The sequence below is a fragment of the Sphingomonas sp. BL-S-28 genome (assembly GCF_055521515.1).
The window spans coordinates 1,307,501-1,362,859 of sequence record NZ_CM145483.1 but is presented as its reverse complement, the minus strand read 5'-3'; the positions used below and the strand labels follow the sequence as shown (position 1 = coordinate 1,362,859).

The 55,359-nt window shown below is 64.4% G+C and carries 54 protein-coding genes; 26 read left to right on the top strand and 28 right to left on the bottom strand.

Translation table 11 applies throughout. The features are described 5' to 3' along the window. Window positions 1–131: 131 nt before the first annotated feature. The 3 genes from ACZ1JC_RS05755 to ACZ1JC_RS05745 form a co-directional block, all read right to left on the bottom strand. Window positions 132–989 carry a bestrophin-like domain gene (locus ACZ1JC_RS05755; protein ID WP_465138888.1) on the bottom strand — a complete coding sequence of 286 codons (858 nt, stop codon included), beginning with the start codon at window positions 987–989 and terminating at the stop codon, window positions 132–134. A gap of 140 nt (window positions 990–1,129) precedes the next feature. Further along, a complete protein-coding gene (locus ACZ1JC_RS05750; protein ID WP_465138889.1) occupies window positions 1,130–1,525 on the bottom strand; it encodes a YidH family protein in 396 nt (131 codons plus the stop codon). 41 nt (window positions 1,526–1,566) lie between these two features. Beyond that, on the bottom strand, window positions 1,567–1,977 hold the full coding sequence (locus tag ACZ1JC_RS05745; protein WP_465138890.1) for a DUF1622 domain-containing protein: 411 nt from the start codon (window positions 1,975–1,977) through the stop codon (window positions 1,567–1,569). A gap of 185 nt (window positions 1,978–2,162) precedes the next feature. On the opposite strand from ACZ1JC_RS05745, the gene ACZ1JC_RS05740 reads away from it, so the two are divergent. Next, entirely contained in the window at window positions 2,163–2,573 is a 411-nt protein-coding gene (locus ACZ1JC_RS05740) for a low affinity iron permease family protein (RefSeq protein ID WP_465138891.1), read from the top strand. Window positions 2,574–2,715: 142 nt separating this feature from the next. Continuing rightward, window positions 2,716–4,509 carry a sensor domain-containing diguanylate cyclase gene (locus ACZ1JC_RS05735; RefSeq protein ID WP_465138892.1) on the top strand — a complete coding sequence of 598 codons (1,794 nt, stop codon included), beginning with the start codon at window positions 2,716–2,718 and terminating at the stop codon, window positions 4,507–4,509. A 227-nt stretch (window positions 4,510–4,736) separates the two neighbouring features. Here the strand turns inward: ACZ1JC_RS05735 and ACZ1JC_RS05730 are convergent, their stop codons facing one another. The 7 genes from ACZ1JC_RS05730 to ACZ1JC_RS05700 all read right to left on the bottom strand — a co-directional run bounded on the left by ACZ1JC_RS05730 (window position 4,737) and on the right by ACZ1JC_RS05700 (window position 12,770). Beyond that, complete coding sequence (locus ACZ1JC_RS05730; protein WP_465138893.1) at window positions 4,737–6,146, bottom strand: PepSY-associated TM helix domain-containing protein; 1,410 nt, start codon at window positions 6,144–6,146, stop codon at window positions 4,737–4,739. Further along, complete coding sequence (locus ACZ1JC_RS05725; RefSeq protein ID WP_465140285.1) at window positions 6,143–6,748, bottom strand: hypothetical protein; 606 nt, start codon at window positions 6,746–6,748, stop codon at window positions 6,143–6,145. The genes ACZ1JC_RS05730 and ACZ1JC_RS05725 overlap by 4 nt, the downstream gene beginning before the upstream one ends. A 5-nt stretch (window positions 6,749–6,753) precedes the next feature. Continuing rightward, window positions 6,754–9,054: a TonB-dependent receptor gene (locus ACZ1JC_RS05720; protein ID WP_465138894.1), complete on the bottom strand. Its 2,301-nt coding sequence runs from the start codon at window positions 9,052–9,054 to the stop codon at window positions 6,754–6,756. Window positions 9,055–9,149: 95 nt separating this feature from the next. Next, on the bottom strand, window positions 9,150–9,917 hold the full coding sequence (locus ACZ1JC_RS05715) for an ABC transporter ATP-binding protein (protein ID WP_465140286.1): 768 nt from the start codon (window positions 9,915–9,917) through the stop codon (window positions 9,150–9,152). Between the two features lie 78 nt (window positions 9,918–9,995). Beyond that, window positions 9,996–10,826, bottom strand: coding sequence for an ABC transporter permease subunit (locus ACZ1JC_RS05710; protein ID WP_465138895.1), 831 nt, complete (start codon window positions 10,824–10,826; stop codon window positions 9,996–9,998). Then, on the bottom strand, window positions 10,823–11,806 hold the full coding sequence (locus ACZ1JC_RS05705) for an ABC transporter substrate-binding protein (protein WP_465138896.1): 984 nt from the start codon (window positions 11,804–11,806) through the stop codon (window positions 10,823–10,825). The genes ACZ1JC_RS05710 and ACZ1JC_RS05705 overlap by 4 nt, the downstream gene beginning before the upstream one ends. Window positions 11,807–11,852: 46 nt before the next feature. Further along, window positions 11,853–12,770: a TauD/TfdA dioxygenase family protein gene (locus ACZ1JC_RS05700; RefSeq protein WP_465138897.1), complete on the bottom strand. Its 918-nt coding sequence runs from the start codon at window positions 12,768–12,770 to the stop codon at window positions 11,853–11,855. A 360-nt stretch (window positions 12,771–13,130) separates the two neighbouring features. On the opposite strand from ACZ1JC_RS05700, the gene ACZ1JC_RS05695 reads away from it, so the two are divergent. After that, window positions 13,131–14,519, top strand: a complete 1,389-nt coding sequence (locus ACZ1JC_RS05695; RefSeq protein ID WP_465138898.1) for an FAD/NAD(P)-binding protein — start codon at window positions 13,131–13,133, stop codon at window positions 14,517–14,519. Window positions 14,520–14,570: 51 nt separating this feature from the next. On the opposite strand, the gene ACZ1JC_RS05690 is transcribed toward ACZ1JC_RS05695, so the two are convergent. The 4 genes from ACZ1JC_RS05690 to ACZ1JC_RS05675 all read right to left on the bottom strand — a co-directional run bounded on the left by ACZ1JC_RS05690 (window position 14,571) and on the right by ACZ1JC_RS05675 (window position 20,432). Next, window positions 14,571–16,871 carry a TonB-dependent receptor gene (locus ACZ1JC_RS05690; RefSeq protein ID WP_465138899.1) on the bottom strand — a complete coding sequence of 767 codons (2,301 nt, stop codon included), beginning with the start codon at window positions 16,869–16,871 and terminating at the stop codon, window positions 14,571–14,573. Between the two features lie 73 nt (window positions 16,872–16,944). Next, window positions 16,945–18,180: an MFS transporter gene (locus ACZ1JC_RS05685; RefSeq protein WP_465138900.1), complete on the bottom strand. Its 1,236-nt coding sequence runs from the start codon at window positions 18,178–18,180 to the stop codon at window positions 16,945–16,947. 261 nt (window positions 18,181–18,441) lie between these two features. Further along, the gene (locus ACZ1JC_RS05680) at window positions 18,442–19,569 is read right to left on the bottom strand and encodes an LLM class flavin-dependent oxidoreductase (RefSeq protein WP_465169046.1); all 1,128 of its coding nucleotides are present in this window, start codon (window positions 19,567–19,569) and stop codon (window positions 18,442–18,444) included. Then, complete coding sequence (locus tag ACZ1JC_RS05675; protein ID WP_465138902.1) at window positions 19,524–20,432, bottom strand: aldo/keto reductase; 909 nt, start codon at window positions 20,430–20,432, stop codon at window positions 19,524–19,526. Before ACZ1JC_RS05675 ends, ACZ1JC_RS05680 begins: the two co-directional genes overlap by 46 nt. Window positions 20,433–20,463: 31 nt before the next feature. Between ACZ1JC_RS05675 and ACZ1JC_RS05670 the strand changes: the two genes are divergently transcribed. From ACZ1JC_RS05670 to ACZ1JC_RS05660, 3 genes are all read left to right on the top strand, one after another. Continuing rightward, window positions 20,464–21,555 carry a Gfo/Idh/MocA family protein gene (locus tag ACZ1JC_RS05670; protein ID WP_465138903.1) on the top strand — a complete coding sequence of 364 codons (1,092 nt, stop codon included), beginning with the start codon at window positions 20,464–20,466 and terminating at the stop codon, window positions 21,553–21,555. Window positions 21,556–21,698: 143 nt separating this feature from the next. Beyond that, complete coding sequence (locus tag ACZ1JC_RS05665) at window positions 21,699–22,592, top strand: nickel/cobalt efflux transporter (RefSeq protein WP_465138904.1); 894 nt, start codon at window positions 21,699–21,701, stop codon at window positions 22,590–22,592. Between the two features lie 27 nt (window positions 22,593–22,619). Next, entirely contained in the window at window positions 22,620–22,886 is a 267-nt protein-coding gene (locus ACZ1JC_RS05660) for a metal-sensing transcriptional repressor (protein ID WP_465138905.1), read from the top strand. A gap of 353 nt (window positions 22,887–23,239) precedes the next feature. Here the strand turns inward: ACZ1JC_RS05660 and ACZ1JC_RS05655 are convergent, their stop codons facing one another. Continuing rightward, window positions 23,240–24,442: an IS256 family transposase gene (locus ACZ1JC_RS05655; RefSeq protein ID WP_465135341.1), complete on the bottom strand. Its 1,203-nt coding sequence runs from the start codon at window positions 24,440–24,442 to the stop codon at window positions 23,240–23,242. Between the two features lies 1 nt (window position 24,443). On the opposite strand from ACZ1JC_RS05655, the gene ACZ1JC_RS05650 reads away from it, so the two are divergent. Further along, window positions 24,444–24,860 (top strand): hypothetical protein, encoded by a 417-nt coding sequence (locus tag ACZ1JC_RS05650; protein ID WP_465138906.1) that lies wholly within the window; start codon window positions 24,444–24,446, stop codon window positions 24,858–24,860. A 330-nt stretch (window positions 24,861–25,190) separates the two neighbouring features. Here the strand turns inward: ACZ1JC_RS05650 and ACZ1JC_RS05645 are convergent, their stop codons facing one another. Then, window positions 25,191–25,769 (bottom strand): lipid-binding SYLF domain-containing protein, encoded by a 579-nt coding sequence (locus ACZ1JC_RS05645; RefSeq protein ID WP_465138907.1) that lies wholly within the window; start codon window positions 25,767–25,769, stop codon window positions 25,191–25,193. Between the two features lie 31 nt (window positions 25,770–25,800). Here ACZ1JC_RS05645 and ACZ1JC_RS05640 point away from each other — a divergent pair, with 31 nt between their 5' ends. The 5 genes from ACZ1JC_RS05640 to ACZ1JC_RS05620 all read left to right on the top strand — a co-directional run bounded on the left by ACZ1JC_RS05640 (window position 25,801) and on the right by ACZ1JC_RS05620 (window position 30,325). Continuing rightward, on the top strand, window positions 25,801–26,547 hold the full coding sequence (locus ACZ1JC_RS05640) for a TetR/AcrR family transcriptional regulator (RefSeq protein ID WP_465138908.1): 747 nt from the start codon (window positions 25,801–25,803) through the stop codon (window positions 26,545–26,547). Between the two features lie 77 nt (window positions 26,548–26,624). Beyond that, complete coding sequence (locus tag ACZ1JC_RS05635) at window positions 26,625–27,833, top strand: aromatic ring-hydroxylating oxygenase subunit alpha (RefSeq protein ID WP_465138909.1); 1,209 nt, start codon at window positions 26,625–26,627, stop codon at window positions 27,831–27,833. Next, the gene (locus ACZ1JC_RS05630) at window positions 27,830–28,192 is read left to right on the top strand and encodes a hypothetical protein (RefSeq protein WP_465138910.1); all 363 of its coding nucleotides are present in this window, start codon (window positions 27,830–27,832) and stop codon (window positions 28,190–28,192) included. Before ACZ1JC_RS05635 ends, ACZ1JC_RS05630 begins: the two co-directional genes overlap by 4 nt. Continuing rightward, complete coding sequence (locus ACZ1JC_RS05625; protein ID WP_465138911.1) at window positions 28,189–29,013, top strand: SDR family oxidoreductase; 825 nt, start codon at window positions 28,189–28,191, stop codon at window positions 29,011–29,013. The genes ACZ1JC_RS05630 and ACZ1JC_RS05625 overlap by 4 nt, the downstream gene beginning before the upstream one ends. Before the next feature lie 160 nt (window positions 29,014–29,173). Next, a complete protein-coding gene (locus tag ACZ1JC_RS05620; RefSeq protein ID WP_465138912.1) occupies window positions 29,174–30,325 on the top strand; it encodes a sulfotransferase family protein in 1,152 nt (383 codons plus the stop codon). Between the two features lie 352 nt (window positions 30,326–30,677). Here ACZ1JC_RS05620 and ACZ1JC_RS05615 read toward each other — a convergent pair whose 3' ends face one another. The 4 genes from ACZ1JC_RS05615 to ACZ1JC_RS05600 form a co-directional block, all read right to left on the bottom strand. After that, window positions 30,678–33,047, bottom strand: coding sequence for an arylsulfatase (locus ACZ1JC_RS05615; protein WP_465138913.1), 2,370 nt, complete (start codon window positions 33,045–33,047; stop codon window positions 30,678–30,680). Window positions 33,048–33,155: 108 nt separating this feature from the next. After that, window positions 33,156–34,136 (bottom strand): serine O-acetyltransferase EpsC, encoded by a 981-nt coding sequence (gene epsC, locus ACZ1JC_RS05610; RefSeq protein ID WP_465138914.1) that lies wholly within the window; start codon window positions 34,134–34,136, stop codon window positions 33,156–33,158. Between the two features lie 4 nt (window positions 34,137–34,140). After that, window positions 34,141–35,007: a TauD/TfdA dioxygenase family protein gene (locus ACZ1JC_RS05605; protein ID WP_465138915.1), complete on the bottom strand. Its 867-nt coding sequence runs from the start codon at window positions 35,005–35,007 to the stop codon at window positions 34,141–34,143. Between the two features lie 328 nt (window positions 35,008–35,335). Further along, entirely contained in the window at window positions 35,336–35,713 is a 378-nt protein-coding gene (locus ACZ1JC_RS05600) for a (2Fe-2S) ferredoxin domain-containing protein (RefSeq protein WP_465138916.1), read from the bottom strand. Window positions 35,714–35,817: 104 nt separating this feature from the next. On the opposite strand from ACZ1JC_RS05600, the gene ACZ1JC_RS05595 reads away from it, so the two are divergent. After that, the gene (locus ACZ1JC_RS05595; protein ID WP_465138917.1) at window positions 35,818–37,788 is read left to right on the top strand and encodes an acyltransferase family protein; all 1,971 of its coding nucleotides are present in this window, start codon (window positions 35,818–35,820) and stop codon (window positions 37,786–37,788) included. A gap of 22 nt (window positions 37,789–37,810) precedes the next feature. Here ACZ1JC_RS05595 and ACZ1JC_RS05590 read toward each other — a convergent pair whose 3' ends face one another. Beyond that, a complete protein-coding gene (locus tag ACZ1JC_RS05590; RefSeq protein ID WP_465138918.1) occupies window positions 37,811–38,113 on the bottom strand; it encodes a hypothetical protein in 303 nt (100 codons plus the stop codon). Between the two features lie 249 nt (window positions 38,114–38,362). Here ACZ1JC_RS05590 and ACZ1JC_RS05585 point away from each other — a divergent pair, with 249 nt between their 5' ends. After that, a complete protein-coding gene (locus ACZ1JC_RS05585) occupies window positions 38,363–39,487 on the top strand; it encodes a zinc-binding metallopeptidase family protein (RefSeq protein WP_465138919.1) in 1,125 nt (374 codons plus the stop codon). A 374-nt stretch (window positions 39,488–39,861) separates the two neighbouring features. Beyond that, a complete protein-coding gene (locus ACZ1JC_RS05580) occupies window positions 39,862–40,620 on the top strand; it encodes an imm11 family protein (protein WP_465138920.1) in 759 nt (252 codons plus the stop codon). 345 nt (window positions 40,621–40,965) lie between these two features. Here the strand turns inward: ACZ1JC_RS05580 and ACZ1JC_RS05575 are convergent, their stop codons facing one another. Next, window positions 40,966–41,208 carry a hypothetical protein gene (locus tag ACZ1JC_RS05575; RefSeq protein WP_465138921.1) on the bottom strand — a complete coding sequence of 81 codons (243 nt, stop codon included), beginning with the start codon at window positions 41,206–41,208 and terminating at the stop codon, window positions 40,966–40,968. 16 nt (window positions 41,209–41,224) lie between these two features. On the opposite strand from ACZ1JC_RS05575, the gene ACZ1JC_RS05570 reads away from it, so the two are divergent. Next, window positions 41,225–41,380: a hypothetical protein gene (locus tag ACZ1JC_RS05570; protein ID WP_465138922.1), complete on the top strand. Its 156-nt coding sequence runs from the start codon at window positions 41,225–41,227 to the stop codon at window positions 41,378–41,380. A gap of 3 nt (window positions 41,381–41,383) precedes the next feature. Here ACZ1JC_RS05570 and ACZ1JC_RS05565 read toward each other — a convergent pair whose 3' ends face one another. Continuing rightward, window positions 41,384–41,578, bottom strand: a complete 195-nt coding sequence (locus ACZ1JC_RS05565; RefSeq protein WP_465138923.1) for a ComEA family DNA-binding protein — start codon at window positions 41,576–41,578, stop codon at window positions 41,384–41,386. A gap of 365 nt (window positions 41,579–41,943) precedes the next feature. Here ACZ1JC_RS05565 and ACZ1JC_RS05560 point away from each other — a divergent pair, with 365 nt between their 5' ends. Next, window positions 41,944–43,179 carry an endonuclease/exonuclease/phosphatase family protein gene (locus ACZ1JC_RS05560; RefSeq protein ID WP_465138924.1) on the top strand — a complete coding sequence of 412 codons (1,236 nt, stop codon included), beginning with the start codon at window positions 41,944–41,946 and terminating at the stop codon, window positions 43,177–43,179. A 46-nt stretch (window positions 43,180–43,225) separates the two neighbouring features. Beyond that, window positions 43,226–43,825, top strand: coding sequence for a beta/gamma crystallin-related protein (locus tag ACZ1JC_RS05555; RefSeq protein WP_465138925.1), 600 nt, complete (start codon window positions 43,226–43,228; stop codon window positions 43,823–43,825). Window positions 43,826–43,974: 149 nt separating this feature from the next. Here the strand turns inward: ACZ1JC_RS05555 and ACZ1JC_RS05550 are convergent, their stop codons facing one another. Both ACZ1JC_RS05550 and ACZ1JC_RS05545 read right to left on the bottom strand, forming a co-directional pair. Continuing rightward, on the bottom strand, window positions 43,975–45,051 hold the full coding sequence (locus ACZ1JC_RS05550; RefSeq protein WP_465138926.1) for a trypsin-like peptidase domain-containing protein: 1,077 nt from the start codon (window positions 45,049–45,051) through the stop codon (window positions 43,975–43,977). Window positions 45,052–45,136: 85 nt separating this feature from the next. Beyond that, window positions 45,137–46,180, bottom strand: coding sequence for an AI-2E family transporter (locus ACZ1JC_RS05545; RefSeq protein WP_465138927.1), 1,044 nt, complete (start codon window positions 46,178–46,180; stop codon window positions 45,137–45,139). Window positions 46,181–46,591: 411 nt separating this feature from the next. On the opposite strand from ACZ1JC_RS05545, the gene ACZ1JC_RS05540 reads away from it, so the two are divergent. The 8 genes from ACZ1JC_RS05540 (at window position 46,592) to ACZ1JC_RS05505 (ending at window position 53,640) form a co-directional block, all read left to right on the top strand. Next, window positions 46,592–47,716 carry an FAD-dependent oxidoreductase gene (locus ACZ1JC_RS05540; RefSeq protein WP_465138928.1) on the top strand — a complete coding sequence of 375 codons (1,125 nt, stop codon included), beginning with the start codon at window positions 46,592–46,594 and terminating at the stop codon, window positions 47,714–47,716. 25 nt (window positions 47,717–47,741) lie between these two features. Then, entirely contained in the window at window positions 47,742–48,644 is a 903-nt protein-coding gene (locus ACZ1JC_RS05535) for a VOC family protein (protein ID WP_465138929.1), read from the top strand. Next, window positions 48,644–49,093: a nuclear transport factor 2 family protein gene (locus ACZ1JC_RS05530; RefSeq protein ID WP_465138930.1), complete on the top strand. Its 450-nt coding sequence runs from the start codon at window positions 48,644–48,646 to the stop codon at window positions 49,091–49,093. Before ACZ1JC_RS05535 ends, ACZ1JC_RS05530 begins: the two co-directional genes overlap by 1 nt. Before the next feature lie 15 nt (window positions 49,094–49,108). After that, the gene (locus ACZ1JC_RS05525) at window positions 49,109–50,266 is read left to right on the top strand and encodes an alpha/beta hydrolase family protein (RefSeq protein ID WP_465138931.1); all 1,158 of its coding nucleotides are present in this window, start codon (window positions 49,109–49,111) and stop codon (window positions 50,264–50,266) included. Continuing rightward, window positions 50,263–51,051, top strand: coding sequence for a cyclase family protein (locus tag ACZ1JC_RS05520; protein WP_465138932.1), 789 nt, complete (start codon window positions 50,263–50,265; stop codon window positions 51,049–51,051). The genes ACZ1JC_RS05525 and ACZ1JC_RS05520 overlap by 4 nt, the downstream gene beginning before the upstream one ends. Window positions 51,052–51,053: 2 nt before the next feature. Then, on the top strand, window positions 51,054–52,025 hold the full coding sequence (locus ACZ1JC_RS05515) for a fumarylacetoacetate hydrolase family protein (protein ID WP_465138933.1): 972 nt from the start codon (window positions 51,054–51,056) through the stop codon (window positions 52,023–52,025). 49 nt (window positions 52,026–52,074) lie between these two features. After that, window positions 52,075–52,980, top strand: a complete 906-nt coding sequence (locus tag ACZ1JC_RS05510) for a LysR family transcriptional regulator (protein ID WP_465138934.1) — start codon at window positions 52,075–52,077, stop codon at window positions 52,978–52,980. Between the two features lie 90 nt (window positions 52,981–53,070). Continuing rightward, on the top strand, window positions 53,071–53,640 hold the full coding sequence (locus ACZ1JC_RS05505) for a TetR/AcrR family transcriptional regulator (protein WP_465138935.1): 570 nt from the start codon (window positions 53,071–53,073) through the stop codon (window positions 53,638–53,640). Window position 53,641: 1 nt separating this feature from the next. On the opposite strand, the gene ACZ1JC_RS05500 is transcribed toward ACZ1JC_RS05505, so the two are convergent. From ACZ1JC_RS05500 to ACZ1JC_RS05490, 3 genes are read right to left on the bottom strand one after another with little or no spacing between them, the layout of a single operon-like run. Further along, complete coding sequence (locus ACZ1JC_RS05500; RefSeq protein WP_465138936.1) at window positions 53,642–53,935, bottom strand: cytochrome C oxidase subunit IV family protein; 294 nt, start codon at window positions 53,933–53,935, stop codon at window positions 53,642–53,644. Window positions 53,936–53,939: 4 nt separating this feature from the next. Continuing rightward, window positions 53,940–54,536, bottom strand: coding sequence for a cytochrome c oxidase subunit 3 (locus ACZ1JC_RS05495; protein ID WP_465138937.1), 597 nt, complete (start codon window positions 54,534–54,536; stop codon window positions 53,940–53,942). 17 nt (window positions 54,537–54,553) lie between these two features. Then, window positions 54,554–55,327, bottom strand: coding sequence for a hypothetical protein (locus ACZ1JC_RS05490; RefSeq protein ID WP_465138938.1), 774 nt, complete (start codon window positions 55,325–55,327; stop codon window positions 54,554–54,556). Window positions 55,328–55,359 lie beyond the last annotated feature (32 nt).

Below are 55,359 nucleotides of genomic sequence, written 5' to 3'. Positions count from 1 at the left end.
GATTACCGAAGGATAAGCCGGTGGGGCTTACCCGCGTATCAGGGCATTCCCATGGATTCCATCGGGGAAACCCCTACTCCGCTTCCCGATGGCGAAACTGCGGGATGACCCGGAGGCGACGCGGGCCGCGCTCACTCGGTCCCGGCAACGCCTTGCGGTGTGCGCCAGCGGTCGTAGTTCGCGCGGGGTTCGCCGTGGAGCGACTGGCTGAGCAGTTGCATCGGGAACTGGGATTCGCGGATGCCGCCGCCGGTCGGGCGATCGATGTCCATGATCAGCATCAGTGACAGGACGACCAGCAGGTTCATCACGCAGGCGAGATAGAAGCTGGCGCGGTTGCGGATGATGTAGCCGATGATCACCGCCGCCACCATCACGTAGAGGATCAGCACCCAGAACACCTCATCCGGCACATGCGCCGAGCGCCCGGTCTTGCGCGAGGTATCCATGTCGATCACCGAATTGATGGACGACAGGAACGTGCTCGACATGTCGAGGTGCTTGATGCTGTCGAACCCGGCGAGCGAGGCGGCCCAGATGTCGTTGATCAGGGCATCGTTCTTCGCCAGTTCCGTTTTCATTTCGGAAGGAGAGGGGGTTGCAGCCAGCTTGATGCGGTTGTCGGTGTAGTCGATCAGCAGCAGGCTCAGCCGCTCACGGTTGGGCGCGGGCAGCACCTGGGTCTGCAGATAGGCGGTGCCGATGGCGTTGGCCTCTTCCAGCACCAGCCCGCGCCGCGTCTCGAACCGGTCCACCGCCAGCGCGAAAGTGAAGCCCAGCAGCAGCGCCAGCAGGCCCAGGATCGCCGGCACGATGGCGCCATTCACATCGTCGTCGCTGGACGTGTCGGCATTGTTGGCGGCCTTCTGCTTTTCCACCCGGCGCCCCAGATGCGCGCCCAGCCAGGTCAGCCCGATCACGACCAGCAGCAGGACGATGCCCAGCGGCAGAATGGGAAGTCCGAACAGCGGTTTGGGCAGGTCCATCATCGGCGTGTTTCCTTGAGGTTGGCCTTGGCGGGCAGTCCGCGGCGGAATGCATGTTCCGCGCGCCTTGGAAGAATGGATATCGGGGCTAGCCCCGAGTGCGCGGCGGGAATGTCCGCTCGTCCGGCATCGCCGTGCCTTACCTAGACCAGCCGCGTCGCGATGGCCCAGAACAGCATGACACCGGCGAGGGACATCAGCAGGGCAATATAAAGCACCGATCGGCCAAGCCGGAATTTCCCGGCCCGGGCAACATCGCGCAAAGTGGCCCAGTAACTGACCGTGCCCAGAACCATCGCTGCGGTTCCGGTTCCGGCCAGGAACATGCCGACATGCTGCGGGCTGTTCGTTGCCGCGATCTGGTTGTTGTCCGCCAGGCCCTGCAGAAACTTGTAGATCGTGAAACCGAAACTCAGCATCGAGAGCGAGGTGCGGATCCACGCCATCAAGGTCCGGTCGGCAGCCAGCACGGTGCGTATGGCGCCAAGATCGGCGGGCAATTCGGGGGTGTGGGCGGAGCTATTGTCGCTTGCGGTCATCGGGGAACTCCCTGGCGCGGCACGGGTCGGATTTTCTGGGATCAGACCGGAGGAGCAGACGGCGAACTGGCCTGCACGGCAGCCTCCTTGGCAGCCAGCGCTGCCTCCCTCTCGCGCTCCTCGCGCTCACGAAGCCCGTCGAGATCCTTATCCAGAAAATAGTTGAGAAAGGTACGCAGCACGGCGATGGTCGCCAGCTTGCCGATATCGTCCCAAGTCGGCGCGATCGTGGTTTCCACGATGTCCGCAGCCAGCTGGAAAGACAGGCCCGCCACCAGCCAACGCGCCAGCGAGAGCCACACCGGGCGCAACTGATCCTCACTGGCGTGAAACAGCAGCAGGCGAGTGAGGCCTATGGCGCCTTGGAACGACCCCATCGCGATGGCCAGTATGGCCAGCAGGTTCACGGCCAGCGCAACGTACTCGGCAAATTCGTGCAGAATTTCTTCCATGTTCCGGGTCCTTCCCGCGCCGATCCTCAAGGTAGAGGTCTGGTTGTTGGGGCGCGTTTTGCCCATCGGGTGAATCCCCGAGGTTGGCACACGATGCTTCCTGATGCGCTTGCGGAGGAGGGCGGAACGAGCTGCCGTCCGGGTCGTTTCACGCCCACGACGTGTCAGCACGGGAGTGAGATGCCATGCGCAAGACTTTCACGAAATTCGCCAATTTCGTCGCCGGAGCGGCGGGCAAGGCGCAGACGTTCATCATCGCGCTGGCCGTGGTGGTGGTCTGGGCGGTTTCCGGTCCGGTCTTCAAATGGTCGGACACGTGGCAGCTGGTCATCAATACCGGGACGACGATCGTCACTTTCCTGATGGTGTTCCTGATCCAGAACAGCCAGAACCGCGATGCCGCCGCGTTTCAGGCCAAGCTGGACGAACTGCTGCGCGCGGTGGAGAACGCGCGGGACAGCTTCATCGGCATCGAGCACCGCAGCGCCGAGGAGATCGACCGCCTGCGCGCCGCGCTGGAAAAGGAAACCGGGCAAGACGAAGATGGTCACTCCGCCGCGCACGCAAGTGTCGGCCGGTTGCTCGATCGATATTGAGCGACGCGGCGCATGTCTGCGCAACATGATTGCTACAGACCGGCAATTATCGCTGGGATGGAGGTGAATAGCAGTCGAAATTCTTGCCCTATCCGGGTAACGTCGCAGCGTGGGTAGCAACGGTACAGGTCGATCGGCTGTCGTGGCCGTTGTGGTCGGCATTCTCTATTTCGGTCTGGCGGGCGCCGCTCTGGAACTGACCCAGGGTGCGGACGGATTGGCGACGATCTGGCCTTGCAGCGGCGTCGCGGTGGCCGGGCTGCTGCTGGCGCGGCCGGGGGCGGAGCGGATCGGCGTGGTGCTGGCGATCGCGCTGGCCAGCTTCGTGGCCAATATGCTGTGGGGCGGAGACCTGCGGATCGCGCTGGCCTTCACGTGCGCCAATGTGGTGGAGGCGCTGGTCGCCTACCGCCTGATGGCCGGCATCGGGCAGCCGGGCCGGAGCGGGGGCCAGCGGGGCGAAAACCTCTTCACCATCACCGCCATCGCCCGGTTCTGCCTGGCGGTGGTGGTGGCGGCCACGGTCAGCGCGACGATCGCCTGCCTGCTTTCGGGCCGCGGTTTCGCGCTGATGTTCCTGTCCTGGCTGTTCACGGTGGCGCTGGGAATCATGATCGTGGTGCCGCTGATCATGAACTTCATGCAGGCCAGCGCCCGGCGCGAGCACAAGGGGATGAGCCTGCGCGAACTGATGCGCACGGTCATCGTGCTGGCACTGATCGCGGGAATCGCGGCGGCAGTCTTCTCGCAGACGACTTATCCGCTGCTGTTCCTGCCGCTGCTAGGCGTGCTGGTGGCCACCTATTTCCTCGGCCCCACCGGGGCGACGTGCAGCACGCTGATCATCGCGGTGATCGGATCCTACGCGGCCTGGCGCAACAGCGGCGCCATCACTTCTGGGCCGGCCGATCCCACCGGCACCGTACTGTTCTTTCAGTTCTACCTTTTCGTCATGCTGGCATCGTCCTTGCCGCTGGCGGCGCTGATCGCCACGCGCGACCGCAGCTTTGCAGAAGTGGAGCGCGGCAAGCGCTGGCTGGAAATGTCCGAAAGCATTTCCAAGGTCGGCCACTGGCGGCTGGAACTGCCGTCGATGCGGCTGTTCTGGTCCAGCGAGATCTTCCGCATCCACGGCCTTGTCCCGGGTGACGCGCCGCAAGTGGAAACCGCCATCGAGTTCTATCATCCCGATGACCGCGTGGTGGTGCGCAATTCGCTGAACGACTGCCTGGAGCGCAAGGAGCCAATGAGTTTCGAGGCGCGGATCGTCCGCGCGGATGGCGAATGCCGCTACATCTACAGCTGCAGCGAGGTGGAATGGCTGGATGACGGCACCCCCGTCGCGATCTTCGGCATCTTTCAGGATGTGACCGCGCGCGTGCTGGCGGCGATGGAACTGAGCAGCGCCCGCGCCAATGCCGAAGCCCGCGCGAACGAGGCGATTGCCCTGGCGGAAACCGATCCGCTGACCGGCATCGCCAATCGCCGCAAGGTCTTCTCGGTGCTGGAAGCGGAAGTGGAACGGGCAGAGGCGCAGGGCACGGATCTGGCGCTGGCGGTGCTGGACATCGACCGGTTCAAGCAGGTGAACGACCGGTTCGGCCATGCCGCCGGCGATCAGGTGATCCGCCGGATCGGGCAGATTTGCGCGATGATGATCCGCAATACCGATTTCGTAGGGCGGATCGGCGGGGAAGAGTTCGTGATCGTGCTGTCGGGCGTGGGCCCCGACATGGCCCTCGCCATGGCGGAGCGCCTGCGCCGGGCGATCGAGAACGAGGATTGGACGCCGCTGGAGATCGACCGCATCACCGCCAGCATCGGCCTTGCCAGCCACAGGCCGGGGCTGGACCGGGACCAGCTTCTCGCCCGCGCAGACGGGGCGCTCTATCGCGCCAAGCAGGATGGGAGAAACCGGCTGCGCCAGGCCGCGTGAAGCGGGCCTAAAAGACCGTTTGAAAATTCGCGAAAAGCGAATTTTGCGGCACCGGCCCGCTCCCCCACCCTACCACCCGCAGGATACTACCGATGGGTGGTAGGCCCCCTCAGCGAAAAGGTCCCCCGGACCTTTTCGTGTTCTTCGGAACGGGAGAGGGCCGGTGCCGCCTCAAAAATGCCCCTGCGGGCATTTTTCAACGGACTCTAAGCGCAACGGGCCAGATTTCAGGCCAGATGCTTCGCCGCGCAGATCACGACCGTGGCGGCCAGCGATCCCAGCAGCGCCCAGCGCCATAGCCGGGCCACGCGCTGTCCGGACAGGTGGCGGGCCATGGCCGACGCCGCGATCGCGGCGACCGTCAGTGCCAGCCAGATCGTCGCCATCGGCCCGGTTTCCGCGACATGCGGCGCCAGCAGGGCCAGCACCGCCGTCAGCGTCAGCACCACCGGCTGGCCCCAGCAGACGCCGGCCCAGATCCGTTCCCACTGCGGCGCCGGGCGGCCCCGGTCGCGGCGGCGGGCGAGCCAGATCGTCACCCCGCTCGACGTCACGACGCAAAGCGCAAGGCCCAGCAGGCCATAGGCGATGCGCACGGGGAGGCCGCCGTACCAGCCGAAGTGCAACTGGCCGATGCCGGTCAGCATCCGGGTGCCGACCACCATGTCCTGCGGGTGCTCCTCATGGATCGGCTTGCCCTGCGCGTCGAACTGCAGTTCGTCCTGCTGCACCAGCAGTTTTGGACGGCCGGCGTGGATCGAAATGCGCATGTCGGCGCGGCCGGGGCGTTCCACCACCAGGCTTTGCGGCTCCGCACCGGGCGAGCGGGCGCGCGCCTGCGCGATCAGCGCGGCCATGTCGGGCATCGGCACCGCGCGGGCGTCGACCGGCGGCGGCGGATCGAGGAACAGGGCATAGACCTTGTCCATGTCTCCCCGGTAGAGCAGCAGCGACAGCACCGCGACGATCAGCGTGCTCAACCCCAGCAAGGCGCCGGTCAGTGCCAGCGTGAAGTGGAAGGGCAGGGCCCAGACGCCCAGCCGGTTGTGCAGGTCCGCCTCCTGAAGTCGGCGCGAGCCGCCCAGCCGCAAGTGAAAGGCATCGCGAACCACGCGCGGATGGGCAAGCACGCCCGAAACCAGCGAGGATAGCAGCGCCACCCCGGTCAGCCCGACGATGAAGGCGCCCCAGCTGCGCGGCAGGTGCAGGCGGACGTGCAGGTCGATCAGAAATTCGGTCCAGACCGCTTCCAGCGGGGCCAGCCCGCCGTCTTCGGCAATCGCCCAAGTCCGTTCGAAATCGGGCTTGTAGGCAATCAGCGTGGCGCCTTCCTTGGCGGCGCCGGGCATCGTCAGGTAGAGCGAGGCATCGGCCGGAACCTGCCGCGCGCCTTCGGCGATGGCGCGCGCGGCGGCGGCATCGGAAAGGTGCCGGGCGACAGGCGTGGCGGGAACCTCAAGCCGTTGCAGATCGGGTGCGAAAACGACGATCGTGCCGGTCAGGCAGACAAGGTAGATCACCGCCGCGAAGGCCAGCCCCAGCACGGAATGGCTGCTGAGCACCGCGCGCACGGTTTCCGGCGGGATCGGCCAGCGCCACTGTTTCTTGCGCGTATTGGCGGATGCCGTCTCGTTCATGCTGCGCCTCCCAGGACCGCGCCGCCCAGAAAGGCGAGGCCGAAGCCGACCACGCTGGTGCCCACCAGAACGGCGGTGGCGCGCAGCAGGCGGCGGTCGGCCAGTGTCCATGTCATCGCCAGCCCCCAGAGCACTGGCATCAGCAAGCCGCCAACGACGATGCGCGTGCGCGGATCGCCGGGCATGTAGACCGTCACGCAAAACGCGACCGCCATGGCGGCGGTCATCCCCAGCGGGCCTGCCAGCAGCGTGCGCAACACGCCGCGCCAGACGCGGCCGGGCTCATCCAGTGGTTCCGGCGCGGCATCGACTTCGCGCTGACGGCCCCCGTTGCGGCGCACGCGGCCCTGCCAGATCACGGCGAGCGCGCCGATCCCTTCCATCACCAGCGCGAGGGCAAGGCCCTTTACCGGCCCGATCAGCCAGGCGGAGAGCACTGCCATGCCCACCAGCACGGCCCAGCCGCCCGCCAGATAGCCGGGCGCCGCGCCTGCGCGCTGCTGCCATGACCGGCGCAGCAGGAAGGCGCCCAGCGCGCCGCCGCCCAGCAGCAGCGCGCCGGCCAGCCAATTGGCCAGAGGGCTCGCCAAAGGGCTCGCCATCAGGCTCACCAATGCACTCCGGCGCCGATGCCGAAGGTCTGCGGATCGCCCAGGATCGCCTGGTGGATCGCGGCATATTCGTACTGCTTGTACTTCTCGTTGAAGAGGTTGCGCGCGAAGACGAAGACGGACCAGGTGCCGCTGTCATAGCCGACCTGCCCGTTGACTACGGTGCGGGCCGAAACCTTGTACTGCGCCTGATCCTGCCCGACGCCGGTGAAGACGGAGCTGCGGTAATTGGCGTTGAGGTTGCCGGTGAAGCCGCTGCCGAAATCGGCATTCACGCCGCCCGCCAGCGTCCAGCGCGGGGCATAGGGGAACTGCGTGCCGGTCAGGTCCACGGTGCTGGTGGCGCCGCTGGGCAGGTCGAAATCGTCGAACTTGGTGCGCACATGGCCGACCGAGGCATAGAGGCTGACGCCCCGGGTAACGGCGGCATTGGCCTCCAGCTCGAAGCCATAAAGGTGCGATCCGGCGGCGTTCACCGTGTTGTAGTCATAAGCATTCAGCCCGAAATAGGCAGTGACCTGCTGGTCGCGCCACTTCATGTAGAAGACGTTGGCATTGATCACCAGCTTGCCGTCCAGCCACTTGGACCGCAGCGATCCTTCGTAGTTCCAGCTGAATTCCGGATCGTAAGGCACCAGCTCGGCGCGCGCCGGGTTCTGGCTGGACCCGCCGGAGCGATAGGCGCGCTGCACGGTGAAGGCGGTGGTCAGGTCCGGCGTCCAGTCCATGCTCACGCCCATCTTCGGCAGGAAGGCATTGAAAGTGCGGCTGTTGGTGGCGAGCGGGGAGGAGGCATCGCCCACCAGCCCGAGCACGCCCTGATTGATCACGTTGATGATGCCGGCATAGGCCGCGCCCATGAAGTTCGGGTTCGGCAATGTGCCGTTGAAGGTCGCCACGGTCTCTGCCGAGTATCGGTTGCGCTCGTGATCGAAGCGGAAGCCACCGATCAGGGTCAGCCGGTCGGTCACTTTCAGGCGGGCATCGCCGAACAGCGCCATGGTCTCCACCTTTTCGGGCTGCTCTGCGGTGTAGAGCACCGGGATCACCGGCAATTGGGTGGCATAGGCACTGCTGATCGCCTGCGCCTGCGCGGCCGAGGCGCCATTGGCCTGCAGTAGCGCGGCGATGGTCGAAGTCGGCGTGGCGATGTTGACGCGGCTGTTCTGGTTGATCGCCCCGGTGCGGCGGTAATACCACGCGCCGAGCAACCCGCTCAGCTTGGGCCCATCGTAATTGAGGCGCAGTTCCTGCGTCAGCGTCTTGTAGAGATAGCGGTTGTCGATCGCCTGGATATCCTGCGGCGTACCGTCGGTATCGACTTCCGAATGGACCTTGGAGCGGTTCCACGAGGTGACGCTGGACAGCTTCAGATTGTCCGCCACCGGGTAGCTGAGGTTGAACACGGCAATGTCGCTGTCGATCTTGCCGCGGCTGGGCTGGTCGCCGGTGGAAATGCGGTGATCGTAGTAATCGGGCACGTCGGTGCGCGAATATTCGTAGAGATAGCCGCCATCGCGCCGCACGCGGTTGTAGCTGGCCACCGCCTCCAAGCCGGGAAGCGCGGAGGGCGTCCACATGACCTTGCCGCGCAAGTTCAGCGACTTCAGCGCATCGTCATAGCCGCCGCGCGTGACGTTCTTGATGATGCCCCGGTCGTTCCGGCGCTCTGCCGAGAGGCGCACGCCCAGTTCGTCCTCGATGATCGGGCCGCCGACGGCCGCAGAGAACGTGCGGTCGTCATGCTCGGTCCAGAGCAAGCGGGCATCGCCGGTCCAGCGGGTGAGCGAGGGATCCTTGGTGGTGATGACGATGCCGCCCGCCAGCGCGTTCAGGCCCTGGATCGTGGACTGGGGACCGCGCAGCACTTCCACCTGCTGCACGTCCCACATGTCGGTGGGCCCGCCGTAGAGCGCCCATTTCGGGATCGGCGCGCCGTCGACATAGACGCTGGCCGCATCGGCCTGCCCGCCTGCGCCCACGCCGGTGTTGCTTACGCCACGAATGGTGAAGCCCGATGCACCGTACGTCTCCGAAAGGTTCGCGGTGCGGTTGTAGACGTCCTGGATCGAGATCAGCGTCTCCCGCCGGATCCGGTCGGACGTGGTGACGGCAATGCTGGTCGGCGTTTCCTGCAGGGTGCGGGTGGCCTTCTCGCCGGTGACGATGATGTCACCGGGGGCCGGCGTTTGCTCGGCGGACGGTGCCGCGTCCTGCGCCATGGCCGGAACGGAAAATGCGGAAACGGTAAGCGCGGCCGTGGTAACACCGGACAGCCAAACGGAAAAACGGATCATGGAGCCCCCTGGAATTTCAGGGCGTTCCTATGTCCAAGGCTATAATGCGAGTCAATCGCATTATCATTTTGTCAAATAAGTTCTGCGCCGGCAGTTCACGAAACCGGTGCCGGATTATCCTCTCGCACGCCCAGTTCGGCCAGCAATTGGCCGCGCAGCGTGTCGAAGGCCGTGCCGCCGGCGGTGCGTGGGCGGTCCAGCGTGATCCGGCGGTCAAAGGCGATGCGGCCATTGCGCAGCACCAGCACCCGGTCGGCCAGCAAGATCGCTTCCTCCACATCGTGCGTCACCAGCAGCGTCGCGGGGGAGTGCGTCTGGCACAGCGCGCCGATCAGCCGCTGCATCCGCAGCCGGGTCAGCGCGTCGAGCGCGGCGAAAGGTTCGTCCAGCAGCAGCAGGCGCGGTTTGCGCACCAGCGCGCGGGCCAGTGCCGCGCGTTGCGCTTCGCCGCCGGAGAGCGTGGCGGGCCATGCGTCGGCGCGATGGTCCAGCCCCACTTCGGCCAGCGCCGCCGCCGCCACATGCCGCGCGGCGGCGCGACCGGACAGGCCGGCGACGACATTCTTCCAGACTTTTCGCGTCTGGATCAGGCGCGGCTCCTGAAACACCACGGTGCGCGCCTCCGGCACCCAGGCCTCGCCCTCGTCCGGCGCGTCCAGTCCGGCAAGGATGCGCAGCAGCGTCGTCTTGCCGCTGCCCGATGCGCCGAGCAGGGCGACGAATTCGCCGGGCCGGATCGACAGGTCCACCCCGTCCAACACCGGGCGACCGTGGAACACGCGGGTGACGCCTTGCACGGCGACGGCCTGCGGCCGGTTTTCGAACGGATCGGCGTCACCGATGCGGAGTGTTTCTTCGGCCATGGTCGGCGCGAAGATCGGATGAACCGAGGCGGAGGGGCGGGTAGGGATATATGGCGAGGAATGCGGCATCGTCGTCTCCTATCGCGCGGCCAGATTGGCGCGCCAGGGCATCAGCAGTCTTTCCAGCAGGCGAACGAACAGGTCGGCCAACAGGCCGAGCACGGCGTAGATGAAGATGCAGACCAGGATCACGTCGACCTGCTGGTAGACTTGCGCCGTGTTGAGCAGATATCCGAGCCCGGCCTGTGCATTGATCTGCTCGGCCGCGATCAGCATCAGCAGCGAGACGCCGAGCGCAAAACGCAGGCCGGTGAGGATCGAGGGCAAGGCCAGCGGCAGGATAACCTCGCGGATCAGGCGCGGGCCTTTCAGGCCGAACGTGCCGGCGGCCTCCACCACTTTGCGATCGACATTGCGGACGCCCGAATAGGTGTTGAGGTACATGGGGAACATCGTGGCCAGGCCGATCAGCAGCAGCTTCGGCGTCTCATCCACCCCGAACCAGACGATGAACAGCGGCACCAGCGCCAGCGGCGGGGCGGTGCGCATCATCTGCAGCGTTGCGTCGAACAGTTCCTCGCCCAGCCGCGTCAGCCCGGCGATCACGCCCAGCAGCAGACCCAGCGAGATGCCCAGCGCCGCCCCGGCCAGCGCGCGGGCGAGCGAGACGGCGACCTGGTGCGCCAGTTCCTGCTCGTGCCACAAGTGCCCGACCGTGGCGATCAGCAGGCGGGGGGATGGCAGGACGGAGGCATCGACCAGCCCTGCACCGGTCGCTGCCGCCCATGCGGCCAGAACCAGCAGCGGCCCGATCGCCCGGCGCGCCAGCGACAGGCGCCCCGGCTTGTCATCGGCCTTGCGGACGACGGGGCGGACCAGCGGGCCGGGATCGAAGAAGGGGGCGTTCATCGGCCATTCTCCACGGCGGCCACCAGCTTGTCGAAGCGGTGGTCGAACAGTTTCGATGCATCCACGCGTTGGCGGATCAGACCGAACTTGTGGAAGAGGTCTGCCTCGCGCTGATGGCCGGCAATGATCGATGCATCGATTTCGGTGTAGCCGGCTGGCATCCGGCGCAGGATTTGCCCGGCCAGCTGGGGCGTGACGTTGTAGGCCTTGGCGGAGAACTGCGCCGCCTTGTCCACGTTCTCCCGCTGCCATTTGGTCGAGCGCGCGGCGCGCTGCACGAAATCGGCGATCAGGGCGGCGCGTTTGGGATCGGCCAGCGCCGCCTCCGACGCGACGAGATAGCCGTAGCCCGGCGTCACCGGTTCGCCGCCATAGGCCAGCACGCGCAGCTTTCCGGCGTCGATCCCCTGCGTGAGCATCGGTTCGGCGGCGGTGAAGGCATCGACGGTGCCGCTGTCCAGCACCGCCGTGCTGATCCCGGAAAGGCGGACCGGCGTGATGTCCTTGAACGTCAGCCCTGCCTGATCCAGCAACCGCGCGACAAGGTATTGCGATATCGTGCCGGGGGCATAGCCGATCCGCTTGCCCTTGAGGTCCGCCACCGAATGGATCGGCGCATCCGGCTTCACCACCAGCGCGATGTTGGATGTGCCGGGCTTCAGCCCCTTGCTGACGGCGACCACCCTGACCGGGCTGCCCGCCGCCTGCGCGAAGACCATCGGCGTTTCCGCCATCCAGCCCAGATCCACCGATCCCCCGGTCTCCGCCGCGATGACGGAAGGGCCGCCAAGGAAGTTGGACCACTGGATGCGATAGTTCCCGGGCTGGCCTTCGCCGGCGGCGTTCACCGCCGATTGCAGCGTATGAAGCTGGTCCGCGACGCGCAGGACGGGCTCTGCGTCCTGCTTGGCCGATGGCTGGCAGGCGGCCAGCAGGGCGGCAGCAGCAAGAGCCGGAAGGATACGACTTGGGCTGGTCACGAAAGCGGCGCCTCGCTTGTCTTGGGGATAGGGGCGGTGGGAAGGATCAGCCCTGCGGACCATCGCGCCCCGGCTGAGCGCGCTGCGGGCGATCGCCCTTGGCGACGATGCGCACCAATTGGCGCTGGGCCTGGCCGTAATCCGCGACGCCGTAGTGCTGGACCGATCGGTTGTCCCAGATCGCCAGCGACCCGGGCTGCCATTTGAACCGCACGATGTTTTCCGGGCGATAGAACTGGTGCGTCAGATAGCGCAGCAGTTCCTTGCTCTCATCCTCCGGCAAGCCGACCACTTCCTTGGTGAAGCCCTCGTTGACGTAGAGGACCTTGCGGCCATTGAAGGGATGGGTGATCACCACCGGATGGGCAACGCCGCTATATTCCGCCAGGTAATCGGCCAGTTCCTTCTCATCATCGATAAGCTGGTAGGCCTTGCCGTTGGGGCGGTGGATCGCATCCAGTCCGGCGATTTTGTCCTTCACCTCCTGCGGCAGGGCTTCATAGGCGGAAATGCCACTGGAAAAGGCCGTGTCGCCGCCCAGTTCGGGCGCGATCACGCTGCGCAGGATCGAAACCTGATAGGGCGTTTCCAGATAGGTGGCATCCGCGTGCCAGGGCGTTCCGTAATAGCCGTTGGCATAAGGGCCGGTGTTGAAGGGGACGATATCCTCATCCTTCACGCCGCGCCGGCGGGCGATGCTGTCTGCCACCGGCGGACCGAACACACGGCCGATTTCCGCCTGTTTGGCATCATCGATCCCGGTATCGCGGAAGAACAGCACCTGATGTTCCCACAAAAGGCCGCGCAGCAGATCGGCCAGGTCCGCGGTAATCGGGCCGGTCAGGTCCAGCCCGCGGATCTCGGCGCCCAGATTGGCTTCCACGCGGTGGACCTCGAAAGAACCGATGGCATTCTTGTCGGCGGGCGTGTCGGCGGGACGCGCGGCAAGGGTGGTGGCATTCATCGCACAATCTCCTCATCGTGCCACGGCACGGCAGTGTCCGCGGCATCGCAAATCACGGGATGGGAGTGCTGTCGTTGACGACCTGCACGACGGGGTTTCACACCAGCGGCAAAACCGGGGGAGGCGGACGGGGTCACGCGCTCCACATTCTCAACCATAACGGTGGACAATGTGCTGTCAACGGAAATCCTGCGACCGGCTTGGGCGAGGCTGCGGCATCGTCGTATCTGATGCACCGCTCGTCGATGGCGCCCACGCAACGCGACGAAGCGGCGCTTTCCTGCGTTTTGTCATGGTGGCGGCGCTATTCTCAACCAGAATAGTTGATAAAAGGCGGGTGATGCGGATAGGTTTCAACCCATGAATCAATTACCCCCCAGGATCGAACCCGAAGAACAGCCGCCCGAGGACTTGCCCGTCGCCGTGGTCGGCGCGGGGTTCAGCGGAACGCTGCTGACCATCAACCTGATTCGTCAGGGCGTGCGCGTGGTGCTGATAGAGCGCAACCACACGCAGCTGGCCAAGGGCCTCGCCTTCGGGACCAAGGGGCCGGAGCATCTGCTGAACGTGCGCGCGGCCAATATGAGCGCCTTTCCAGACGATCAGGCCAATTTCCTGCGCTGGATCGGCCAGAGCGGGGAGGAGCAAGCCAATCGCTTCGTGCCGCGCCTGAGTTATGGCCTCTACTTGCGCGAACTGCTGATCAAGGCGCTGGCCGATGCCGGGCCGAAAGCGCAGATCGTCAGCGCCGAAGCGCTCTCGGCCCGGTTCGGGGCGGGGCAGGTTACCGTCGAGCTTGATGACGGCAGCGAGATCGTGGCCCGTTCGCTGGTTCTGGCGCTGGGCAATTTCCCGCCGACGCCGCATCCGGTGCTGGCCGCCTTGCCGGATGACCGGTGCTTTGCCGATCCGTGGAATCCGCGCGCGGTCAGTGATGCCGGCACGCTCGACCACGTCCTGCTGATCGGCACGGGGCTGACGGCGGCGGACATGATCCTTTCGCTAGACAAGGCGGGGTTCAAGGGCCGCATCACCGCGCTCTCGCGGCGCGGGCTGAAGCCGCACGCCCATGCGGAGACGGGGCCGGCGGTGGAGAACGTGCCGGCACCGGATGCGCGCGGATCCGCGCTGGTGCGGCAGATCCGCGCGCGCGCCAAGGCCATCGGCTGGCGCGCGGCGGTGGACGAGCAGCGGCCGCATACGCAGAACCTCTGGCGCCGCCATGATACCGCCGCCCAGCGCCGTTTCCTGCGGCATCTGCGCCCCTATTGGGATGTTCACCGGCATCGTCTGGCGCCCGACGTGGCGAAACGGCTGGCCGAGCTGGAGGCCGAAGGGCGGCTGGAATTCGCCGCCGGTAAGCTGGTGCGCACGGAAGCGGGTGGGCGCGGCGTCACGGCGGACTATCGCCCGCGCGGCGAAGAGCGGCTGGTTCGGCTGGAAGTCTGCCGGATCATCAATTGCACGGGGCCGGAGGGCGATTTGCTGCGCAGCGGGCTGCCTTTGGTGAAGGATCTGCTGGCCCAGCACCGCGTCCGGCCCGACGCGCACCGGCTGGGGCTGGATGTCGACCATCTTGGCCGGGTGCGCGATGCGGAAGGGCGGCCGCAGGACACGCTATTCGCGGTGGGGCCGGTCACCAAGGGCGAAGCGTGGGAGATCGTGGCGGTGCCCGACATTCGGCGGCAGGTCTGGAATCTGGCGCGTTATCTGGCCGACATGCACTGGGTCGGCGGGGAGGGCCTCTGACCTTCGATGGGCTGTGCAGGGGGCCGCTTTCGCCGCCCCCTGCAGGTCCGATCAGAAGTCCTTGCGCAGCAGAATGCCGGCGTACCGCTTGTCGTCACGCGGAACGTAGCGGACGATGCCGGCCAGCGTGCCGTTGGCGAGGTAGTTGGAATAGCTCTGGTTCGTGATGTTCTTCACGAACCCGCGCAGCTGCCAGTCACCCGTGGTGCCGATCAGCGCCACGCTGGCGTTCCAGATGTAATAGCCCGGCTGGATCGTGCCCGGCGTCTCGGTCAACTGGTACTGCGTGCGGCTCTTCAGCGTAATGTCCGACTGCACTTCCAGATCGAGCGCGTTCGACAGCGCGAAGCGATAGGCGGCATTGCTGTAGAGCTTCCACTTCGGCGCGAAGGGCAGCACTTCGCCGTTGATGTTGCAGCTGGACGGCGCGCCTGCCGGGCAGATGAAGTTGATCACCTTGGCATCGGTGTAGGCGACCGAGGTATCGAGCGAGAGGCCCGGGATCGGACGCAGGCCGAAATCGAACTCCACACCCTTGGTCTGCACGGTGCCCGCATTGATCAGGCGGGTGACTTGCGCACCACCGACCACGTCGTTGTAGTTGGCCTGATAGTTGTGGAACTTGGTCGTGTAGAGCGCCAGCGCGTAAGTGATCTTGCGATCGAGCGCCGATCCCTTGATGCCGCCTTCGAACGAGTCCGAGGTTTCCGGCTTCAGCGCGATTTCATCCAGCGGCGTCGTGGCATTCAGCGAACGCATGTTGAAATAGGCGTTGTAGGCCGGGCCCTTGTAGCCGCGCGAATAAGTGAAATAGGCCTGATTGTTGGTCAGGAAGTCCGCCTGGATGCCGCCGCGATAGGAATCGCCGCGGGTGGAGGTGGAGCCGGTCGAATTGTGATAGGCGCGGATGCCGGCGACATCGAGGGCGGTGGCGCCCGAGTTCGTCGGGTCGTTGGTAGACGTGCGTACGTGATAGTAGCTGAGATCGTCCCAGGTGGAACGATAGCCGGCGATGGCGCGCAGCCACGAGGTGAAATTGATGTTGGCTTCACCGAACAGGGCATAGTTGTCGCTGGTGATGCCGTAGTTCGCCACGCCCGTGACCACGTTCTCCGCGCCCGAGATCAGGCGGGTGAGCGTGCGGGTATAGACCTCGTCCGTCTTGGCGTGGAGGTAGTAGGCGCCCACGACATAGTCGATGAACTTGCCCTTGGGCGAGGTCAGCCGCAGTTCCTGCGAGAACTGGTGGTTGTCGACCGTGCCGTAATCGTCGCCCTGCGGGAAGGTGGCCGAAAGCTGCGACAGGGCATCGTAGTCCTGATGCTGGGCGTTCTTCCACTCGCGGTAGGCGGTGATCGAGGTGACGGTGTAGTCACCGATGCCCCATTCGGCGGTGAGCGATCCGCCGTAGTTCTTGTCCTTCACATCGGTATCGAAATTGGTGCTGACCTGGCGGTTCTCCGGGCCAGCGGTGATGCCCTGACTGGTCAGAAACGCGGCGAGCGCCGGTGACGGGGTGACCACGCCGGTCGGATAGGCGATCTGGCTGGTGCTGGCATAGACGCCGCTGGGCGTGGTGTCGTGCGAGTGCAGGTAATCGCCGGAAAGCGTCAGCTTCAGCGTGTCGGTAGGCTGCGCCTGGATCTTGCCGCGCACGCCGTAGCGCTCGTAGCCGTTCACTTCGTTGCCGGTGTAGACGTTGTGCACGTTGCCGTCATAGTTGGCGTAGAGGCCGTCGATCCGGGCCGAGATGCCCGGCGCGATGCCGCCGGTGACACCCGCCTTGATGCGGTATTCCTCGTCCGTCGTCGCGGTGCCTTCGGCATAGGCGTGGAACTGTTCGGACGGCGCGGCGGTGACGATGCTGATCACACCGGCAGAGGCGTTCTTGCCGAACAGCGTGCCCTGCGGGCCGCGCAGCACTTCGATGCGCTCCACTTCGCCCACGTCCAGCGTGGCCTGGCCGGGGCGCGTGAGGACGACGCCGTCAAGCACCGTGGAGACCGAGGATTCGACGCCGGGCGAGGTGCTGATCGTGCCGACGCCGCGGATGAATACGGTGCGGTCCTTGTTCGACGCGCCGTTGCGGAAGTCGATCGAGGGGACGGTGTTGGAAAGGTCCTGCAGCGTGTGGATCGCGCGGTCGTTGAGCGACTGGCCGCTGACCGCGGTGATCGCGATCGGCACCTGCTGCAGCGATTCATCGCGGTAGCGCGCGGTGACGACGATCTCGCCCGGCTGCGGGGTGATGGCGCCATCGGCGGGGGCCTCATCAGCAAAAGCCGCCGCCGGGAAAAGGACCGCGGACGCGAGCAGGAGGGCTCTGGCGGCGCGGAGAGGGGGCATGGTCATTGTGGTCTCCCTTGAACGGGGCGGACCATACTCAACCGTTTTAGTTGAGAAAGATAGTTTTCCTTTAGTCGCCCTATGCGGAAGCCGAAGTGAGCGGTTCGGCGACAATGATTTTAGGCATGGTCAGCTGGATCCACCCCAGCGCCAGCAGGTATGAGACGGAGGCGAAGGCGAAGAGCGGGCCGTAACCCAGCCCCGCGGCGAGCACGAGGCCGGCGATCTTGCTGATCGCGGTGCCCCCCAGATTGCCGCAGAACGCGCCGAACCCGGTCACGCGGCCGACCTTGTGGCGCGGCGTGACGTCGGCGATCAGGCCGAACAGGTTGGTGGAGAAGCCCTGATGCCCGGCCAACGTCAGCGCCATCAGGCCCACCGCCGCCCAGTATTCGTGGGCGTGGAGCGCCAGCGGTACCGGCACCACGCAGAGCGCGGAGATCAGCATCAGCGTCTTGCGTGTGCGGTTCGCGGTCCATCCCTTCGCCAGCAGGCGATTGGCGGCATAGCCCGAAAGCAGTGAGCCGACGGCCGATCCGCAATAGGCCAGCGCCAGCGGCGGCCCGAGTTCGGTGCCGGAAAGGCCGAACTGCCGGTGGAAATAATCCGGCATCCAGAACAACATCAGCCACCAGGTTGCGTCGGACAGCACTTTGGCCAGCGCGATGGTCCAGGTGCGGCCTTCCTTCAGGAACAGCGTGTCGCCCGACAGCACATTGCCGGGAAGGGCCGGCTGGCGATCGTCGAAGTCCACACCGCGTGATGCGGCGAGCCATGCCAGCACCCAGACGAGGCCCACCACGCCCGCCAGCACGAAGGCCGCGCGCCAGCCCCAGACAGCCGCCACCACCGGGATCGCCAGCGGGGCCAGAATGGCGCCGATGCTGTTCATCATGTTGGTCAGGCCGAAGCCCAGCGAGCGCAGATTGGGTGGGAAGATCGTGGCGATGGTCTTCACGCCGGCCGGGGTGCCCATCGATTCCGTCGCACCAAGGCCGATGCGGCAGAGCACGAACTGGCTGAAACTGCTGGCCCAGCCATGCGTCATCGCCGCCAGCGACCATGCCGCCACGCCCGCCGCATTGGCCCACTTTGCGCCCAGTTTATCTACCAGCCAGCCCGCCGCCAGAAAACCGAAGGCGGCGCCGGCCTGAAACCAAGCGGCCAAGGTGCCGTAATCATCGTCGCTCCAGCCAAGGTCGGCGGCGATTGTCGGCTTCAGTACGGAGATGATCTGGCGGTCGACCAGATTGAGCACGCCGGCGGTCAGCGCGAGCGTGAACAGTAGCCAGCGGCGGCGGGGGGAGAGGGTCATGCGCGGCTCGTTTCGGTCTGAGAGGAGTGGGGCATCATGGACCTTCTGTTCGGAGCCGGTGGTCTGGCGGGCGGAGTCAGGCAGGAGGCGAGATCGCCTCACCTACTTCGTCATCCCCGCGAAGGCGGGGATCCCGCTTGTTCTTCGATCCACAGCGCTGCGGCGCAAGAAAGCGGGGCCCCCGCCTTCGCGGGGGCGACGAGGTTTTGTGTGGTGGGCGATCGGTATCGGTATCGAAGTTCCCGATCCCAATCGCTCAAATCACAGAACCAGCGGCCCGTGATCAATCCGGGGCAGCACATGGCGCGCGAACAAGTCGGCCTCGGCAGCGTGCGGATAGCCGGAGAGGATAAAGGCATCGATCCCGGCCTCGCGATAGGCCTGAAGCTTTGCCAGCACCTGATCCGGATCGCCGACGATGGCGGCGCCGCAGCCCGATCGGGCACGGCCGATGCCGGTCCACAGGTTGTCCTCGGCATAGCCGTCGTCGCTGGCGGTTTCGCGCAGTGCCGCCTGCGCCTGCACGCCGACCGACTGGGAATCGAGCGAACGCGCGCGGATCGCCGCGCCTTCTGCCGCGTCGAGGCGGGAGAGCAGGCGGTCAGCGGCAAGCCGTGCATCTGCTTCGGTCTCACGCACGATCACGTGCACGCGGTAGCCGAAGCGCAGCGTGCGGCCGTACTTCGCGGCGCGGGCGCGCATGTCGGCGATGGTTTCCTTCACCGCCTCCATCCGGTCCGGCCACATCAGGTAGACGTCGCAGCCCTTGGCGGCGACTTCGCGGGCGGGTTCCGAAAGGCCGCCGAAGTAGAGCGGCGGGCACTTCGAACCCGGCGCGATCATGCGCGGCGCGTCCAGCTTCAGGTTCCAGAAACGGCCCTGATGGTCGAGCGACTGGCCCGACAGCAAGGTGCGCAGGATCTCGATGGCTTCGGTCGTACGCTCGTACCGGGCGCCGCCGTCGAGGGTTTCGCCCGGCATCTCGCTGGAGATGATGTTGATGTTCAGGCGCCCCCCGCCTTTTTGACCGCCTAAAATCTGGTCGATCGTGGCGATCTGGCGGGCAAGCTGGGCGGGCCACATCTCGCCGATGCGCACCGCCATCAGCAGCTTGATGCGGCGGACCTGCGTGGCGATGGCGGCGGCGAAGGCGGTCGTGTCGATGCCCAGCGCATAGCCGGAAGGCAGCAGCACATTGTCGAAACCGCCTTCCTCGGCAGCGGTGACGATGTTGCGGCAATGCTCCCAGCTGGAGCGCAGCATCGGGTCCGGCTGGCCGAGGAACTCGTAGTCATCGTCGCAGAGCGCCGAGAACCAGCTGACTTCGCAGGGGTTGAGCGCCGTCACGGCAGGCGTGCCCCCATCGATGCTTCCAGCACGGCGTACCATTCGGAAGCCGTCCACTCGACCTTCAGCGCGTCGCGCGAGGCCAGGATACGCTCCGGATTCTGCGAGCCGACGATGGGGATCGCACGCGAGGGATGCGCCATCACCCACGAGAGCGCGGCGGCGGCGGCATCGGTGCCGAAGCGCTCGCCCTGCGCTGCCAGCAGCTTGGCGACCGGGTCTTCCGAGCCCGAGGCCAGACGGCCACCGCCCAGCGGCGACCATGCCAGCACGGCCACGTCATGCGCCATCGCCTGATCCAGCGTGCCGTCATAGAGCGGGGCGTAGCGCGCGGCCGAGAATTCGGGCTGGGTGGAGACGATGGGGAAGGGCAGGAATGCCTGCAGCGCGTCGAACTCGGCCGGGCTGTAGTTGGAGACGCCGATGGACTTCACCTTGCCGCTCTCGACCATGGAGGCGAGGGTTTCGGCCACGTCGCGCGGGTGGGCCAGGAAGTCGCGGCGGTGGATCTGATAGAGTTCGACCGAGGGCAGGCCAAGGCGTTCGAGCGAGGCGTCCAGCGCCTTGTTCAGATAGGCCGGGCTCGAATCGTAAGGCACGCCCAGCACGATGCCGCCCTTGGTGGCGATCACCATCCGCTCGCGCAGGTCCGGGCGGGCGGCCAGCGCCTTGCCCAGCAGCAGTTCCGCGCCGCCGAAGCCCAGCGCTGCGTCGCAGCCGTAGATGTCGGCCGTGTCGAACAGCGTGATGCCGGCTTCCAGCGCCGCCTCGATACGCGCAACGATTGCACCGATATCGTCGTTGCCGTCTTCACGGGCGAGCCGCCACATGCCCCAGGCAATCGGAAAAACGGAAATTCCACTCTTGCCGAGCGGGACGGATTGGGTCGATAGGGGGAGGGTCATATTCTCAACCAATATAATAGAGATTGCCGAAATGATAGACGCTTTGCGGTACGGGATCGTCGGTACCGGCATGATGGGTGTGGAGCACATCCACAACATCAAAATCCTTGAGGGCGCTGAAGTTGTAGCCATAGCGGACCCCGAACCCACCTCGCTCGGCTGGGCCAAGGACGCCCTTGGCGCCGCGGCGGATGGTGTGGCCGAATATGCCGACAGCGCCAGCATGATCGCCAATGCCGGGCTTGATGTGGTGGTCGTCGTCTCGCCCAACTTCACCCACCGCGCGGTGCTGGAGCCGCTGCTGGACAGCGATGTGGCGATCCTCTGCGAAAAGCCGCTCTGCACGACGATGGAAGACGCGCGCTGGGTGGTGGAGCGCGCCGAAGCCCGCAAGGCGCCGTTCTGGACCGGCATGGAATATCGCTTCATGCCGCCCGCCAAGGCCTTCATCGACGAGATCCACGGCGGCAAAGTCGGCCGCCTGCAGATGCTCTCCATTCGCGAGCATCGCTTCCCGTTCCTGGTCAAAGTGCGCGACTGGAACCGTTTCTCCGCCAATACCGGCGGCACCATGGTGGAGAAGTGCTGCCACTTCTTCGACCTGATGCGGCTGATCACCCGGTCCGAGCCGGTGCGCGTCTACTGCTCGGGCGCGATGGATGTGAATCACATCGACGAGCGCTATGACGGCCGCCAGCCCGACATCATCGACAACAGCTTCACCACCGTCGATTTCGCGGACGGCACCCGTGCGCTGCTGGACCTTTGCATGTTCGCCGAAGGCGCCGAGCATCAGGAAGAGATGAGCGCGACCGGCGACAAGGGCCGGTTGGACGTGCTGATCCCGCCGGGCGATCTGGTCTGGTCGCCGCGCGTGCCATGGCCCGGTCCGAAGGCGGTAGAGCGCTGGCATGTCGCCGTGGACGAGGCGGCGATGGATGCCGGTTCGCACCACGGCGCGACGTTCTACCAGCACGAAGCCTTTGCCCGCGCCGTGCGCGGTGAGGGCGAAGTGCAGGTTACCGCGCGCGACGGGCTGATGGCAGTCGCCATCGGCGCCGCTGCCGAACTCAGCGCGCGTGAGAAGCGCGTGGTGGAGATGGCGGAACTGCTCGGCAGCTGAGCCTTCGCGGGCAGCACTGGTCATTATCGAGCGCGCCGGGAAGGTCCACTTCCCGGCGCGTTTTTGCGTCTGCTTCAGCGGGAATGGAAGGCGGTGCGAAATTGGGGCTTCTCATATCCCCCCAGGGGGGATAATGGAGCGCCATGTTCGATCTGTCCCAACTCATCACCCAGGTGGGCGACCCCATCGGTTCGGGTGCCTGGCTGTTCATCCCCAGCGCCATTCTGCTCGGCGCGCTGCACGGCCTTGAGCCCGGCCATTCGAAGACGATGATGGCGGCCTTCATCATCGCGGTGAAAGGCACCGTGCGGCAGGCGGTGCTGCTGGGCCTTGCCGCCACGCTTTCGCATACGATGGTCGTCTGGGCGGTGGCGCTGGGGGGGATGTGGCTGTTCGGCGGGCTTCGCGCCGAGGATACCGAACCGTGGTTCCAGCTTGCTTCCGGCGTGATCATCGTCGGCATGGCGATCTGGATGCTGTGGCGCGCGCGGCGGGAGCAGATCGCGGCCGAACGCTATCATGCGGGGCACGCGCACGATCACCATCATGGACATGACCATGGGCATCACCACCACCATCACGGCGATCACGTCCACCACCATCACCACCACGAGCCCACCGAAGCGGAAATCCACGAGCTGGAACTGGCCACCGGCGGCTATGTCGATGCGCACGAAGCGGCCCATGCCGAGGATATCCGCCGGCGCTTCGCCAATACGCGGGTGACGACCGGCCAGATCGTGCTGTTCGGCCTGACCGGCGGGCTGATCCCGTGCCCCGGCGCGATCACTGTGCTGATGCTGTGCCTTCAGCTCAAGCGATTGGCGCTGGGGGCGACGCTGGTGGTGGCGTTCTCCGTGGGCCTTGCCCTCACCATGGTTGCCTCCGGCGTGCTGGCCGCGCTCAGCCTGCGCCATGTCGAGAAGCGCTGGACCGGCTTTGGCGAGGCTATTCGCAAGGCGCCTTACATTTCAGGCCTCGTTATCCTGGGCGTCGGGCTCTATGTGGCCTTGTCGGCGTGGCAGCACCTGCCATGAGGTAGTACGCGAAAAGAAGGGCGATCGATGAGTCATGCCAGCGACAAGGCGATGGTCAATCGGCTGAGGCGCGCCAACGGGCACCTCGCCAAGATCGCCTCCATGGTTGAGGAAAACCGCAGCGCGCTGGAGATCGCCCAGCAATTGCAGGCGGTAATCGCCGCCCTGACCAAGGCGCGCGGCGCGCTGGTGGCCCACCATATCGAGCATCACCTTGAAGAGGCCGTGGGCGAACTGACGCCGGAGACGCGCGAAACGCTGGTCCAGCTATCGGAGATCGCCCGGTATCTGTAGGGCGCGGGGACAAATTCGGACAGTCAGCAAGCGCCCCCTAGCGGTCATAGGGCAGGTCGCTTAGGTGGAGCTATGATCGACCTCGATGACCCACGCTGGCAGACGCTCTCACACGCCTATGGAAGCGCGGCCGACATCCCGGAACTGCTTCGCCAACTCTCGCGTGCGACGGGTCCGAAGACCGGATGGAATAGCGAGCCGTGGTTCACGCTTTGGTCGAGCCTTTGCCACCAAGGCGACGTGTATGATGCATCCTATGCGGCTGTCCCACATATGGTCGAAATCGACTGTGTCCCGGGGCGTGGTGTAGCTGAAGCCGAGGCGCCGCGCATTTCGGCATCCGTCTGGGCCGTTCATGCTCCTGGGACTGCTGAGAGCATGGTGATTGGATTGTCGCTGACCGGCGCCATGGTTTCAAGGGTCATATAGCGGGCACGCTGGACGGCCCATTCGTCTGACTGTTCCATGAGGATAGCGCCGATGAGTCGGGTGATGGCAGCCTCATTGGGGAAGATGCCGACGACATCCGTGCGGCGTTTGATTTCGCCGTTGAGGCGCTCGATGGGGTTTGTGCTGTGTAATTTGGCGCGATGCTCGCGCGGGAAGGTCATGTAGGCCAGCACATCGGGTTCGGCTTCATCCATCAGGTTTGCCAGTTTGGGCAGTTTGGGTCGCACCTGATCGGCCACGGCACGCCATTGCTGGCTGGCGGCCTCGGGTGTTTCCTGAGCGAAGGCGGTGGCGATGAAGGCGGAGACAACCCTGCGGCCGCTTTTACCGGCATGAGCCAGCGCATTGCGCATGAAGTGAACCCGGCAGCGCTGCCACGTGGCACAGAGCAGTTTGGAGACGGCTGCCTTGATGCCTTCGTGCGCGTCGGAGATGACCAGCTTGACGCCGCGCAGTCCTCGGCGCGTCAACTTGCGCAGGAAGGCGGTCCAGAAAGGCTCGGCTTCCGAGGCGCCGATGTCCATGCCCAGCACTTCGCGGCGACCGTCGCTGTTCACGCCTACCGCGACGATCACCGCCACCGAGACGATCCGCCCATTCTGCCGAACCTTCACGTAGGTTGCGTCGATCCAAAGGTACGGCCAATCCCCTTCGATCGGGCGGTCCAGGAAGGTATGCACGCGCTCGTCGAGCTCCTCACATAGGCGGCTCACTTGGCTCTTGGAGATGCCGTCCATGCCAAGCGCTTTGACCAGATCGTCCACTGAGCGGGTGGAAATGCCCTGGATGTAGGCCTCCTGGATCACCGCAGTCAGCGCCCGCTCCGCCATCCGACGTGGTTCGAGGAAAACGGGAAAGTAGCTGCCTTTGCGCAACTTTGGGATCCGCAGCTCGACAGTGCCGGCCCGCGTCTGCCAGTCGCGCTCGCGGTGCCCGTTGCGCTGAACAAGCCGGTCGGGAGACTTCTCGCCGTAGCCAGCGCCAGTCAGGTTGCCGACTTCCATCTCCATCAGCCGCTCGGCGGCAAACGAGATCATCTCGCGTAGAATATCCGCGTCCGGGGTCTTCTCTACCAGCGAACGCAGGTGCATCATCGGATCGGTCATCGTGATTCCTTCCGTCAGGTTCGAGTTTCGCAACCCAAACCTATCCGAAAATCACGGTGACCACCTCAACCCTCAGCTACACCACCTCCCGGGACACGATCTCGAAATCGCCTTCAATACGAAAGAGCCAATAGATTTCAGCTTCTTCCAGCTACCTGCCGCGATCGAGATTGCACGGGGTAGCGGAAAAGGGCCTCCCGTTCCGGGCGATTTGGCTGAAGCGTATGGCGATGCCGTTTCACGCTTGGCGGAGTGTGTCGCGCTGCACCGCCACGAAGATTGGGACGAACCGACGCTCCTATCCGCCATGTCTGCCTTGGCGGCCGCGAAGGGCCAACTCCGGGTTGCCGAAGCCGTTATGAATCTCGATGACGATGTCATCACGAAGCTGATCGATCTCGATTTCGACAATAACTGACAGTTGTTTTTCCACCCAAAGTCGTCGTCCCCGCGCAGGCGGGGATCCCGCTTTTTTACTTCAGGCGTGAAGTCGTGGCACCAGGTAGCGGGGCCCCCGCCTTCGCGGGGGCGACGAGACATGGGAGAGACGTTGGACTGGCAACTTCCCACCCAAAGCCGTCCTTCCACCCCCGCTCAGGCTGAGCTTGTCGAAGCCCCCTAGGCTGGGCGCTTCGGCTCCTCATGCTTCGACAAGCTCAACATGAGCGGAGCGGGTGGGGTGACGGCAATCGCCACCCCTCTCGGCCCGAACGACATCGAATGTGTCCACGCCGCCTGGGCTGCGTGTTCACTGCTTGGGATGGATTTCCTTGATCCGGCTGCCCTTCAGGCTGATCCCGGCCATCAAACCCTTCTGGTCGAAGACGAAGGCGTAGACGGCCTTGTGCAGGTTGGCCGTGTCCAGCGAAGCTTCCGCGCCCTTGTCCACCAGCACCACGCTGCCGTCGGAGCCGGCATCCCAGGTCGTGCCGTTCGTGGTTTCGGCCATCTTCGCATCGGTCATGAAGAACAGCGCATAGCCATAGCCCTGTGCGCCCGCCTGCAGCCCGATCGAGGCGCTGGAGGTGTTGAAGAACCGCGTCGGCTTGCCGCTGACCAGCAGCGCGCCGTCACCTGACGACCCAGCGATCACCAGCCCGCCCTTGATGATGTTGGGGAAGACCATCACGCCCTTGGCCTGCTTGGCGACGGCGGCGGCCTTGGGATTGGCGGCAAGCAGCGTCTTCAGCGCCGCGCGGGACTTCGCTTCGATATCCGCCTTCGACGATGCGGCGTAGACTTGCGTGGGCATGGCCAGCGTCAGCAGGGCGGCGGCAATGCCGCCTACTGCCAGGCGGCGGGTGATGGGCTGATGATCGATCTGCATTGCACGACCTTTCGAAGCAAAGGGGAATGTCATGTCATCTACGGTACGCCGCAATGCGCGGGGTGCCATCGGGGTAAACACCGAGATTTCGGGAAGTATCCCGGATGAAACCGCCGCGCGGTCGACCCTTCCCCGTGGCGTGAAGCTGGTGCATGCAGCGGGCATGTCCCAGTCTCCCGCAACCGGCGCATCAAGCGCACCCGGCCGCACCCGTCGCAACAAGAGCTTCGACGCCACGCATCAGACGATGATCGAGGCGGCCGTCCGTCTGATTTCGGAAAAAGGGGTGGAGGCGCTGTCGATCACCGCGCTGGCGCGGGCCGTGGGGCTGAACCGGGCGACCGTCTACTATCACTTCGCCGATCGCGAGGCTCTGCTGGAAGCCGTCAGCGCCTGGTCTTCCGATCAATTGGTAAAGGGTTTCACCGCCGCGCGCCCCCAGCCAGAGCGGATCGATTTCATCGGCCGGTTCGTGCTGGAGAACCCCGACCTGATCAAGCTGTGGATCGAGAATTTCATCTCGCCCGGCGACATTCGCGATCACTATCCGAAGTGGGACGAATTCGTCTCCGCCACGGCGATGACTTTCGGCGACCGGGTCGGCGAAGAGGGCGTGGACGTCGAAGTCCACTGCACGATGATGCTGGTGGCGGCGATCATCGGCCCCCGCGTTTTCCGCGGAAGCGTGCGGCCCGAGCTGGACGATGACGCGGTGATCGAACGCTTCCGCAAGGAGCACCAGCGGATGCTGCGCCGGGACGGGCTGCTGCAGGGGTAAAGTTTAGGCAACAGTGTTGAGAATCATCTCACTCTCGGTTTAAAAGGGGAAAAAACGAGAACCGAGAGGACTTGCCCATGACCGTGGCAGCAGCGCCGGAGGCAGCACTGGCCTATCAGCCCATCCCGGCTGACGATGTGGCCTGGCTGGGAACGCAGCCCGTTCCCGCCGCGCCTTATTACGATCCCCGCTATTTCGAGCTGGAGCGCAAGGCGGTGTTCCTGCGCAGCTGGATTCATGTCGGCCATATCTGCGAATTGCCCGAACCCGGCAGTTTCGTGCGGCGCGAACTGGAATTCGCCAAGGCCTCGCTGCTGATCGTCCGCGGACGGGACGGGGCGATCCGCGCCTTCCACAATGTCTGCACCCATCGCGGCACCCAGCTGGTTTCCGAAGCGGCGGGGCGGCGCACGAAGTTCAGCTGCCCCTATCACATGTGGACTTACGGCACCGACGGAGCCCTGCTGTCCGCCCCGGATTTCGAAGCGTTCCATGTGCCCAAGGCGGATTGCGCGTTGCCGCAGGTCGCGCTCGAAGAATGCGGCGGCATGCTGTTCGTGAACTTCGATCCCGACGCCGCGCCCTTGCGCGAATGGCTGGGCGACTATGCGCAGCGGCTGGAGGGGATGCCCGTCGCCCGTGCCACCACTTTCAGCGAATATACATACGAGATCGACGCGAACTGGAAGCTGACTTACGACAATTTCCAGGAAAACTACCATCTGCGCTTCATCCATCCGCGATCGGGCGAGGCGGCGATCGGCGCCGACAACCAGTACGGCTATCCCGCCAGCGTGGGTTTTTGCGGTCCGCACCGCACGCAGCGCATCTGGTCCAACCCCGCGCCCGCGCTGAAGCCGTTCCAGCGGCAGGCGGCGATGAAGGGCATTCCCGCGCTGATGCGGCGGGGGTTGCTGGATCTGCCGCATGGCCGCGACTATCTGGCGTTCTTTCCCAACCTTTTCGTGATCGGCACGCCCACGCAGCCGTTCTCGCACACGGTCTATCCGCTCGCCGCCAATCGTTCGCGCGGGGTGGTGCGGGTCTACTGGTCGGGCGAGGATGCCGACGCCAGCGAGACGTTTGCGCGCGAATATTCGCTGGGCCAGATCCGCGACATCCATGCCGAGGATATCGACATGATCGAACGCGGCCAGCGCGGGCTGGAGAGCGGGGCGCTGCGTCACATCCATTTCCAGCAGATGGAGGCGCTGTGCCGCCACTTGTTCAACGAAGTGGACGCCCGCGTGCGCGATTATGCGCGCGAAGTGGGAGAAGCGATATGAGCGGGCAGCTTCCCTCCGGCTTCGAGGCGCTGGAGCCCTTCGCGGCGGACTGGGCGCTGGCCACCACGGCGCAGCGTGCGGCGCGGCGTTCGGCCTCCACGCCGGCAGATCGGCAGGCCTACTTCGCGGCGGCTTCGCCCTTGCTCGATGCCGCGCTGGCCTTGCTTGACGGCAAGCCGCTGGCGGAGCTTGCGCCGGATGAGCGTCGGTTGATGGACCTGATGCTCTCGCTCGCCCACGTCGCGCTGGCGGTGGAGATTCAAGGGCCGGACGAGACCAGAAGCGCCCCTTGGCGCGACCGCCTGCGGATCACCCGGTCCGCAACCGATATTTCCGAACGAACAGGAGACGCCGCATGATGAACCTTCAGGAGAAGACCGTCTTCATCACCGGCGGTGGCGGCGGCATCGGCGGTGGCATGGCGCGTGCCTTTGCGGAGCGCGGCGCGCGGATCGTGCTGGCGGACATCGATCACGGCTTCGCGCAGGAGGAAGCCGCGCGGCTTCCCGCCGACGTGCAGGTGCTCACTCTGCCGCTCGACGTTCGCTCGCTGGAAAGCTGGCGCGCCGCGCGGGTGGAGGCGGAGGCGCGTTTCGGCACGGTGGACGTGCTGTGCAACAACGCGGGCATTTCCACCGGATTCAAACCGCTGCTGACCATCGCGCCCGAGGAGTTCGAGCGGGTGATGGCGATCAATGTGACCGGGGTCTACAACGGCGTTCTCACGTTCGCACCGCAGATGGTGGCGGCGGGCAGCGGGCATATCGTCAACACGTCCTCCATGAACGGCCTCAGCCCCTTCGCCAGTTTCGCCGCCTATTCGGCCAGCAAATTCGCGGTGCTGGGGCTTTCGGACTCGCTGCGCGACGAACTGGCGCCTGCCGGTGTAGGCGTCTCCACGCTGTTTCCGGGGCTGACGCGCAGCCGCATGTCGGAAGGCGATCTTTCGCGGATCAGCGCTGGCGACCCTGCGCGGGCCGCCGCGATCGAGGCGAATATGATGGACCCGCTATGGCTCGGCCGCGCCGTCGTGCGCGCGGTGGAGAACGACGAGCCCTATATCGTCACGCACCCCGAATATCGCGACGCGCTGCGCACGCGGCACGAGAAGATCATCGCCGCCTTCGGGGACCCGGCCCAACCCGACTATCGCACCGGAGGCACCGCCACGCGGCAATAGCTGTCCGGCGCCGCAAAATGGCCCGATCTCCAAATCGCGTCCGGATTAGGATGCTTGGGGCGGTTGCGAGGGGCGGCGGCGGGCAACAGACTTGCGGGCAAGAACGAGCGCGTGGCCGATGCCAATCGGCGACGGCCGGCGCTTGCATGGGAGAGTATCGATGACACTGGCTGAAACGATCGTTTCCGGCGCGCGTGAGCGTTCGGGAAACACCACTTGGGACGACGCGGAAATCCGCGAGCCGCTGCGGATTCTGACCGAGGCGATCGAGGGTGAGGCGAACCTGACCGAGATGGGCCACGCGGTGTTCGCTCGCAATGCCACCGAATACCTGGCCAACCGCATGCGCGTGGAGGACTGGCTGGCGCGTCATCCGGAGATCCTCGACGCACCGGTGGAGAAGCCCACTTTCGTGTTCGGCCTGCCGCGCACCGGCACGACGCTGACGATCAACCTGCTCAACGAAGACCCGGCGCGCCGCTGCTTCCTGCGGTGGGAGGCTTTCGCCTCGACCCCGCCGCCCACGCCCGAGGATTTCCACGCCGGCCCGCGTTACGAAGCGGCTCAGGCGCAGATCGACCACTCGCTGAAGGTCATGCCGCACATTTCAGCGATCCATCACGAGGATGGCGACAGCCCATGCGAGTGCCAGTTCTCGATGGCACCCAGCTTCGTATCGCAAGTCTTCGATTCACAATACGCCATTCCCAGCTATCACCGCTGGTTCCTGGACAAGGCCGACTACCTGCCGGCGTTCCGCTACCAGAAGCGGCTGCTGCAACTGCTCCAGTCGCAGGCGCCGGGCCGCTGGACGCTGAAGAACCCGTGGCACCCGCTCTATCTGGATGCGCTGACCGAGGTTTATCCCGATGCCCGGCTGGTGATGACGCACCGCGATCCGGTGGAAGTGGTGGGCTCTGCGTGCAGCCTTGTCTGGAACGTGCGCCGCATGTTCAGCAACGATGTCGACCGCGCGGCCATCGGCCGCGACATGGTGGAGACGTTCGACGTGATGATCGCGCGGCAGGACGATTTCCGCCAGCGCCACGGGCGCGATGCGATCCACGATGTGCTCTACACCGAGCAGCTTCGCGATCCGCTGGGCACGATGCGCCGGCTCTACGCCCATTTCGATGAGGAACTGAGCGACGTCGCCGCCGCGAACATGCAGCACTACTTGGATGCCAAGCCCAAGGACCGCTTCGGCAAGCATAGCTATGACCTCGCCGACTATGGCCTGACCGCCCGCGAAATCCGCGAACGCTTCGCCGGCTACTGCGCCGATTTCGACGTGGCGATGAGCGCGGCCTGACGAGGGCGGACGCCAATCCAGGGACGGTTTACGCGGCCCTGGATTGCTTCTCCCGCTTCGCGGGCTCGCAATGACAACAGTGGGGCGGGGTGAGAGTGGGGCGGGGTGCGCAGGAAACGCGGACCGTGCCTAGCGGATCGGCGTTGAGGGGTGCCATCAGAACAGACTCGTCATCCCCGCGAAGGCGGGGATCCCGCTTGTTCTTCGATCCACAGCGCTGCGGCGCAAGAAAAGCGGGGCCCCCGCCTTCGCGAGGGCGACGTGGTTGGGGAATGGCGAGAGGGGGCTCAAAAGCCGCTCGACTGAAAACTGAGCCCCGCGCGGCTGATCTTTCAACCGCGCGGGGCATCGCTCACTTCAGTTCGATACGCGTTTCGCCCAGCTTCGCCGTGAACGGCTTGCGGGCATCGGCGTCCTTGCCGACTTGCGAATTGCGGTCCTGCCCGATGTCGAACGTCTCGTTGAAGGCGGCGGCGGAGGTCGGGAAGTCGGTCACTTGCCCTTCGCCCACCGGCTGGCCGTTCACCAGTAGCCGGATCGTGCCCGCACCCGGCGCCGGCAGCAGGCCCGGGGCGCCTGGTTTCGGCACGGGCACATAGTCGTAGCCGACCGTTGCCGCCCCTTGCGGCAGAGTCCCGGTGGAAACCACGGTATCGCGTCGCTGGCCATAGGCGTTGTTCTCGAAGACGAGGTGCCCGTCCTTCACGTAGAGCACGAAGCCGCCAAGCCGCCCGCCCTCTGCCACCAGCACGCCCGAAGCGGCGCCGGCGTCGCCGTCGATCCGCACGGTCAGGCTATGCGCCTTGTTGCCGAGATCGGGCAGGGCATTGAGCGGCAGCCCGGAAATGTCCGGCCGGAACACGAAGCTCTTGCGCTTCGGGTCGAGCAGCGCGGGCGCGCCGACGGGCAGGGGCACCAGCGGGAAGACGCCGTTGCGCTGGCCTTCCTTCACGAATTCCGCCTTCAGTTCGGCCAGCTTTTCGGGGTTTTTGGTCGCAAGATCGGTGGCCTCGCTGAAGTCATGCGCAACGTCGTAGAGTTCCCAGCGGTCGCCGGCGGTGTCGTCGTTATAGATCTTGGGCAGGTCGTGCAGCAGGTTCCACGGCTGGTAATTGCGCTTGGCCGCCGCCACCCAGCCGTCCTTGTAGATCGCCCGGTTGCCGAAGATTTCGAAATACTGCTCGGGATGCGATTCCGGGGCCTTGGCATTGGTGAAGGTCGCCAGCAGGCTGTGCCCTTCGAACGGGATCTGCTTCACGCCGTCCACTTCACCGGGCAGGGCGATATGCGCGGCGTCGAGGATGGTCGGCGCGATGTCGTTCACATGGCCGAACTGCCTGCGGACCTGCCCCGGATCATTGGTGTGGCCGGGCCACGAGATCACCAGCGGATTGCGCGTGCCGCCGAAGTGCGATGCCACCTGCTTCATCCACTGGAACGGCGTGGTCGTGGCCCAGGCCCAGCCGGCGGAGTAGTGGTTGGCCAGGTCCGGACCGCCGAACTTGGCCAGCTGCGCCAGCTGCGGATCGATGCCCTTGGGGATGTTGCCGGTGGCGGTGGATTCGTTGCCGATGCTGCCGTCCAGCCCGCCTTCGGCGCTGCCGCCATTGTCACCCACGACGTAGATCACCATCAGGTTGTCGCCGCCCGGCCGCGCGCGCAGCGTATCGATCAGGCGGCCCACTTCGTAGTCGGTCTGCTCCATGAAGGCGGAGTAGACCTCCATCTGGCGCGCATAGACCTTCTTCTGGTCCGCGCTCAGGCTGGACCATGCGGGAATGCCTTCGGGGCGCGGCGTCAGCTTGGCGTCGGCGGGGATGATGCCCAGCTTCTTCTGGCGGGCGAAGGTCTCTTCCCGGTACTTGTCCCAGCCCGCGTCGAAGCGGCCCTTGTTGCGGTCTATCCATTCCTGCGGGACATGGTGCGGCGTGTGCACCGCGCCGGTGGCGAAGTAGAGGAAATAGGGCTTCTGCGGGGCTGCCGCCTCATGATCGTCCACCCAGCCGACCGCCTTGTTCACCAGATCGGTGGTCAGGTGATAGCCCTGCTCCGGCGCGGCAGGCGCGGGGATCGCGGTGGTATCGTTGAACAGGTGCGGTTCCCACTGGTTGTCTTCCCCCGACATGAAGCCGTAGAAGTGATCGAAACCCAGCCCGGTGGGCCAGTGGTTGAACGGCCCTGCGGCGGAAATCTCCCACTTGGGCGTATTGTGCCACTTGCCGAAGGCGGCGGTGGAATAGCCGTTGCCCTGAAGGATCCGCGCGATCGAGGCGGTGTCCGGGTTCCAGATCGAGTTATAGGCGGGGAATCCGGCGGCGACATCGGCAAGGTTGCCGAAGCCAACTTCGTGATGGTTGCGCCCGGTCAGCAGCGCGGCGCGCGTGGGGGAGCAGATCGCGGTGGTGTTGAAGCGGTTATAGCGCAGGCCCTGCGCCGCCAGCTTGTCCAGCGCGGGGGTGCGCGGCACGCCGCCAAAGGTCGATGTCGCGGCAAAGCCGGCATCGTCCAGCAGCACCAGCAGCACATTGGGCGCGCCCTTCGGCGCTTGCGGCTGGGCGGGGAAGGCGGGCTGCGATTCGGCGCGGGTCAGGCCGATCTTGCCGGTGAAGCTCTGCGGGCCGCCGATAACGCCACCGCTGGTGGGCGCGGCATCCTGCGCGAAGGCGGCGGAAGAGAGGGCACTTGCGGCGAGCAAGAGTGCCGCCCTGGTCAATATACGCATCGGACATCCCTGTTGTGGTCGCGTTGAATCGAACCGACACGCGCGACGAAGCGCGCCGGCCAGAGGTAGGCGTGTTGTGGGGGGCGTCGGTTGGGTTGGGGGCCGCCGTTAGTTTAGCGGATCACCCCCTTTGATCGAATGAGACGGCGCAGGCGGCTTGCCGGAAACGAGGTTTTCGCGCGCCTGATAGACCATGCTGTAAGGCGGCACGCCGTGCGTCAGCCAGACGTTGCCGCCGATTTCGGAGCCTTTGCCGATGGTGACGCGGCCCAGGATCGTTGCCCCGGCGTAGATCACCACATCGTCCTCCACGATGGGATGGCGCGGGCTTGCCTTGGCGGCGGCGACCGACCCGTCCGGCGCGTAGGCCTTGGCGCCGAGAGTCACGCCCTGATAGATGCGCACATTGTCGCCCACCACGGTGGTTTCGCCGATGACCACGCCGGTGCCGTGATCGATGAAGAAGCCCCGGCCGATCTGCGCGGCGGGGTGGATGTCTATCCCGGTCGTGCCATGAGCGATCTCGGTCAATATGCGCGCGACCAGCGGCGCGCCAAGGCCGTGCAGGGCATGGGCCAGCCGGTAGTGGATGATCGCCAGCAGCCCCGGATAGCAGATCAGCACTTCGTCCAGGCTGCGGGCCGAGGGATCGCCCTCGTAGGCGGCCTCCAGATCGAGGTCGAGCATCCGCCGAATCGCGGGCAACTGGCGGGAGAAGGCCAGCACGATCTCGTCCGCGCGCTGTTCGCCCGCTTGCCGCTGCGCTTCGCCCGAATAGGCGAATTCCAGCCGCAATTGTGCCTGCAAGCGGCTCAGCGCGATCTGCAGCGATTGGGTGACGAAGGTATCCTCGTTATGCCGCCGCACGAAGTCCGGGCCGAGGCGGAGCGGAAACAGCGCCCCGCACAATTCGTCCGCCACTTTCGCCAGCCGCAGGCGGGAGGGGAAACCCTCCACGCCATGTTCGGCGTGCTGGCTGTTGGTGGTGCGCCAGTGCTGGCGGATCTCGGCGAGTTCTTCGACGATCTGGCCGACATGCCAGAAATCGTCGTCAATCACCGGCGCCTGCGTTTCGTGTTCGATCGTCATGGCACTATCCCGACACTTGATCTTCCAGCGCGACGCCTTCGATGGTGATGCGGTGCATCTCGCGCCGGTGGCCGTGATAGTCGTTGTAGGCGTAGTGCCAGGTGGCGCGATTGTCCCAGAAGGCGATCGAACCGTCGCGCCAGTGGAAGTCTTCCTGGAATTCCGGCTTTTTGGCGTGTTCGTACACTTCGGCCAGCAGATCGGCGGATTCTTCTTCGGCCAGCCCCAGGATGCGCAGAGTGAAGCTGGGGTTCACATAGACCGCGCGCTTGCCGCTCAGCGGATGGACGATCACCACCGGGTGGACCGGATCGTCCAGCACGTCTGCAGCGGCGGAATTGCCGATGCGGCCGTCGCTGCGGGTATCCTGCACGGCTTCGTAGACCGCCGCCTTGCTGCCGAAGACGTGGCGCGCGGAATGCACGGCGCGGCGGCCTTCGATGCGTTCGCGCAGCTTTGCCGGCAGGCCGTCATAGGCGGCATACATCGATGCGAAGGCCGTGGCGCCACCCTCTGGCGGCAGCTCGCGCGCGGCAAGGATCGAACCCAGCGCCGGTTCGAAGTCATAGGAATGGTCGGTATGCCAGCCGCCGCCGATATTGTGCTGCTGGTCGGGCTCTTTCACCACCAGCGCGATTTCCGGATAGCCGGGGTGCGCGGCGAAGAACCGGTTGATGTTGATCGGCCCCCAGCGCCGCGCAAAGGCGATATGCTGGTCTTCGGTGATCGACTGGTCGCGGAAGAACACCACGCCATGTTCGGCAAAGGCTTCGCGAACCCGGGCGAAGTCTTCGTCCGACAGGGTGTGCGAAAGGTCGATGCCAAGGACTTCGGCGCCGACGCGGCCATGCTTGCGGATTTCGAGTGCCATCCCGGGACCTCTGTTACGGATTACGCCTGAATGCCGCCCGCTGCGGGAAACATCATCGCATCACTTCGAATTGGAAGAACATGATGCCTGGCGTTGTCGCCTTGGCGCCGCTCGTTTCGGCCATGTGCAGCGCGGAGCAATTGCTTCCTGGCTCAATGCCGCGGACCGGTGTCTGTGTTCGCCGGATTCCTCTCGGCCACATTCTCAACTTATTTAATTGAGATATGGCCGTCAAGCGGACCGAAGCGACGATGGCGCAGGATGCCAAAACCAATTCTTTGGGCCCGTGAAGCCGGCTTTGCCGACTTTGCCGACAGGGGCCCGATTTTCACGCCGTGCGGGGCAATTTCGCCGGGGCACGGCCCAGGTCCATTCTCTCCGCGACCATTTCGACATCGGTATGGGCAGGGATGACGAACCATTTTTCGGGTTCGGTGGCATTCACGGCAACGACCGCGCCTTTCGGGCAGAGCTTCAGGCATGGTGATTCCACCACAAGCAGGGGTGCCTTGCGGCCTTTCCTGCCGTCCGCCAGCTTTCGCAGTTCCTTTGCCAGGGGCTTTTTGCCCTGCTTGCCAAATCCGCCGCCGATCTTTTTCGAGCATTTGCTGCAGACAAGTACGACACGCTGGGTCTTGGCGGGCACGGTGCGAAGCATGATCGCAATGTAGGCACATTGCCCGGCGGTGCCAATATCCTCGGCCATGCGTGTTCCGTATCAGTCCGTAGGTTTGCGGAGGCGCACTCTGCGCGTTCGTCGTCCCGTAACTTCGTGGTATAACGCGAAGACCTGACGGACGGGGGCAAGTCATGAATGTGATAACGCTGGGCGACAGGGGCGCGAGCGCCGCCGCGAAAGTCGGCGCGGGTGCCGGCGTCAAGAAATCCTTTCGTTCGGACATTCAGGGACTGCGCGCGATCGCGGTGCTGAGCGTGGTTGCCACGCACGCTTTCCCGGCCGTGATTACCGGCGGCTATGTAGGCGTCGATGTATTCTTCGTCATTTCAGGCTACTTGATCACCGGAATTATCATGCGCGGTGTCACGGAGCATCGCTTTTCCATCCGCGATTTCTACGTGCGCCGGGCAAGGCGGATCGTTCCGGCAATGATCGTGATGGTGCTGTGCACCGCCGCCGCGAGCTATTTCGTTCTATCTCCCCAGAGTTATCGCGATCTGGGGCGCAACATCATCACGACGATGACGTTCGTTTCCAATTTCGATTTCCGAATGTCCACCAACTATTTCGGGACATCGGCCGATCTGCAGCCGTTGTTACACATGTGGTCCCTTTCCGTTGAAGAGCAATATTACATCTTCTTTCCGATTTTCGCCTTGGTGACCTTTCGCGTGGCGGGGCCAAAGGGGTTTTTCTGGGCCACGGTCGTTGTCTTCGGATTGTCTCTGGCAAGATCCGAAATGCTGGCCCGCGCTGCGCCCGGAGCGGCCTATTATCTTCTGCCTTCGCGTGCGTTCGAATTGCTGACCGGTTCGCTTCTGGCGCTGAACTTCATTCCGGTGCCCAGTCAGAAACGCGTGCGCGCGGCGGTTTCGCTCGCCGGACTGGCGATGGTTGCCATCGCGATATTCGGTTTCACCAGCCAGACGCGCTTTCCGGGTATCGCTGCCATCGTCCCCTGCATCGGGACCGCCATGGTGATCCTGGCCGGCGGCCGCGATGGCCACTCACCCGGCGGCAGGCTGATATCCGGCGGGCCGATGGTGTTCATCGGCAACATTTCCTATTCCTGGTATCTTTGGCACTGGCCGGTGCTGTCCATTACCCGGAACTACTTTCTTGACGAGATAACCTCCCTGCATGTCGTCCTGGCCGTTGCCCTTTCCTTCGTTCTCGCCTGTCTGTCCTATCGCTTCGTAGAGACGCCGTTTCTTGCGCCGGGCAGGCAGAATGTCCCGTATCTGAAGGTCAGTGCGGCGGCGCTTGCATCGGTTGCCCTGCTCGGCACCGGATTGCTGATCGGCAAAGGATTGCCCGAGAGATTTTCGCCCACCGCAAACGCCTACTTCTCGGCAGCTTCGGACTTCAACACCCAGCGCGCGAAATGTCATGACGACGGGGGATCGGTGATCATGCGATATGCCGAAAACTGCGCCTACGGCGCCCCGTCCACCCGTCCCGACGTGGCGGTTTGGGGGGACAGTCACGGCGCGGAACTGGCCGTTGCGCTTGGCGAGCGTGCGGCGAAATACGGCCGATCGGTGATGGAGATCACCACCTCGGCCTGCCCCCCGGCCCTGCAGTATTCGCCGACCGAACGGCCGCATTGCGCGGAGCGTAACGCAGAGTCACTGGCAGGCCTGGTGGGCGACGATCGGATCGCCACGGTGATCCTGGTCGCCAACTCGGAACGGTATCATGACGATAGCGAGAAGGTGATCGCAGGCATGGACAAATCGATCGATGCCCTGTTGCGCGCCGGCAAGCGCGTTGTGGTTGCGAAGCAAACACCCGTGATGAAAGCCGATCCGCCCACGAAACTGGGCTTTGCGAGCGCCAGAGGGCAACCCGTCGATACGATCGGGATCAGGGAATCCGAATATCGGGTCGAAAACGCCCGCTGGAACAGTTTCGTCGATGGACTTGCCAGGGAACACCGCCGCGATCTGTCGACTGTCGATCCCGCGAAGATGCTGTGCGGCGGCGGCGTTTGCCGGGCCTATGATCGCAAGACCGGTGCGCTCTATTTCAACGCCGAGCATCTGAGCGAAACCGGCGCCGCCTTCGCATTCCAGCCGCTGATATCGGCACTTTACAATTAGGATCCCTAAAAGCGGCTGACTTTCACGGTTCCGACCCATGGTGGGCCCCAGTCATGCCAACCCCTTCCGCCATGCCGACCCCTTCGAACTGCGGCAAAGAGCGAACCCTTTCCGAAGCCGTAGTCGCCGGAAGCCTGATCGCCGGCGGCATCAGAAAGGGGGCAAGCTTCAGGGACAGTCGCTGTTCGGCTTCGATGCGGTGCCGGGCCAGTGCTTGGCACAACGGCCCGTCGTCATCGGTGCGATGCCAGAACCCGCATATATCGGCGAGGGTTTCGCGTAGTACTCTTGCCGCTTCTCGGTCGACTTCAGTAATCCCGTTCATGGATGAATTCTGGTCCTTAAGCCCCTTCCACTACCAGTAGAACGGCAGACCGATCCTTGCGGTTCCATCATCGCCCGCGAGGCTGCGAAAATCCGTTGTCCTGAAAATCCGTTGTGCTGAAAATCGCGTCGGAACGGCAACTGAGCGCATGCGGCGGACCGATGCCGGGAACCGCAGGGCGCCGGGTTCGCTTCGCTTCCGAGGAAAGAGCGAGCCGTGAGCACAGCTCTTCGATACGGGGACGATCCGATGCGTGCATTTCCTTGCCCGAACTGTAGCCGCCTGCTGCATTTCGAGGCGCGGCTTTGCCCGGATTGTTCGGCCACGCTGGGATATGATCCGGCGGCCGACGCATTCCGGTTCCTGGCCGACAACGCCACCTGCTGGCGCGACGGGCACGGCGCCGCGGCCGACGTTGTCGTTTGCGCCAACAATGACGACTTCCAGATCTGCAACTGGCTGGTGCCGCAGGATGAGCCGACCGCGCTATGCCGCGCGTGCCGCCACAATCGCACCATCCCCGACCTTTCCGAGCCTTCGGTGCCGGCGCGATGGGCCAGGATAGAGGAGGCCAAGCGGCGGCTGTTCCATACGCTCCTGAAATTGCGACTGCCGCTGGAGACCCGGGCGCAGGCGCCGTGCGGCGGGCAGGGGCTGGCCTTCGATTTCCTCTACGATCGCGCCGCCGAGGAAGCGGGAACGCCGCAAGTCCTCACCGGGCATGACGGCGGCGTCATCACGCTCAACCTGGTGGAAGCCGACGATGCCGAGCGCGAGCGCATCCGGCACGCCATGGGCGAACCCTATCGCACGCTGCTGGGGCATTTCCGGCACGAAGTGGGGCACCATTTCTGGTCCCGCCTCGTCGGCAGCGATCCGGCCGAAGTAGACGCCTTCCGGGCGGTGTTCGGTGACGAGAGGGCCGACTATCAGGCCAGCCTTCAGGCGCACTATGCCGAAGGCGGCGGCAAAGTCTGGACCGACGATTTCGTCAGCTATTATGCGACGTCACACCCTTGGGAAGACTTTGCGGAGACGTTCGCCCACTATCTTCACATCGTGGACGTTCTGGCGACGGCCGGCGGTTTCGGGCTTTCGCTGTCTTCTATCGACGAATGGGCAGGCCAGTCGCCTTCGCCGGGTTTCGACCCTTACACGGCCGATGCCGCGCAGCTTGCGGAGATGATGGCGCCCCTGTCGTTCAGCATGAATGCCATGAACCGGGCGATGGGGCAGCCGGATCTCTACCCGTTCCATCTTTCCGCCGCGATCGTGCACAAGCTGGACTATGTCGCGCGGCTGGTGGCGAAAGCGGCGGAGCCGAAGGGGAGGGCGGACGGCGCGGTCCCGGCATGCGGAACCGTGGCCGAGTGAGCGATTACGCTTTAGGCCGCGCGGATAAATTCTGCCTGAACGATCGTCCGCTATTAGGAAGGCTCACAGCGTGCGCGGATGGCGGAAATGTCGGGGGAAGCGGACATTCGCGAGGCCTCGCCGATGACCCATTGTGGTCGAAGAGACTGGCAGCTTTGGATCGTGGCGGGAAAACAGCCGCCATTCCGTCTGTCGCCCTTCAAAGCGACAACTCTGGCGCATCTGGGCAAACTTAAACTCGCGGTCGCTGAGGAGCACGGTTCTCGATAAACCGGTAGGGCCATATATGAGCACCTCTCATAAATCAGGCGCCCATGATTTAGCAACCGATTTGCGGTAATTCGCATTGCACCCAATGACTGACGGAATGGGCAATGGCCTGGATATTTACGAGAAAAATAACTGGCGCGAACTATACTGAATTCGAAATCGAAAATCAGGTCTTCGCGAAAGATGATTCTTGGATAGCGTTCCTGCAAGGTCAGTCCCCTCCGTTGCCAAGAGAAAATTGGTCGGAGGCAACGCAAGTTCGGCCGACGAACGGAAGATTACCCGATATTTTAAATTTAAGTGTGGATCATGTGTGCAGCGATGTATTTAAGGACTTCGTTGAATCGTTTGAGCCTGGGGTCCATTTCTTTCGGCCGATCCAGCTTAAGCGGCATGGCGGAGAAATTATCGGGCAATATTTTATTTGGACAGTCGGCCAGGACGTAGACTGCATCCTCACCGACACTATGGGAAAATATTTCAAAAGGCGGCCTGAAGATGCGCGCTGCCGATTTCATTTTAGGGACGCGGTCAAAGCGGCCAGTTTAGCTCAACAATATCCAGAGAACAAATCAGAGCCCCCGATCCGAATTAGCAAACAATCGATAAATGGCCGACACCTTTGGATGGGAGGAACTTTAGCCAGAGAGCCTCGAGCGACTGCCCTAATCTTTATGTCCGATGAAATGCACGAGGCCTATAAGAAGCAGAAATTCCAAGCCATGAAATTGCTCGTTCAAGCCGAGGAAATTGATCTGCCTTGGTTCCCTGACGAAAATATGGGGCCAATATACGACAGCTGGCTTGAAAGACAGAAGCAATTAGATTTGCATTGGCCATCACGGCGCGGCACATACTTCTAATCACGGTCAGATTTGAGAAGAATTATTTCTCAACATCTCTGAGAGATCGCTACGCAAGCACTCTTCTGCGCATACCGACGATGAACCCCGCATTTCGAGCCTCTAAGCCCGGCGGGGCGCTGCCCCCTCCAGACATTGGCTGGCTGCGCCTTGCAAATGGTAGCCGACGATCTGCTCGCAGGATCACAAAGATGATCGCCATACGTCTGAATTGAGCGCCTCGTTGCCGCCAGCGCGACGTCAGCTCTGTCGGCGTGTCCGGAATGGCAGGTTTCCGGTTAAAACTCTGAAAATCGGCCATACCGCTTTGTCGGGAAAGCTGCCGTCGCAGAGGACTTAGAATTCTTAAGCGATACCGAGAGTTTCTGGAAGGTTCGATACAAATCCGACGCGGTCAGGATAAGATCCAACTAAGGATCGGATACCCTGCGTGAGTGCGGCGCGAGTTTCCGGTGCGGCCATCTGCAAATTTGCTGCCAAATCCTCCAACGCCGACACCGCGGCGTCAGGGTCGATGATCCGATCGTCCGAAAATTCCAAGAAAATCGCGACGTCGATTAGCGCCTTCATCACCTGCGGATCGAACATATGCAAACTCCTGCCCATGAGCCAATCCAAGGCGCTGGCAGAGGATTTCAATGCCCGCAATGTCGGCGTGTCCGGGACGGCAGATTTCGGAACCGAATCTCCGATTGCCGCCTTCCATCCCGCACCCGATTCCACCCACGCGACCTGGATCGGCGAACCGGGAGCCTGCTGAGGGTCAGGAACCGATCGTTATCGCTGCATTCGGATCGACCTTTCCGGAAAGCCCGGGCACTTCGTCAAGTTGGCGCAGTTCGGTGAACTTTCCGCGCTCCTCGCGAAAGCGGACGATCTCGAAACCGTGGCCTTTCAGGCATGGCACGGCATCCAGTTCCTCGGCGCTGGCGCTATTGATGTCGACAAGGCTACTCATCGGTAATTGCTCTGTGCTCCGCAGCGTTACAGATGCGGAGGAGAAATAAGATAAGTCTTGAATTGTATCTGCAATTGTTCGGCAGATATATTCAAAGATGTCCGGTGCAATAGGCAAGGAGAAGAATGATGGGGATCGGAACGCCAATCAACCAGAGAAGTCCAGAGCGCATGACAGTACTCCAATGTCCTGATGAATTATGGAAACCCCCGATCCGGCCTTAGGTTCCATGCCGATCGGCGGCCGCAATCGGGGTGAACCGCCATCGCGACTTGGCCTTTGCCTTCATCAGGGTTCAAATGGTTTGATAGGATCGCGGTTGTCTGCCATGATTTGCCGGTCTTCCCCTTGCAGAACACTGATCCATGCTGGAAAAGTGGCCAAACCCGGCGCGATCGCGTCCTCGTTTCCGCAATCGCCACCCCTCGTTCGGCGGCGCGGCCTCTGCGCTGCCGGGCATGGTGATTGCTGGCGGGCCGGGGCGCTTGAAACTGCCGTTCCGTACCGGCCTGGCCCTGAAAACCCTTCCAGCGATTGGCGCGGCGATGCTGTTGGGCGGCTGCATGAGTCTGCCGGCCGTGCGTACCGCGGAATGCGGCTATGCGCCCGGGCCGGCCATAACCTATTCGGCCGATGGCACTACGGCCTATGCCCGGATCGATGTGCTTACCTACAATATCGAGGGCCTGCCCTGGCCCGCGCGCCGCAATCGCGGCCCTTTCCTGCGGGAGATCGCGCAGCGGCTGGCGGCCTTTCGGGCGCAGGGAACGGGGCCGCAGATCGTCGTTTTCCAGGAGGTGTTCAGCAATACCGCCGCGCGCGCCGTCGTGGACGCCGATTACCAGAGCATAACCGCGGGTCCCCGTGCCCGATCGCGACAGGATCCCAATACGGAAGGCCCGCTGCCGGGCAATCGCCGCATCGCCAGAGGGGAAATTCGGGCGAATTTCCTGTCCAGCGGCTTGGTTACCGCAACTGATTGGCCGATCGTTTCGACACGCTATCGACCTTTTGCCCGCGGCAGTTGCGCGGGCTTCGATTGCTTGTCGAACAAGGGTGTTCTTTACGCGGAGATTGCGATTCCGGGCGTGCCCGGCACCATCGATATCTTCAACACGCATATGCAGGCCCGCCGCGCGTCCGGCGTATCGGCCGAACGGCACGCCCCCGCCCACCATCGCCAAACCGTTGAACTATCAAGCTTTGTCGATTCAAACGGAGATGAACGGCATCCCACGATAGTTGCCGGCGATTTCAACATGCGCAATTCCGACATTCGCTGGGACTTGTTCAAGCGAAAGATCGCTCTGGACAATGTCCATCGGTATTGTGCCGATAAACAGAGCGGCTGCGAAGTGCTGCAGGATTGGGAGCATCCCGACCAATGGCGCCGCGTGCAGGACAAGCACTTCTTCGCGCCGGGAGAGGTCGTGAAAATCCGGCCGGTCCGGGCGGAGGGCATGTTCGATGACGGGCCGAGCGGCCCGGTGCTTTCCGACCACGAGGGGTTTCGCGTGGTCTACGAACTGAGCTGGCCAGCGAATTCGCCGGCGACAGGCAGCATCTGCCCTGCCGTCCCGGCCACGGCACTGGCGCACTGATATCGGCATCCGCATTCACGCGGAAGCCGGCTTTGGGAGAACGGCGATGCGGGTACTTCTCGGAACCACGCTTCTGGCGGCGTTGTTGACGGCGGGAGTCGCCGCCAGTCAGGAAACCGATCCGCAGCCGATGAGTCAGCAGAGCGAGCGCGCGCTGCCAACGGCGCAGAACCAGGGCGGGCTTGAAGCGATCATCCATCGCGATGCGCGTTTCAGCGGCCCGTTCCAGTCGATCACGGGATCGCGAACGGACCTCAACCTCGGCTGGGAAGCGCGGTCGATACGGGTGCGAAGCGGCGAGTGGCAGATCTGCACGGGGCGCAATTTTACCGGCCGATGCACGACGATCGATCGCGATCAACCCACGCTCAATGCCCAATTCCGCAGCATCGCATCCATCCGGCCGACAGGGGGATGGGGCACCGGCGTCGGACAGTCCTTGCGCGGAACCGCGTCGGAATTCTTTCCCGCGCCGCGGCGCAATGGGCAGCGGATAGAATGCCAAGGCGGCTCCAACTGCGCACGGCAGGAAGCGAACCAGTTCTGCCGCTCGCTGGGATGGCTGGTTTCACGCAGCCAGACCACGGAAACGGATCAGGGAAGGACTTACGTTGCCGATGTCCTTTGCGCACGCGCCTTGTTGTAAGAGAGGCGTTTGAAAATTCGCGGAACGCGAATTTTTGCGGCACCGGCCCTCTCCCCCACCCTGCCACCCGCAGGATACTACCGTTGGGTGGCAGGGTGGGGGAGAGGGCCGGTGCCGCATTCAAACGGGCGCTATGCCCGTTTGAAAATTCACGAAGCCCGTCCCGCACTTAGCTGTACGCGAACTTGCTGGTCTGCGGTGCCACGCCTGACGGTGAGGTCGAGCATCGTTCCGATCGGCGTGCGCGCCAGAATGTCACGCAGCGCGGAAGCGGTGGCAGTGGGATGACCGGATACGGCCGTGATCACATCCCCCACTCTCAGCCCTGCGCGCGCTGCCGGACTGCCGGACGCTATCCCCGCGATCAGGGCGCCGGGAACCGGCGCTTCGCCCGTTGCCGCGGGCACGGTGTCGGTGATCGAAACGCCGATGCCGCCCCGGCGCACGGCGCCATGCGACAGGATTTCCGTGACGACGAAACGCGCCGTGGCGGACGGTACGGCAAACCCGATGCCGACATTGGATCCGGGCCCGTAGAGCGCGCTGTTGATGCCGATGATGGTGCCGTCCATCGCGATCAGGGCGCCCCCAGAATTGCCCGGATTGATCGCGGCGTCGGTCTGGATATAGCCTTCATACCCGTCTCTGCTCTGCCCCCTGCCAAGCGCGCTGACGATGCCGGAAGTCACCGTCTGCCCCAGCCCGAACGGGTTGCCGATCGCCAGTACCTGGTCGCCGACTTTCACTGCGTCCGAATCCCCCAGCGCGATCTGCGGAAGGCCGGTGGCATGCAGTCTCAACACCGCAAGGTCGGTGGGCGGATCGGTTCCCACCAATTCGGCGATGTAACGCCGTCTGTCCGTCAGCATGACCTGGATGACCTGTGCGGATTCCACCACGTGATTGTTGGTGAGCACGATGGCCTGCCGACCGTCTATGATCACGCCGGATCCGGCGGAAAGGCGGGTTTGCTGTTGCGGCGGCTCGCCGAAGTAGCGGCGAAAGAACGGATCGCGGAACAAGGGATTGTCCTGGGAAGGCGATCGCTGGGCCACGGCGATATTGACGACGGCGGGCGCGGTCTTGCCCACCAGTCCGGCAAAGCTTGCCGTGGCATCAACCCGCTGGACGGCTTCGGCGGACGTTGCCTTTTCAGGCGGTTTTTGCGCCCGATCGTCGCGGCAGCCCGCCGTCAGGGCCGTCAGGGCGAGCCATAGATGGGCCATTTTTCCGATAGTGCGCAATGGGGCCTCCTCCAGCGAAAGCGACGGTATGCGATTGCGATCGTTCTATGCGGCCAAACTCCACCGGTCAGGCGCTGGGGTTCCCCGAAAGGGGAGCTTCCCGTTTGCCCAACAGATCGCTGACCCAGCGGCTGCGCGGGTGTTCGCGGCAGAAGGTCAGCAGCGCGATCGTGATCGGCACGCCGATGAAGGTGCCCGGGAAGCCCCAGAGGAACGTCCATAGAAAGATCACGAAAAGCACCAGCGGCGGCGCCATCGACAGCACGTTGCCGGCGACTTGCGGCTCGATATAGCTGCCGACCATGAACTGGATCACATTGAGGCAGAGGAACACGACAATCACGGCCTGCCAGGTGTCGAACTGCAACATCGCCAGCAGCGTGGGCAGCAGAGTGGCGATGAACGGGCCGATGAAGGGGATATAGTTCAGCGCGAAAGCGATCACGCCCCATTCGGCCGCGAAAGGCAGGCCGACGATCCCGGCGAATGCCCATACCAGCAGGCCTGTCAGCACGCTCATGAGCGTGCGCACGAGCATGTAGCGGCGGAACTGGATCGCTGTGCTGCGGCTGGCGTCGATCAGGATGCGCGCGGCTTCCCGGTTGGCCAGCGCGGCGATACGGCGGCGCATGTCCTCCACCTCCAGCAGGCCCAGGATCACGTAAGTCAGCGTCACGATCCAGAAGATCAGCGTGGTGTGCAGATGCCCACCCACTTGCTGCGCGATCCGCAGCATCCGCGCCGTGTCGAAATGCTCGATCAACAGGCCCTGCACCGAAATCCCGTGCCCCTCAAACCAACCGAGGGCATTCTCGTAGGCTGCCTGATAGTGTGCCGCATCCGTCAGCAGCGACCGCCATACGTGCCCGACCCCCCAGACGATCGCGGCGGCGAAGCATAGGCCGACCGAAACCGTGGCCATCATGGTGAACGCCAGCGCCAGCAGTTTGGGCATCAGCGACTGCAGCCATTGCTGCAAGGGCCAGACGATGGCGATGATGAAAAGCGCGAATGCCAGCGGCGCCAGAACGCTGCTTGCCTGCCGGGCAACGACCAGCACCAGAATGGCGGCAATCATGCCGACCGATGCGGTGATTGCTCGACCGGCCATATTCGCCCCCATGCAGGTGAACGCTGGCAGAGACGATACCCGCATATGGGCAAGCCAGACAAGATTGATGGGGAAGGCCCCTAGAGAGGCACCGGGAAAGGCCTGAGAGAGGCGCGAGAAAGCTTGGCGGACCTGCTTCCGACCTATCGACGGAATTGATATAAAATTATCATTTCAATTCACTTCCGTAATGCGCCCGGCCGTGCGACTTCAAGGCGAGCGGCCCGAACATGACCGGGCCGCATAAACGAGAGAGGCGATGGCAGTCCGGAATCGGATTGCGCTGAAGGCGATGACGGACTGCGCGGGGCCGCGGCGAAAGCGCGCCTGCGGGCACTGCCATACCCGACTTCTCATGTGTGATCCGCAGCCCCGCCAAGGGGCCCGTAAGTGCGTGGAGTGAGTGCGAAAATGGTCGAAGCCGCATCCCTGAACATCCTCGTCATCGGTGGCGGGATCGGCGGCCTGTCGGCCGCGATTGCGCTGCTTCGCGCGGGGCATAGGGTGACCGTGATCGAAAAGGATCCGGCATGGTCGGTCTACGGCGTGGGCATCATCCAGCAGTCCAACGTGGTGCGGGCGATGGACCAGCTTGGCGTGCTCGACGCGTTTCTCGACGCCGCCTGCGGGTTCGATGCGGTGGAGATCTACATTCCGGACGGAACCCGCGTTGCCCGCATTCCCACGCCCGCGCTGGTGGAGGGCAAGCCTTCCAATGTCGGCATCGGCCGCCGTGCCCTGCAAAAGGTGCTGGGTGACAGCGCGCGCGAACTGGGCGCCGAGGTGCGGCTGGGCCTGACCGTGGTGACGCTCGATCAGGAAGAAAACGGCGTCCACGTTCGCTTTTCGGATGGTGGCGAGGGCGATTACGACGTGGTCGTCGGTGCGGACGGCGTCTATTCGCAGACCCGCCAGATGATCCTGCCCGACGCCGAGAGCCCCGAATTCACCGGCCAGTCTGTGTGGCGCTACAACTTTCCCCGCGCCGAAGGGCTGGACGCCCTGCATGTCTACAACGGGCCGACCGGGGTGGGTCTGGTGCCGATGTCGGCCGACACGATGTATATGTACGCCACCACGCCGGAGCCGGAAAACCCGCGCTATGCGGTTGAGGGCCTGGCCGACCGGATGCGGGAGAAGCTCGCCTCCACCGCTCCGGCGATCCGCGAACTGGCGCAGGCGATCACCGAGGACGAAGGCGTGGTCTATCGCCCGCTGGAAGGCATGATGGTGCATGGACCCTGGCACAAGGGCCGCGTCGTCCTGCTGGGCGATGCCGTCCACGCCACCACGCCGCACCTGGGGCAGGGTGCGGGCATGGCGATCGAGGATGCGATCGTGCTGGCCGAGGAACTTTCGATCCACGCCGAGCCCGAGGAGGCTTTCGAGGCCTATCGCGCCCGCCGCTACGAACGCTGCCGCTACATCGTCGAGGCTTCTCTGGCGATCTGCCACGGCCAGATCGGCAAGGGCCCGCCGGTCGATAATCACAAGGCCACCGCAGAGATGTTCGCGGTCGTCAGCCAGCCCATTTGATATTTTGATTCAAGGAATTGCAGCCATGAGCCGAGTGACCGAAATCCGTTACGTCGGATATGGCGTCGAGGATTTCGACGCCGAACGCGCCTTCTACACGCAGGATTGGGGATTGGAGGAAGTCACCGCTTCCGACGACTACGTCTGGTTCAAGACGCAGGGGCATGACGAACATCACGTCGTCCGCCTTCACAAGTCCGCCGCCAATCATGTCGAAGTGATCGCCTTCGCCGCCGACAGCCGCGAGGATGTGGAAGCCCTGCACGGCAAGGTCGTCGCGGCGGGCTGCAAGGTGATCTTCGCGCCGCGCGAACTGGACGCGCCGGGCGGCGGTTATGGCTTCCGGTTCTTCAGCCCCGATGGCCTGCCTTTCGAGATTTCGGCGGGTGTCGAGCGGCTGTGCAAGCGCGACATGGCGCGCTGGGAAGGCGTGCCGGTGAAGATCAGCCACATCGTCATGCACTCGCCCGATCATCAGGCGCTGGTCCGCTTCTTCACCGATGTGCTGGGCTTCAAGGTGAGCGACTGGCTGGGCGATTTCATGTGCTTCCTCCGCTGCAACGAAGCGCATCACCGCGTCGCCATCCTGCCCGGGCCGCCCTGCCTCAACCACGTGGCCTACGACATGCTTTCGGTGGACGACATGATGCGCGGCATCCACCGCCTGAAGCAGCGCGGCACCGATCTGCGCTGGGGGCCGGGACGCCACACGGCGGGCAACAACACCTTCAGCTACTTCACGACGCCGGCCGGTTTCGCGGTCGAGTACACTTCGGAACTGGAAGAGGTCGATTTCGAGACGCACCAGCACAAGGTCCACATTCCCGGGCCGCAGGTCATGGACCAGTGGGGTATCGGCGTCGGCGGCCCGCAGACGATGCCGCATCCCGCGCCCGACGCGCGGCTGTTCCAGCCGGCTGACGCCTGATGCGGCGCGGGCTTCGGATCGCGGCGCTTGCCGCCTGTGCCCTTGCGCTGGTTTCGGCGCGGGGGCCGGACAGTCTGACCGAGCGTAACCGCGCGGTCGTGACCGATTTTGCCCGCCTGTTCTACACCGAGCGCAACGTGCGCGCCGCCTTCGAACGCTATGTCGCGGCGGACTACATCCAGCACAATCCGGCCATCCTAGACGGGCGGGAAGCGGCGATCGCCATGCTGGAGCCGAAGTTCTCCGCGCCCGGCGCTTCGTTCGATGTGAAGCGCATTCTGGTCGATGGCGACATGGCGATGATCCACCTCCACGGCCGCCCCTCGCCGGACAATCCCGGCGGTGCGGTGGCCGACATCTATCGCCTGAAGGACGGCCGGATCGTCGAGCACTGGGATGTGCTCCAGCCGATCCAGACGCAGACCGTCAATCCGCACCCCTATTTCTGATTACAGGAGCCCCCCTTGGCCCTCTTCGAATACTTTCCGAACTACATCTGGAACCTCTCGGTATCGATCGCGATGGAATCGGGCGCGCAGCTCGGTGAGATCATCGACATGTGCCAGCCGATCCGCGACGCCGCGGCGAACGGCGCCGATGCGGGCACGCCGCAGTTCATGAAGGCCTGGGCGGCGATGGGCGACAAGCTGCTGGAACTCGCCGCCGAGGACGAGGCGAAGGGGCGCAAGTTCTCCGCCTCCAACAAGCTGGAGCGGGCTTCGCTCTATCTCATCACGGCGGAGCGGATGCAGGGCCACGGCCACCCCGGCCGCAAGGAGACTTACGCGAAGGCGCGCGATGCCTTCGACCGCTCGACCGCGCTCGGCCGTCTGAACCGGGAGCGCGTGGAAATCCCGCTGGAAACGGGCACGATGCCGGCGTTGTTCACGCGCGCGCCCGGAGAGGGCCGCAAGCCCGTGGTGGTATTCTGCAACGGCCTCGATAGCTGCAAGGAACTGCTCTACTGGACCCGTCTGCCGCAGGAACTGGCGCGCCGGGGCATTTCCACGCTCTGCGTCGATCAGCCCGGATCGGGCGAGGCGCTGCGCCTTCAGGGCCTGCCCGTCGATCCGCATTCCGAAAGCTGGGCGAGCAAGGCGGTGGACTGGCTGGAGCAGCAGGGCGACGTCGATCCCGCGCGCATCGGCATGACCGGCATCTCGCTCGGCGGCCACTTCGCGCCGCGCGCGGTCGCCTATGAGCCGCGCTTTGCCTCGGGCGCGGTCTGGGGTGCCAACCACAACTGGCGCGAAGTGCAGGACAAGCGCATGGCGCGTGAGGGTGAGAACCCGGTGCCGCACTATTGGGCGCACGTTCACTGGGCCTTCGGGGCCGAGGGTCAGGACGATTTCCTTGCGAAGTCCGAGGCGATGAACCTCAACGGCCACATGGGTTCCATCCGCGTGCCGTTCCTCGTCACCCATGGCGCCAACGACCGCCAGATCAGCGTGGACTATGCCGAGGATCTCTACGACCAGCTGGTCAACTCGCCTCGCCGCGAAAAGGTGATCTTCACGGACCGCGAAGGCGGCGTGGAGCACGTCGGCGCCGATAATATGGCTTATGGCCGCGACCTGATTTCCGACTGGTTTGCCGAGACTCTCGGAGGAGAAACCGCATGACACGCCTTGTCGATCTCTCGATTACGCTCTGCAACGATGTGGTCAGCGATCCGCCGTTCCTGAAGCCCGAGATCACCTACCAGACGCATATGGACACGGCCGGCGAGCTGGACATGTTCTTCCCCGGCGTGACGGCCGAGGACACGCCGGACGGCGCTGGTTTCGCGGCCTCGGAGTGGGTGAAATTGACCACGCACAGCGGCACGCATCTTGATGCGCCCTATCATTTCCACCCGACCATGAACGGCAAGGACGGGGCGCCGGAGCGCTCGATCACGATCGACGAAGTGCCGCTGGAATGGTGCTTCCAGCCCGGCGTGAAGCTGGATTTCCGGCACTTCCCCGATGGCTACGTGGTCACCGCCAAGGATGTGGAGGATGAACTCGCCCGCATCGGGCATGACCTGAAGCCGCTCGACATCGTGCTGGTCAACACCGCCGCCGGCAAGGCGCTGGGCGAGCCCAATTACGTCAACCGCGGCTGCGGCATGGGCTATGAAGCTACGATGTACCTAACGACGCGCGGCGTGCGCGTTACCGGCACCGATGCCTGGTCGTGGGATGCGCCGTTCAGCTACACCGCCGAAAAGGTGAAGGAAACCGGCGATACCTCGCTGATCTGGGAAGGGCACAAGGCGGGCCGCGACATCGGCTACTGCCACCTTGAAAAGCTGCACAATCTGGAAGTGCTGCCCGGCCACGGCTTCACGGTCTCGTGCTTCCCGCACAAGATCAAGGGCGCCTCCGCCGGCTGGACCCGCGCGGTCGCGATTTTTCAGGACTGACCATGCGCCTTGCAACGCTGGAGAACGGTCGCCCGGACGGCGAACTGGTCGTCGTGTCGGGCGACGGCGCGCGCTATCTTGCCGCGCCGGGGCTCAACCTGTTGGCCGCGATGGAGCGCTGGGAGGCGGCGGAAGCGGACTTGCGCCGTCTGGCCGCAGTGCTTGAGGGCGGCGGCGGTCATCTCGACCCAGCCCGATTGCGCGCGCCCTTGCCGCGTTCGTGGCAGTGGCTGGACGGGTCCGCTTTCGGCACGCACGGCGAACTCATGCAGATCGCCTTCAATCTGCCTCCGGTCGATACCGATCGTCCGCTGATGTATCAGGGCATGTCCGATCGCTTCTACGGCCCCAACGATCCGGTGCCTTTCGTCGATCCCGCGCATGGCATCGATTTCGAGGGCGAGTTCGGCGTGATCGTCGATCACGTGCCGATGGGCACGCGGGCGGAGCAGGCGCTGCAGCACGTCAAGCTGGTGGTCCAGATCAACGACTGGTCTCTGCGCGCCATCGCCCCGGTCGAGATGAAGACCGGGTTCGGCTGGGTGCAGGCCAAGCCGCCCTGCTCGATGGCGCCGTTTGCCGTCACCCCCGATGCCCTCGGCGAAGCGTGGCGCGACGGCCGCGTCTGCATGGACCTTGCCGTCGAGTGGAACGGCGTGCGGTTTGGCGCGGCGAGCGCGGCGCAGATGGATTTCGGCTTTCACGAATTGATCGCCCACGCCGCGCTCACCCGCGATCTCGTGGCCGGAACCGTGATCGGATCGGGCACGGTGTCCAACCCGAACTATGCCGAAGTCGGCTCCAGCTGCATTTCCGAAGTCCGCGCGATCGAGATCATCCGTGACGGCAAGCCGAGCACGCCGTTCATGGCCTTCGGAGACCGCATCCGGATGGAAGGCCGCATGGCCGACGGCTCTGCCCCGTTCGGAGCCATCGATCAGCAGGTCGTTTCCAAACAGCTGACACCCGCCTAACGTCCGGCCGGCGAGGGGGCCGCCCCTTCGCGCGACGGAAGGCTTACGAGTGCGTTACAAGGGTCTCGATCTCAACCTGCTGCATGCGCTTGACGTGCTGCTGGAACTGCGCAACGTCAGCCGCGCCGCCGACCGATTGGGCCTCAGCCAGTCGGCGGTCAGCGCGGCACTGGCGCGGCTGCGGCAGTATTTCGGAGACGAATTGCTGGTGCTCGATGGCCGGCGCATGCACGCGACGCCGTTTGCGGAGCAGATGACCGAGCCGCTGCGCACGTATTTGAGCGCAACGGACTCGCTGCTGGCCTCCACCCGGCCGTTCGATCCCGCCGAAACGCCGCGCACTTTTCGCGTGATCGCGTCGGACTATGTGGTGGCTGCGGTGCTCGTCCGCGTGGCGGAACGGCTGGCGCGGGAGGCGCCGCTGCTGCGCTTCGAATTCATCTCGCCCGACGAAGGCTCGCTGGAACGGCTGAAGCACGGCACCGTCGATCTGATGATCAGCCCGCGCGACTATCTGCTGAGCACGCATCCCACCGAAGACCTCTACGAGGAACGCATCGTCGTCGCCGGCTGGGACCAGAACCCGATCTTCGCGCGCGGAATGGCCGAGGACGATTTCTTCGCCGCCGGCCATGTCGCCGTCGCCATCGGCAGCCACCGCGAAACCACCTTTGCCGACAAGTACATGCGATCGCTGGAGCGGGAGCGGCGGATCGAGGCGGTGGTATCCTCCTTCACCCTGGTGCCGTGGATGCTGCGCGGGACGATGCGGCTGGCGCTGATGCATGAGCGGCTGGCCGAAGTGCTCAGCCATGCATTGCCCATCGCCTATACCGCCGTGCCGTTCGAGTTCCCGAGCATGTGGGAAGTGGCCCAGTATCACCGCACCCGGTCGACCGACAGCGGCCTGCGCTACCTGATCGATCAGGTGCGGCGGACGGCGGCGGAGGGATGATCGGTCCAGTTATGATACACCGGATCACTTATGGATGAAATGATCCTTATGTGCTAAATCGCTGTCTTCTGTATCGAAGGGATGGCAGCGATGGCCGCACCAGCCAGTGAAGCGACGATGGACCGGCGCATGCGCAAGACGCGCCGGGCGATCCGCGATGCGCTGCAGACTCTGCTGCAGAACGGCGGGATCGAGCAGATCACCATCAAGGACATCGCCGCCGAAGCCGATATCGGCTACACCACGTTCTTCCGCCATTTCGCCTCCAAGGAGGCCGCCTTGGCCGATCTCGCCGATACCGAGGCGGCGGAACTGATCGAATACAGCTTTCCGCTGCTGGCTTCCGAAGACAGCCGCGCTTCGTGCGTGGCGCTGTGCCGCCATGTCGAGGAAAAGCGGCGCGTCTGGTCGGCGCTGCTGACCAGCGGCGCGGCGGGGATCGTGCGCGAGGCGCTGACCGCCCATACGCTGGAACGCGCGCGGGACTGGCCATCGGCGCGGACCTGGCTTCCCGAAGGCGTGGGCACCGTGCTGATCATCGGCCTGACTGTGGAAGTGCTGACCTGGTGGCTGTCCAGCGCACGACAGCTTTCGGCGGAGCAGGTGGGAGAGATCATGGACCGCCTTTTCGTCGCGCAGCTCATCGCGCAGTCAGACTGATTCAGAGCAGGTATGCGGCGGCCATCGCCACCGCAAAGCCGATCAGCCAGGCATCGGTGATCCCGCGCAGACGCACACCGGCGTGCCGGACGTCCATGAACTCGCGCAGGATCACCCGCACTTTGATCAGCGCGATCGCCATGACGCCGAACGCCACTGCGGCATCGGGCCGCAATGGGCCTTTCCCGTGATGTGCGCCGATCCACCACGCCAGCAGCGTGATCGCGGTCAGCGCAAACCAGCTCAGCAGCAATCTGCGCGGTCCGGAGAGTTTGTCAGGCGGGGACAGGTTCATGCGATCACCTCATCACATAGATCAGCGCGAAGATGATGACCCACAGGAAGTCGACCATGTGCCAGAAGGTGGCGCCGGTCTCGATGATCTCCTGCGATCGTCGGGCAGGGTTGGCGATCTGGTGGACCACCACCCCCAGCGCGATGAAGCCCACCATGACGTGCAGCAGGTGCATCGCGGTCAGGAAATAGTAGAAGGAGAAGAAGGCATCGGTGGTGAAGGTAAGGCCCTTGCCGATCTCCACGCTCCATTCGTAGAGTTTCAGCCCGGTGAACGCGATGCCGCCGGCAATGGTCAGCCAGGCATTGCGCAGCGCCGCGCGGTAGTCGCCGGCGCGCGATCGCTCCACGCAGCGCGCGATCGACCACGAACTGGTCAGCAGCACCACGGTATTCAGCACGCCCAGAGAGAGGTTGAGGTGTGCCTGCGATTGCAGGAACGCCTCTGCATTGCGGCGATAGAAGAACGTGTAGACCACGAAATAGGCGGAGAAGGTGAGCGCCTCGATCATCACCAGCACCCACATGTCCGGCTGGCCCGGAGTGATTGATGCGGGTGTTGTGGATGCTGATGGTCGGACGGCAAGGGCAGGCTGCGTCATGATGCGTCTCGCAAGGATCAGGGACGGTTCGGCAGATAGTCGCGGGCGGGGTCTTCCTGCTCGATCAGCTTCTTCAGGTATGTGATGAACACGCCGGTGTAGATGCCGAAGACCACCATGTTGATGTAGAAGGCGATGGTGCCGTCCCACGCGAACGGGCCGCTCTTCACGATGCAGCAGGTGGCGACCACGAACTCGGTCAGCGCATTGCAGATGTTGAAGTACCCGAACCATTTGGGCAGCACGCCGTTGCGGTCGAGCAGGATGGCGACGGCCCAGACCACCGAACCGACAAGGAATATCCCCATCGTCCCGCTGAACGACAGAAAGCCCATGTCGTAGAGCAGGCCCAGCAATCGCGGATCACGATCCGGCCGCATGGCGCCGACGACCAGCGCAATGCAGGTCAGCAGCATTCCCGGCACGGCCGCCAGCGAATAGAGCAGCAGATAGGCATAGGCGAAGGCCGGGCTCACTGACATGCGCCGGATCGAATAAGTGATCAGCGCCGTGGAGGCCGTGGCGAAGGCACCCATCATGAAGATCACGCAAAAGCCTGCCAGCAGCCCGTCGTGCTTGTCCGCGAACCACTGGGCGATCTGCGACAGGCTCCACCATGCCTTCGGCGGCGGCTGGGTGCGCGTCACCACGAAGAAGACGATGCCGAAGACGTTGTAGAAGACGACGATGGTGTACCACGCCAGCCATAGCTCCAGCTTCGGGTGATGGCGCCAGTTTCGTGCGATCTTGCCGGTCGGTTGGTGCGCGGCTTCGGCGGCGAGCGTGCTCATGCCGAAGTGCCCGAATGCGTGCGTTGATGCCG

Bases quoted from the DNA above. Each gene is read 5' to 3' on its own strand.
- ACZ1JC_RS05755 (WP_465138888.1), bottom strand. From the start codon at position 989: ATGATGGACCTGCCCAAACCGCTGTTCGGACTTCCCATTCTGCCGCTG.
- ACZ1JC_RS05750 (WP_465138889.1), bottom strand. From the start codon at position 1,525: ATGACCGCAAGCGACAATAGCTCCGCCCACACCCCCGAATTGCCCGCC.
- ACZ1JC_RS05745 (WP_465138890.1), bottom strand. From the start codon at position 1,977: ATGGAAGAAATTCTGCACGAATTTGCCGAGTACGTTGCGCTGGCCGTG.
- ACZ1JC_RS05740 (WP_465138891.1), top strand. From the start codon at position 2,163: ATGCGCAAGACTTTCACGAAATTCGCCAATTTCGTCGCCGGAGCGGCG.
- ACZ1JC_RS05730 (WP_465138893.1), bottom strand. From the start codon at position 6,146: ATGAACGAGACGGCATCCGCCAATACGCGCAAGAAACAGTGGCGCTGG.
- ACZ1JC_RS05725 (WP_465140285.1), bottom strand. From the start codon at position 6,748: ATGGCGAGCCCTTTGGCGAGCCCTCTGGCCAATTGGCTGGCCGGCGCG.
- ACZ1JC_RS05720 (WP_465138894.1), bottom strand. From the start codon at position 9,054: ATGATCCGTTTTTCCGTTTGGCTGTCCGGTGTTACCACGGCCGCGCTT.
- ACZ1JC_RS05715 (WP_465140286.1), bottom strand. From the start codon at position 9,917: ATGGCCGAAGAAACACTCCGCATCGGTGACGCCGATCCGTTCGAAAAC.
- ACZ1JC_RS05710 (WP_465138895.1), bottom strand. From the start codon at position 10,826: ATGAACGCCCCCTTCTTCGATCCCGGCCCGCTGGTCCGCCCCGTCGTC.
- ACZ1JC_RS05700 (WP_465138897.1), bottom strand. From the start codon at position 12,770: ATGAATGCCACCACCCTTGCCGCGCGTCCCGCCGACACGCCCGCCGAC.
- ACZ1JC_RS05695 (WP_465138898.1), top strand. From the start codon at position 13,131: ATGAATCAATTACCCCCCAGGATCGAACCCGAAGAACAGCCGCCCGAG.
- ACZ1JC_RS05690 (WP_465138899.1), bottom strand. From the start codon at position 16,871: ATGACCATGCCCCCTCTCCGCGCCGCCAGAGCCCTCCTGCTCGCGTCC.
- ACZ1JC_RS05685 (WP_465138900.1), bottom strand. From the start codon at position 18,180: ATGACCCTCTCCCCCCGCCGCCGCTGGCTACTGTTCACGCTCGCGCTG.
- ACZ1JC_RS05680 (WP_465169046.1), bottom strand. From the start codon at position 19,569: ATGGTACGCCGTGCTGGAAGCATCGATGGGGGCACGCCTGCCGTGACG.
- ACZ1JC_RS05675 (WP_465138902.1), bottom strand. From the start codon at position 20,432: ATGACCCTCCCCCTATCGACCCAATCCGTCCCGCTCGGCAAGAGTGGA.
- ACZ1JC_RS05670 (WP_465138903.1), top strand. From the start codon at position 20,464: ATGATAGACGCTTTGCGGTACGGGATCGTCGGTACCGGCATGATGGGT.
- ACZ1JC_RS05665 (WP_465138904.1), top strand. From the start codon at position 21,699: ATGTTCGATCTGTCCCAACTCATCACCCAGGTGGGCGACCCCATCGGT.
- ACZ1JC_RS05660 (WP_465138905.1), top strand. From the start codon at position 22,620: ATGAGTCATGCCAGCGACAAGGCGATGGTCAATCGGCTGAGGCGCGCC.
- ACZ1JC_RS05655 (WP_465135341.1), bottom strand. From the start codon at position 24,442: ATGACCGATCCGATGATGCACCTGCGTTCGCTGGTAGAGAAGACCCCG.
- ACZ1JC_RS05645 (WP_465138907.1), bottom strand. From the start codon at position 25,769: ATGCAGATCGATCATCAGCCCATCACCCGCCGCCTGGCAGTAGGCGGC.
- ACZ1JC_RS05640 (WP_465138908.1), top strand. From the start codon at position 25,801: ATGTCATCTACGGTACGCCGCAATGCGCGGGGTGCCATCGGGGTAAAC.
- ACZ1JC_RS05635 (WP_465138909.1), top strand. From the start codon at position 26,625: ATGACCGTGGCAGCAGCGCCGGAGGCAGCACTGGCCTATCAGCCCATC.
- ACZ1JC_RS05630 (WP_465138910.1), top strand. From the start codon at position 27,830: ATGAGCGGGCAGCTTCCCTCCGGCTTCGAGGCGCTGGAGCCCTTCGCG.
- ACZ1JC_RS05625 (WP_465138911.1), top strand. From the start codon at position 28,189: ATGATGAACCTTCAGGAGAAGACCGTCTTCATCACCGGCGGTGGCGGC.
- ACZ1JC_RS05620 (WP_465138912.1), top strand. From the start codon at position 29,174: ATGACACTGGCTGAAACGATCGTTTCCGGCGCGCGTGAGCGTTCGGGA.
- ACZ1JC_RS05615 (WP_465138913.1), bottom strand. From the start codon at position 33,047: ATGCGTATATTGACCAGGGCGGCACTCTTGCTCGCCGCAAGTGCCCTC.
- epsC (WP_465138914.1), bottom strand. From the start codon at position 34,136: ATGACGATCGAACACGAAACGCAGGCGCCGGTGATTGACGACGATTTC.
- ACZ1JC_RS05605 (WP_465138915.1), bottom strand. From the start codon at position 35,007: ATGGCACTCGAAATCCGCAAGCATGGCCGCGTCGGCGCCGAAGTCCTT.
- ACZ1JC_RS05600 (WP_465138916.1), bottom strand. From the start codon at position 35,713: ATGGCCGAGGATATTGGCACCGCCGGGCAATGTGCCTACATTGCGATC.
- ACZ1JC_RS05595 (WP_465138917.1), top strand. From the start codon at position 35,818: ATGAATGTGATAACGCTGGGCGACAGGGGCGCGAGCGCCGCCGCGAAA.
- ACZ1JC_RS05590 (WP_465138918.1), bottom strand. From the start codon at position 38,113: ATGAACGGGATTACTGAAGTCGACCGAGAAGCGGCAAGAGTACTACGC.
- ACZ1JC_RS05585 (WP_465138919.1), top strand. From the start codon at position 38,363: ATGCGTGCATTTCCTTGCCCGAACTGTAGCCGCCTGCTGCATTTCGAG.
- ACZ1JC_RS05580 (WP_465138920.1), top strand. From the start codon at position 39,862: ATGGCCTGGATATTTACGAGAAAAATAACTGGCGCGAACTATACTGAA.
- ACZ1JC_RS05575 (WP_465138921.1), bottom strand. From the start codon at position 41,208: ATGTTCGATCCGCAGGTGATGAAGGCGCTAATCGACGTCGCGATTTTC.
- ACZ1JC_RS05570 (WP_465138922.1), top strand. From the start codon at position 41,225: ATGAGCCAATCCAAGGCGCTGGCAGAGGATTTCAATGCCCGCAATGTC.
- ACZ1JC_RS05565 (WP_465138923.1), bottom strand. From the start codon at position 41,578: ATGAGTAGCCTTGTCGACATCAATAGCGCCAGCGCCGAGGAACTGGAT.
- ACZ1JC_RS05560 (WP_465138924.1), top strand. From the start codon at position 41,944: ATGCTGGAAAAGTGGCCAAACCCGGCGCGATCGCGTCCTCGTTTCCGC.
- ACZ1JC_RS05555 (WP_465138925.1), top strand. From the start codon at position 43,226: ATGCGGGTACTTCTCGGAACCACGCTTCTGGCGGCGTTGTTGACGGCG.
- ACZ1JC_RS05550 (WP_465138926.1), bottom strand. From the start codon at position 45,051: ATGGCCCATCTATGGCTCGCCCTGACGGCCCTGACGGCGGGCTGCCGC.
- ACZ1JC_RS05545 (WP_465138927.1), bottom strand. From the start codon at position 46,180: ATGGCCGGTCGAGCAATCACCGCATCGGTCGGCATGATTGCCGCCATT.
- ACZ1JC_RS05540 (WP_465138928.1), top strand. From the start codon at position 46,592: ATGGTCGAAGCCGCATCCCTGAACATCCTCGTCATCGGTGGCGGGATC.
- ACZ1JC_RS05535 (WP_465138929.1), top strand. From the start codon at position 47,742: ATGAGCCGAGTGACCGAAATCCGTTACGTCGGATATGGCGTCGAGGAT.
- ACZ1JC_RS05530 (WP_465138930.1), top strand. From the start codon at position 48,644: ATGCGGCGCGGGCTTCGGATCGCGGCGCTTGCCGCCTGTGCCCTTGCG.
- ACZ1JC_RS05520 (WP_465138932.1), top strand. From the start codon at position 50,263: ATGACACGCCTTGTCGATCTCTCGATTACGCTCTGCAACGATGTGGTC.
- ACZ1JC_RS05515 (WP_465138933.1), top strand. From the start codon at position 51,054: ATGCGCCTTGCAACGCTGGAGAACGGTCGCCCGGACGGCGAACTGGTC.
- ACZ1JC_RS05505 (WP_465138935.1), top strand. From the start codon at position 53,071: ATGGCCGCACCAGCCAGTGAAGCGACGATGGACCGGCGCATGCGCAAG.
- ACZ1JC_RS05500 (WP_465138936.1), bottom strand. From the start codon at position 53,935: ATGAACCTGTCCCCGCCTGACAAACTCTCCGGACCGCGCAGATTGCTG.
- ACZ1JC_RS05495 (WP_465138937.1), bottom strand. From the start codon at position 54,536: ATGACGCAGCCTGCCCTTGCCGTCCGACCATCAGCATCCACAACACCC.
- ACZ1JC_RS05490 (WP_465138938.1), bottom strand. From the start codon at position 55,327: ATGAGCACGCTCGCCGCCGAAGCCGCGCACCAACCGACCGGCAAGATC.